47 protein-coding genes, 1 tRNA gene and 1 pseudogene are annotated in these 57,671 nt (G+C 70.1%); 17 read left to right on the forward strand and 32 right to left on the reverse strand.

The window, feature by feature from the left end; translation table 11 throughout:
- The first annotated feature begins 543 nt into the window (after positions 1-543).
- Positions 544-741, forward strand: coding sequence for a hypothetical protein (locus tag ACIQOU_RS32505; RefSeq protein ID WP_401542753.1), 198 nt, complete (start codon positions 544-546; stop codon positions 739-741).
- Between the two features lie 1,224 nt (positions 742-1,965).
- Here ACIQOU_RS32505 and ACIQOU_RS32510 read toward each other — a convergent pair.
- The gene (locus ACIQOU_RS32510) at positions 1,966-2,337 is read right to left on the reverse strand and encodes a hypothetical protein (RefSeq protein WP_401542755.1); all 372 of its coding nucleotides are present in this window, start codon (positions 2,335-2,337) and stop codon (positions 1,966-1,968) included.
- Positions 2,338-3,148: 811 nt separating this feature from the next.
- Positions 3,149-5,875, reverse strand: a complete 2,727-nt coding sequence (polA, locus tag ACIQOU_RS32515) for a DNA polymerase I (protein ID WP_401542758.1) — start codon at positions 5,873-5,875, stop codon at positions 3,149-3,151.
- Between the two features lie 253 nt (positions 5,876-6,128).
- Here polA and ACIQOU_RS32520 point away from each other — a divergent pair, with 253 nt between their 5' ends.
- The 7 genes from ACIQOU_RS32520 (at position 6,129) to ACIQOU_RS32550 (ending at position 15,139) form a co-directional block, all read left to right on the forward strand.
- Entirely contained in the window at positions 6,129-8,408 is a 2,280-nt protein-coding gene (locus ACIQOU_RS32520; protein ID WP_401542760.1) for an FdhF/YdeP family oxidoreductase, read from the forward strand.
- Positions 8,409-8,470: 62 nt separating this feature from the next.
- A complete protein-coding gene (locus ACIQOU_RS32525) occupies positions 8,471-8,947 on the forward strand; it encodes a hotdog fold thioesterase (protein ID WP_401542762.1) in 477 nt (158 codons plus the stop codon).
- Positions 8,948-9,551: 604 nt separating this feature from the next.
- Positions 9,552-10,778: a branched-chain amino acid ABC transporter substrate-binding protein gene (locus tag ACIQOU_RS32530; RefSeq protein ID WP_401542930.1), complete on the forward strand. Its 1,227-nt coding sequence runs from the start codon at positions 9,552-9,554 to the stop codon at positions 10,776-10,778.
- Positions 10,779-10,897: 119 nt separating this feature from the next.
- Positions 10,898-11,827, forward strand: coding sequence for a branched-chain amino acid ABC transporter permease (locus tag ACIQOU_RS32535; RefSeq protein ID WP_401542765.1), 930 nt, complete (start codon positions 10,898-10,900; stop codon positions 11,825-11,827).
- Between the two features lie 5 nt (positions 11,828-11,832).
- Positions 11,833-13,617: a branched-chain amino acid ABC transporter permease gene (locus ACIQOU_RS32540; RefSeq protein ID WP_401542768.1), complete on the forward strand. Its 1,785-nt coding sequence runs from the start codon at positions 11,833-11,835 to the stop codon at positions 13,615-13,617.
- 5 nt (positions 13,618-13,622) lie between these two features.
- Entirely contained in the window at positions 13,623-14,426 is an 804-nt protein-coding gene (locus ACIQOU_RS32545; RefSeq protein ID WP_401542770.1) for an ABC transporter ATP-binding protein, read from the forward strand.
- Positions 14,423-15,139, forward strand: coding sequence for an ABC transporter ATP-binding protein (locus tag ACIQOU_RS32550; RefSeq protein ID WP_401542773.1), 717 nt, complete (start codon positions 14,423-14,425; stop codon positions 15,137-15,139). The genes ACIQOU_RS32545 and ACIQOU_RS32550 overlap by 4 nt, the downstream gene beginning before the upstream one ends.
- 79 nt (positions 15,140-15,218) lie before the next feature.
- Here the strand turns inward: ACIQOU_RS32550 and ACIQOU_RS32555 are convergent, their stop codons facing one another.
- Positions 15,219-15,875, reverse strand: coding sequence for an ANTAR domain-containing response regulator (locus ACIQOU_RS32555; protein ID WP_401542776.1), 657 nt, complete (start codon positions 15,873-15,875; stop codon positions 15,219-15,221).
- Between the two features lie 102 nt (positions 15,876-15,977).
- On the opposite strand from ACIQOU_RS32555, the gene ACIQOU_RS32560 reads away from it, so the two are divergent.
- Both ACIQOU_RS32560 and ACIQOU_RS32565 read left to right on the forward strand, forming a co-directional pair.
- Positions 15,978-16,050 (forward strand) — tRNA-Leu (locus tag ACIQOU_RS32560).
- Positions 16,051-16,155: 105 nt separating this feature from the next.
- Positions 16,156-16,935 carry a helix-turn-helix domain-containing protein gene (locus tag ACIQOU_RS32565; RefSeq protein ID WP_401542778.1) on the forward strand — a complete coding sequence of 260 codons (780 nt, stop codon included), beginning with the start codon at positions 16,156-16,158 and terminating at the stop codon, positions 16,933-16,935.
- Between the two features lie 4 nt (positions 16,936-16,939).
- On the opposite strand, the gene pyk is transcribed toward ACIQOU_RS32565, so the two are convergent.
- Entirely contained in the window at positions 16,940-18,382 is a 1,443-nt protein-coding gene (gene pyk / locus ACIQOU_RS32570) for a pyruvate kinase (RefSeq protein WP_401542781.1), read from the reverse strand.
- A 147-nt stretch (positions 18,383-18,529) separates the two neighbouring features.
- Entirely contained in the window at positions 18,530-19,195 is a 666-nt protein-coding gene (locus ACIQOU_RS32575) for an SIMPL domain-containing protein (RefSeq protein WP_401542784.1), read from the reverse strand.
- A 147-nt stretch (positions 19,196-19,342) separates the two neighbouring features.
- Here ACIQOU_RS32575 and ACIQOU_RS32580 point away from each other — a divergent pair, with 147 nt between their 5' ends.
- Positions 19,343-21,148 carry a bifunctional metallophosphatase/5'-nucleotidase gene (locus ACIQOU_RS32580; RefSeq protein ID WP_401542786.1) on the forward strand — a complete coding sequence of 602 codons (1,806 nt, stop codon included), beginning with the start codon at positions 19,343-19,345 and terminating at the stop codon, positions 21,146-21,148.
- 78 nt (positions 21,149-21,226) lie between these two features.
- Here the strand turns inward: ACIQOU_RS32580 and ACIQOU_RS32585 are convergent, their stop codons facing one another.
- The 5 genes and pseudogenes from ACIQOU_RS32585 to ACIQOU_RS32605 all read right to left on the reverse strand — a co-directional run.
- Complete coding sequence (locus ACIQOU_RS32585) at positions 21,227-22,645, reverse strand: lysine N(6)-hydroxylase/L-ornithine N(5)-oxygenase family protein (RefSeq protein ID WP_401542789.1); 1,419 nt, start codon at positions 22,643-22,645, stop codon at positions 21,227-21,229.
- The gene (locus ACIQOU_RS32590; protein ID WP_401542791.1) at positions 22,642-23,997 is read right to left on the reverse strand and encodes a pyridoxal phosphate-dependent decarboxylase family protein; all 1,356 of its coding nucleotides are present in this window, start codon (positions 23,995-23,997) and stop codon (positions 22,642-22,644) included. Before ACIQOU_RS32590 ends, ACIQOU_RS32585 begins: the two co-directional genes overlap by 4 nt.
- A gap of 398 nt (positions 23,998-24,395) precedes the next feature.
- Positions 24,396-26,930, reverse strand: coding sequence for an aminopeptidase N (pepN, locus tag ACIQOU_RS32595; RefSeq protein WP_401542794.1), 2,535 nt, complete (start codon positions 26,928-26,930; stop codon positions 24,396-24,398).
- A 133-nt stretch (positions 26,931-27,063) separates the two neighbouring features.
- Positions 27,064-27,414, reverse strand: coding sequence for a chorismate mutase (locus ACIQOU_RS32600; RefSeq protein WP_401542796.1), 351 nt, complete (start codon positions 27,412-27,414; stop codon positions 27,064-27,066).
- Between the two features lie 40 nt (positions 27,415-27,454).
- Positions 27,455-27,713 (reverse strand): annotated as a pseudogene (locus ACIQOU_RS32605) (helix-turn-helix domain-containing protein); the annotation flags it as partial.
- Between the two features lie 150 nt (positions 27,714-27,863).
- On the opposite strand from ACIQOU_RS32605, the gene ACIQOU_RS32610 reads away from it, so the two are divergent.
- A complete protein-coding gene (locus tag ACIQOU_RS32610) occupies positions 27,864-28,757 on the forward strand; it encodes a hypothetical protein (RefSeq protein ID WP_401542798.1) in 894 nt (297 codons plus the stop codon).
- 619 nt (positions 28,758-29,376) lie between these two features.
- On the opposite strand, the gene ACIQOU_RS32615 is transcribed toward ACIQOU_RS32610, so the two are convergent.
- The 13 genes from ACIQOU_RS32615 to hisI all read right to left on the reverse strand — a co-directional run bounded on the left by ACIQOU_RS32615 (position 29,377) and on the right by hisI (position 45,342).
- The gene (locus ACIQOU_RS32615; RefSeq protein WP_401542800.1) at positions 29,377-30,840 is read right to left on the reverse strand and encodes a glutamate synthase subunit beta; all 1,464 of its coding nucleotides are present in this window, start codon (positions 30,838-30,840) and stop codon (positions 29,377-29,379) included.
- Positions 30,833-35,425 (reverse strand): glutamate synthase large subunit, encoded by a 4,593-nt coding sequence (gltB, locus tag ACIQOU_RS32620; protein WP_401542802.1) that lies wholly within the window; start codon positions 35,423-35,425, stop codon positions 30,833-30,835. Before gltB ends, ACIQOU_RS32615 begins: the two co-directional genes overlap by 8 nt.
- Positions 35,426-36,057: 632 nt before the next feature.
- Positions 36,058-37,101, reverse strand: coding sequence for a prolipoprotein diacylglyceryl transferase (lgt, locus tag ACIQOU_RS32625; RefSeq protein ID WP_401542805.1), 1,044 nt, complete (start codon positions 37,099-37,101; stop codon positions 36,058-36,060).
- 83 nt (positions 37,102-37,184) lie between these two features.
- A complete protein-coding gene (locus ACIQOU_RS32630) occupies positions 37,185-37,961 on the reverse strand; it encodes a DsbA family protein (protein WP_401542808.1) in 777 nt (258 codons plus the stop codon).
- A 214-nt stretch (positions 37,962-38,175) separates the two neighbouring features.
- A complete protein-coding gene (trpA, locus tag ACIQOU_RS32635) occupies positions 38,176-38,994 on the reverse strand; it encodes a tryptophan synthase subunit alpha (RefSeq protein ID WP_401542811.1) in 819 nt (272 codons plus the stop codon).
- Positions 38,991-40,274 (reverse strand): tryptophan synthase subunit beta, encoded by a 1,284-nt coding sequence (gene trpB / locus ACIQOU_RS32640; RefSeq protein WP_401542813.1) that lies wholly within the window; start codon positions 40,272-40,274, stop codon positions 38,991-38,993. The genes trpA and trpB overlap by 4 nt, the downstream gene beginning before the upstream one ends.
- Positions 40,275-40,384: 110 nt before the next feature.
- Positions 40,385-40,570: a tryptophan biosynthesis modulator TrpM gene (trpM, locus tag ACIQOU_RS32645; RefSeq protein WP_401542816.1), complete on the reverse strand. Its 186-nt coding sequence runs from the start codon at positions 40,568-40,570 to the stop codon at positions 40,385-40,387.
- Positions 40,571-40,592: 22 nt separating this feature from the next.
- Positions 40,593-41,402 (reverse strand): indole-3-glycerol phosphate synthase TrpC, encoded by an 810-nt coding sequence (gene trpC, locus ACIQOU_RS32650; protein ID WP_401542819.1) that lies wholly within the window; start codon positions 41,400-41,402, stop codon positions 40,593-40,595.
- A gap of 139 nt (positions 41,403-41,541) precedes the next feature.
- Positions 41,542-41,976 carry a DUF2752 domain-containing protein gene (locus ACIQOU_RS32655; protein WP_401542822.1) on the reverse strand — a complete coding sequence of 145 codons (435 nt, stop codon included), beginning with the start codon at positions 41,974-41,976 and terminating at the stop codon, positions 41,542-41,544.
- 83 nt (positions 41,977-42,059) lie between these two features.
- A complete protein-coding gene (locus tag ACIQOU_RS32660; protein WP_401542825.1) occupies positions 42,060-42,299 on the reverse strand; it encodes an HGxxPAAW family protein in 240 nt (79 codons plus the stop codon).
- Between the two features lie 455 nt (positions 42,300-42,754).
- Positions 42,755-43,396, reverse strand: coding sequence for a TIGR02234 family membrane protein (locus ACIQOU_RS32665; protein ID WP_401542828.1), 642 nt, complete (start codon positions 43,394-43,396; stop codon positions 42,755-42,757).
- Between the two features lie 51 nt (positions 43,397-43,447).
- The gene (locus ACIQOU_RS32670; RefSeq protein ID WP_401542831.1) at positions 43,448-44,935 is read right to left on the reverse strand and encodes an anthranilate synthase component I; all 1,488 of its coding nucleotides are present in this window, start codon (positions 44,933-44,935) and stop codon (positions 43,448-43,450) included.
- 11 nt (positions 44,936-44,946) lie between these two features.
- Positions 44,947-45,342 (reverse strand): phosphoribosyl-AMP cyclohydrolase, encoded by a 396-nt coding sequence (hisI, locus tag ACIQOU_RS32675; RefSeq protein ID WP_401542833.1) that lies wholly within the window; start codon positions 45,340-45,342, stop codon positions 44,947-44,949.
- Positions 45,343-45,423: 81 nt separating this feature from the next.
- Here hisI and ACIQOU_RS32680 point away from each other — a divergent pair, with 81 nt between their 5' ends.
- Entirely contained in the window at positions 45,424-46,059 is a 636-nt protein-coding gene (locus tag ACIQOU_RS32680) for a TIGR03085 family metal-binding protein (RefSeq protein ID WP_401542835.1), read from the forward strand.
- Here ACIQOU_RS32680 and ACIQOU_RS32685 read toward each other — a convergent pair.
- The 9 genes from ACIQOU_RS32685 to hisD form a co-directional block, all read right to left on the reverse strand.
- On the reverse strand, positions 46,056-47,183 hold the full coding sequence (locus tag ACIQOU_RS32685) for an MFS transporter (RefSeq protein ID WP_401542837.1): 1,128 nt from the start codon (positions 47,181-47,183) through the stop codon (positions 46,056-46,058). The two genes, ACIQOU_RS32680 and ACIQOU_RS32685, sit on opposite strands and share 4 nt — an antisense overlap.
- A 194-nt stretch (positions 47,184-47,377) precedes the next feature.
- Complete coding sequence (gene hisF, locus ACIQOU_RS32690) at positions 47,378-48,133, reverse strand: imidazole glycerol phosphate synthase subunit HisF (protein WP_401542839.1); 756 nt, start codon at positions 48,131-48,133, stop codon at positions 47,378-47,380.
- Positions 48,130-48,537: a RidA family protein gene (locus ACIQOU_RS32695; RefSeq protein ID WP_401542842.1), complete on the reverse strand. Its 408-nt coding sequence runs from the start codon at positions 48,535-48,537 to the stop codon at positions 48,130-48,132. The genes hisF and ACIQOU_RS32695 overlap by 4 nt, the downstream gene beginning before the upstream one ends.
- The gene (gene priA, locus ACIQOU_RS32700) at positions 48,534-49,262 is read right to left on the reverse strand and encodes a bifunctional 1-(5-phosphoribosyl)-5-((5-phosphoribosylamino)methylideneamino)imidazole-4-carboxamide isomerase/phosphoribosylanthranilate isomerase PriA (RefSeq protein ID WP_401542845.1); all 729 of its coding nucleotides are present in this window, start codon (positions 49,260-49,262) and stop codon (positions 48,534-48,536) included. The genes ACIQOU_RS32695 and priA overlap by 4 nt, the downstream gene beginning before the upstream one ends.
- Entirely contained in the window at positions 49,262-49,909 is a 648-nt protein-coding gene (gene hisH, locus ACIQOU_RS32705) for an imidazole glycerol phosphate synthase subunit HisH (protein WP_401542847.1), read from the reverse strand. The genes priA and hisH overlap by 1 nt, the downstream gene beginning before the upstream one ends.
- Positions 49,900-50,064: a hypothetical protein gene (locus ACIQOU_RS32710; RefSeq protein WP_401542849.1), complete on the reverse strand. Its 165-nt coding sequence runs from the start codon at positions 50,062-50,064 to the stop codon at positions 49,900-49,902. Before ACIQOU_RS32710 ends, hisH begins: the two co-directional genes overlap by 10 nt.
- 2 nt (positions 50,065-50,066) lie before the next feature.
- Positions 50,067-50,660, reverse strand: a complete 594-nt coding sequence (gene hisB / locus ACIQOU_RS32715; protein WP_401542852.1) for an imidazoleglycerol-phosphate dehydratase HisB — start codon at positions 50,658-50,660, stop codon at positions 50,067-50,069.
- Positions 50,657-51,778 carry a histidinol-phosphate transaminase gene (locus ACIQOU_RS32720; RefSeq protein ID WP_401542855.1) on the reverse strand — a complete coding sequence of 374 codons (1,122 nt, stop codon included), beginning with the start codon at positions 51,776-51,778 and terminating at the stop codon, positions 50,657-50,659. Before ACIQOU_RS32720 ends, hisB begins: the two co-directional genes overlap by 4 nt.
- The gene (gene hisD, locus ACIQOU_RS32725) at positions 51,775-53,100 is read right to left on the reverse strand and encodes a histidinol dehydrogenase (RefSeq protein ID WP_401542858.1); all 1,326 of its coding nucleotides are present in this window, start codon (positions 53,098-53,100) and stop codon (positions 51,775-51,777) included. The genes ACIQOU_RS32720 and hisD overlap by 4 nt, the downstream gene beginning before the upstream one ends.
- 197 nt (positions 53,101-53,297) lie before the next feature.
- Here hisD and ACIQOU_RS32730 point away from each other — a divergent pair, with 197 nt between their 5' ends.
- The 4 genes from ACIQOU_RS32730 to ybaK all read left to right on the forward strand — a co-directional run bounded on the left by ACIQOU_RS32730 (position 53,298) and on the right by ybaK (position 57,418).
- Positions 53,298-54,875 carry an oxidoreductase gene (locus tag ACIQOU_RS32730; protein WP_401542861.1) on the forward strand — a complete coding sequence of 526 codons (1,578 nt, stop codon included), beginning with the start codon at positions 53,298-53,300 and terminating at the stop codon, positions 54,873-54,875.
- Between the two features lie 208 nt (positions 54,876-55,083).
- Positions 55,084-56,157: a hypothetical protein gene (locus ACIQOU_RS32735; RefSeq protein WP_401542864.1), complete on the forward strand. Its 1,074-nt coding sequence runs from the start codon at positions 55,084-55,086 to the stop codon at positions 56,155-56,157.
- A gap of 11 nt (positions 56,158-56,168) precedes the next feature.
- Positions 56,169-56,909, forward strand: a complete 741-nt coding sequence (locus ACIQOU_RS32740; protein ID WP_401542867.1) for an LON peptidase substrate-binding domain-containing protein — start codon at positions 56,169-56,171, stop codon at positions 56,907-56,909.
- An 8-nt stretch (positions 56,910-56,917) separates the two neighbouring features.
- A complete protein-coding gene (gene ybaK, locus ACIQOU_RS32745) occupies positions 56,918-57,418 on the forward strand; it encodes a Cys-tRNA(Pro) deacylase (RefSeq protein ID WP_401542870.1) in 501 nt (166 codons plus the stop codon).
- The last annotated feature ends 253 nt before the right edge of the window (positions 57,419-57,671 follow it).

Raw genomic sequence — 57,671 nt, forward strand, 5'->3', positions numbered from 1 at the left:
GGTGAACGGGCGGTCCTGGCCGACGGATCATCGGCCGCGCCTGGTGAGCGGGCGGTCCTGTCCGGCAGATCGGAAACGGCAGCTGCTGAACGGGCAGTCCTGGCTGGTGGGTCGGGAACGGCAGCTGGTGAACGGGCGGTCCTGGCCGACGGATCATCGGCCGCGCCTGGTGAGCGGGCGGTCCTGTCCGGCAGATCGGAAACGGCAGCTGCTGAACGGGCGGTCCAGGCTGGTGGGTCGGAAACGGTGCCTGGTGAACGGGCGGTACTGGCCGGCGCATCGGAGGCTGGTGCGGAGGTCTGGTCTGGCAGGTCGGAGGCCGTTGAGGGAGAGGCTCGGCTTGGCAAGTTGGACACGGGGGGCGCTGCTGAGAAGGGGGCTCGGCTCGGCAGGTCGGGGGTCGCTGAGGGAGGGGCCAGTCTCGGCAGGTCGGACGTGGAGGCTGGGCGGGCTGTTCCCGGGTTCCGGTTCAACCGTGGGGTTCCTGTCCTGTCGGTGCGGGACCGCTGGTGGGCCTGCGCTGTGATCGCCGGGTGCGCGACCGTGGCGGCGGTACAGCGAGCGACGGTCTGGTGGTCGCACTGGGGCACAGTCGCCAAGCCCTGGGAACTGATCCCGACGGTGTGCTTCGGAGCGGGGGCTGGGCTGATCGCGGGGTTGGTGGTGTACGCGGTGGCGGTACGGGGGTGGCGTGCGGCGGGAGGCGTCGAGGGCGAGTGGGACAGGGGCGGGGTGCGGTGATGAGGGGTTGAGGTGAGCGGGCGGGGTGAGTTGGGGCGCGTTGATGAAGAGTTGAGGTGAGCGGGGCGGGGTGAGTTGGGCTGCGGTGATGAGGGGTTGGCGTGAGTGGCGGGGGTTGGTGGGGTGATGGCGGAGAGCGGGGGTAACTCCCGTCCAGCTGAACGGCGTTGAGTCGCGTCCTCTCGCAGACGCCGCGCCGCGTGCCCAGCTCGCCTACCTCGACGCGCCAACTGGTCTGGGGGCGCTGGCCCTCGCCCCGCCCTTGTGCGGGGAACGTGGGCCCGAGTTGGGCCGGGGTACGGCTTGTGTACCGGCGTTGGCGGGGTGCTGGGGGGGTGAAGCCTCCGTGCTTCCAGGGCAGCGGGCGGGAACGGGCTTACCCCGGGCACGGCAGTGGCCAGCGACCGGCACGGGGCCCTTGTCCGGGGGGAGCCCGAGGTGCGGAAGGGCAACGCTGTCGGCGCTACCGGCATCGCTGGCGGAACTGGTCTGGGGTGCCGCGAAGGTTTCAGCGCGGCGGCACTTGTGACGGGGGGGCGAGTTGGGCCGCCTGGACGGGCTGCCCCGGTCGGTACCGGGAGATAAGCGCGCAGGTCAACGCCGGGAGTTCAGCGCCGGATGCTCCGGCGGCCCGTTCCCTGTCGGCGCCCGGGGTATCAGGACCGCCGACGCGGGTCCTGGGCGGCCACGAAGCCCTCAGCGGGGAGGCCAGCCGAGATGGGAAGCGAGCTGGGCCGCGCAGGCGAACTAGCCCCGACCAGCACTGGCAGGGCAGCGCCGGGAGATCCCTATCGGAATCACCAGCCGCCCTACTCCCCCGCCGACTCCCACGCACATCAGTTCAGCGTCACCGGCACCGCAGTGACCTCAAAGCCCTCGGCAGCGAGGCCTTCCAACAACGGGAAGGGAGCCAGGCCGCGCAGGCCAGCCACCAGCACCAGCAGATCCACGACGGAAGGTCGGCACCGGATCGCCCGGCGCCCCACTCCCCCGTCGACTCCCCGCACATCAGCGCCCACCACATCGCCACCGGCACCGGCACCGGCACCGGCACCGGGAGGCCGCTTAGCCCTCGACATAGAGCCCCCTCCCGCAACGCGAAGCGAGCCAGACCACTCAGGCGGACGACTTCCGACCACAACTGGCAGGTCAGCGCCAGCAGTTCCACGCCGAAAGGTCAGCGCCGGATCACCCGCCGAGCCACTCCCCCTCATCACAGGGGCCTCAGCGCGCGGCCGAGCCCTTTCGGCGGGCGGTATCGGTGGGCAGCGCCACGAAGACGTCGAGTGTGCGGGGCCGCCGGATCGAACGCGGAATGCGCGTGAGGGCCGTCGCGAGGTGGCCGCGCAGCAGGGTCGCCCACAGGAACCAGGTCGCCGGTTGGGCGAGGTCGGCGCGGGCGGTGGTGAGGCGCCGGGGCACATCACGGCGCAGGTCGGCTGCTGTGCGGCGCAGGGTGGTGACCAGGTCGGCGGGGACGCGGGCGGTGCTTGCGGCGGTCGCGAAGACCGGGGCGGACCGGCGTGACGTGGCGGGCGCCGCGTCGAGGCGGGGCCGCTGGGACGCCGGTCGGCGGTTGAGCATGCGTATACCCATGCCCGCATCCTGACGGGAGCCCGCGGCGCGGGGCGCTTCGGCGGGGGCCACGCGAGTGACGGGGGCGTGCGGGGCGCGGGGCGGGGCGGACGGATGAAGGTGGGCCTGTCGGGTGAGAGAAACCCTCCTAGCCCGCCAAGCCCCGCACCACTGCCTCACCGTCGCCACCGGCAAGAGGCAAGCCCAGCAGACGCACCTCAGACCGACCCGTTCACCCCACTGGACCACCGGAGGCCATCGCCCGCCTCCACCAAACCGCCAGCAACCCTCACCACACCCCCGCCCAACCGGCAGAGGCAGCCACCCGACCCCATCCGACCGCCAACGGCCGTCACCCAACCCGCCCGACGGAGCCAGCCACCCACCCGGCACAGGCATTCACCCCGCACGCCCGGCGCAGGCGGTCACCACCTCCACCCGGCAAGGCCACCGCCCCACCCGACCAGCGCAGGCAGTCACCACCTCCAGCCCGGCGGAGGCCGTCCCCCCGCCCGCCCGGCACAGGCATTCACCCGCCTCCGCCCGCCCGACGCAGGCATGCACCCCATCCGACTGGCACAGGCGATCACCCACCCCCACGCGCCCGGAACAGGCCACCATCCCACCCGACCAGCGCAGGCAGTCACCCACCTCCAGCCGCCCGGCGGGGCCAGTCACTCACCCCCACACACCCCGCCGAAGGCCGACACCCACCCCCACCCGCCCGGCGAAGGCCGACACCCACCCCCACCCGCCCGGCGAAGGCCGTCACCCCCCTCCACCCGCCCGGCGGACCCAGTCCCCCACCCCCACCCCCGCCAACCGCCGGAGGCTAGTGCGCTGCTGATTCCCAGTCGTTGCCGACGCCCACGGACACGTCCAGCGGGGCCCGTAGGTGGACCGCGTTGGCCATTTCGTGGCGAACGATCTTCTCCGTCGCCGCGCGTTCGCCGGGGGCGATCTCCAGGACGATTTCGTCGTGGACCTGGAGGAGCATGCGGGAGGTGAGGTCGGCCTCGCGCAGCGCCTTGTCGACGTTGAGCATGGCGATCTTCACGATGTCGGCGGCCGTGCCCTGGATGGGGGCGTTGAGCGCCATGCGTTCGGCGGCCTCGCGGCGCTGCCGGTTGTCGCTGTTGAGGTCGGGCAGGTAGCGGCGGCGCCCGAAGAGCGTCGCCGTGTACCCGGTCGCCCGGGCCTCGTCCACCGCCCGCCGCAGATACTCCCGCACCCCGCCGAACCGCTCGAAGTACGTGTCCATCAGCGCCCGCGCCTCACCGGCGTCGATGTTCAGCTGCTGGGAGAGGCCGAACGCGGACAGACCGTAGGCGAGCCCGTACGACATGGCCTTGATCTTGCGTCGCATCTCCGCGTCCACCGCGGTCCGGTCGACCGAGAACACCTGCGCGGCGACGGTGGTGTGGAGGTCCTCGCCGGAGGTGAACGCCTCGATGAGGCCCTCGTCCTCGGAGAGATGTGCCATCACCCGCAGCTCGATCTGGCTGTAGTCGGCGGTCATCAACGACTCGTAGCCCTCGCCGACCACGAAGCCCCGGCGGATCGCCCGGCCCTCGTCGGTGCGGACCGGGATGTTCTGGAGGTTGGGGTCGGTGGAGGAGAGCCGGCCGGTCGCGGCGACCGTCTGGTTGAAGGTGGTGTGGATGCGGGTGTCGGCCGCGATGGACTTGATGAGGCCCTCGACGGTGACCCGGAGCTTCGCCTGCTCGCGGTGACGGAGCATGATGACGGGGAGGTCGTTCTCCGTCTGGTTGGCCAGCCAGGCCAGGGCGTCGGCGTCGGTGGTGTAACCGGTCTTGGTCTTCTTGGTCCTGGGCAGGCCCAGTTCACCGAAGAGGACTTCCTGGAGCTGCTTGGGCGAGCCGAGGTTGAACTCGTGGCCGGCCGCCGCGTGCGCCTCCTTCACCGCCTGCTGCACGGCCCCGGCGAACATCTGCTCCATGGCCTCCAGGTGGGCGCGGTCGGCCGCGATGCCGTGCCGCTCCAGGCGGGCCAGGAGGACGGACGTGGGCAGTTCCATGTCGCGCAGCAGGTCCGCGGCGCCGACCTCCGGGAGGCGGACCTCGAAGGCCTCCCCCAGGTCGAGGACGGCACGGGCCTGGATCATCAGGGCTTCCGCCTCGGCACCCTCGTCCGCGCCGAACGCCAGCTGCCCGTCGGCCGCGGCGGCCGGTGCCAGCTCGCGCCCCAGGTACTCCAGGGACAGCGCGTCCAGGTCGAAGGAGCGGCGGCCCGGCTTGACGAGGTAGGCGGCGAGCGCGGTGTCCATGGCGACGCCCTCGACGCGCCAGCCGTGCTCGGCGAAGACCCGCATCACGCTCTTGACGTTGTGGAAGACCTTGGGCCGTGCCGGGTCGGCCAGCCACTCGGCGAACGCCCGCTCGTCGGCCTCGTCGAGCTGCGACGGGTCGAACCAGGCCGCCGGGCCCCCGGCGGCGGCGAGCGCGACCTCGGCGACCGAACCGGTGCCCAGCGCCCACGTGTCGACGGTGGCGACCCCGAGCGGCTCACCGGCGTGCTCGGCGAGCCAGCCCGCCACCTCCCCGGTGCCGAGGACGGTGCCGTCGACCGCGACGCCCTCCGCGACGACCGGCGTGCCCTCGGCCTCCTCGGCGCCCGGGTCCACGGCGAGGAGCCGCTCCCGCAGCGACGGGTTCCTGATCTCCAGGGTGTCCAGGATCACCGCGAGCGTCTTGCGGTCGTAGGGCGCCCGCTCCAGCTCGGTGACCCCCTTCGGCAGCTCGACGGTGCGCACCATCTCGGTGAGCCGGCGGTTCAGTTTGACGGCGTCCAGGTGGTCGCGGAGGTTCTGCCCGGCCTTGCCCTTGACCTCGTCGACGCGCTCGACGAGATCCGCGAACGACCCGAACTGGTTGATCCACTTCGCGGCCGTCTTCTCGCCGACCCCGGGAATGCCGGGCAGGTTGTCCGACGGGTCACCGCGCAGCGCGGCGAAGTCGGGGTACTGCGCGGGCGTCAACCCGTACTTCTCGACGACCTTCTCCGGAGTGAACCGCGTCAGCTCCGAGACGCCCTTCGTCGGATACAGCACCGTCGTGTGCTCGGACACCAGCTGGAACGAGTCCCGGTCACCGGTGACGATCAGCACCTCGAAGCCCTCGGCCTCGGCCTGCGTCGCCAGGGTCGCGATGACGTCGTCCGCCTCGAAGCCGTCGACCGCGAACCGCGACACCTGCATCGCGTCGAGCAGCTCACCGATCAGCTCGACCTGCCCCTTGAACTCGTCCGGCGTCTTCGAACGGTTCGCCTTGTACTCCGTGAACTCCTCGGAGCGCCATGTCTTGCGCGAGACGTCGAACGCCACCGCGAAGTGCGTCGGCTCCTCGTCACGCAGTGTGTTGGCCAGCATCGACGCGAAGCCGTAGATCGCGTTCGTCGGCTGGCCCGTCGCGGTCGTGAAATTCTCCGCGGGCAGCGCGAAGAACGCGCGATAGGCCAGCGAGTGCCCGTCCATGAGCATCAGGCGGGGCCGCTTGCCGCCGGGGGTCTTGTCGGTCTGCTTCGCTGCTGAATCTGCCACGCCCCCGATCCTGCCACGCCCCACTGACAGTCAGCCCCGCCCACCACCCCGGCGACACCCCCGCCCCCTCCCCCGCCCCTTTCCCCGTCCCCTCCCCGTCCCCTCCCCCTCCCCGTTCCCTCGCCCCGCTCCTTGTCCACAGCCCCCGTTATCCACAGGCTCCCCCGTTGTCGGTGAGCCGTGCGAGGATCGATGACATAGCCGCCTGTCGTAACCGATCCGGCGTATCCGTGCACGCGAAGGAGTGTGTGTGATGGCCAGCAAGCCTCCCCAGGGCGATCCGGTCCAGGACGCGCCGAAGATCACCGAGCCGAAGCACGCGGCGGCCGGTCTGCCGGCCATCGGGCACACCCTGCGCATCGCCCAGCAACAGATGGGCGTGCGCCGCACCGCGCTGACCCTGCTGCGGGTCAACCAGAAGGACGGCTTCGACTGCCCGGGCTGCGCCTGGCCGGAGCCCGACCACCGGCACGCGGCGGAATTCTGCGAGAACGGCGCGAAAGCGGTCGCCGAGGAAGCCACCCTGCGCCGGGTCACCCCCGCGTTCTTCGCCGCGCACCCCGTGGCCGACCTCGCCGACCGCAGCGGCTACTGGCTGGGCCAGCAGGGACGCCTCACCCACCCCATGTACCTGCCCGAAGGCGCCGACCACTACGAACCCGTCTCCTGGGAGCGGGCGTTCGACATCATCGCCGACGAGATCACCGCCCTCACCTCCCCCGACGAAGCCCTCTTCTACACCTCGGGCCGCACCAGCAACGAAGCGGCGTTCCTCTACCAGCTGTTCGCCCGCGAGCTGGGCACGAACAACCTGCCCGACTGCTCCAACATGTGCCACGAGTCGTCCGGTTCGGCCCTGTCGGAGACCATCGGCATCGGCAAAGGCAGCGTCCTGCTGGAGGACCTCTACCAGGCCGACCTGATCATCGTCGCCGGCCAGAACCCCGGCACCAACCACCCCCGCATGCTCTCCGCACTGGAGAAGGCGAAGGCGAACGGCGCCCGCATCATCAGCGTCAACCCCCTGCCCGAGGCCGGACTCGAACGCTTCAAGAACCCGCAGACCCCGCAGGGCATGCTCAAGGGCGCCGCCCTCACCGACCTGTTCCTACAGATCCGCCTCGGCGGCGACCAGGCCCTCTTCCGCCTCCTGAACAAGCTGATCCTGCGGACCGAGGGCGCCGTCGACGAGACGTTCGTCAGCGAACACACCCACGGCTACGAGGAGTTCGCCGAGGCCGCCCGCGCCGCCGACTGGGACGAGACCCTCACCGCGACCGGCCTCACCCGCCCGGAGATCGAAGAAGCCCTGGCGATGGTCCTCGCCTCCCAGCGCACCATCGTGTGCTGGGCGATGGGCCTCACCCAGCACAAGCACTCCGTGCCCACCATCCGCGAGGTCGTCAACTTCCTGCTGCTGCGCGGCAACATCGGCCGCCCCGGCGCCGGCGTCTGCCCGGTCCGCGGCCACTCCAACGTCCAGGGCGACCGCACCATGGGCATCTTCGAACGCCCCGCGCCCGCCTTCCTCGACGCCCTGGAGAAGGAGTTCGGCTTCACACCCCCACGCGAGCACGGCTACGACGTCGTCCGCGCGATCCGCGCCCTGCGCGACGGCGACGCCAAGGTCTTCTTCGCCATGGGCGGCAACTTCGTCTCCGCCTCCCCCGACACCGACGTCACCGAGGCCGCGATGCGGCGCGCCCGCCTCACCGTGCACGTGTCGACGAAACTCAACCGCTCACACGTGGTCACCGGCGCCCGCGCCCTCATCCTGCCGACCCTGGGCCGCACCGAACGCGACCTACAGAGCAGCGGCGAGCAGTTCGTGACCGTCGAGGACTCGATGGGCATGGTGCACGCCTCCCGAGGACGGCTGGAGCCCGCCGGCGAAGAGCTGCTGTCCGAGCCCGCCATCGTGTGCCGCCTCGCCCGCCGCGTCCTGGGCGACCGCAGCGTCGTGCCGTGGGAGGAGTTCGAGCAGGACTACGCGACGGTCCGCGACCGGATCGCCCGCGTGATCCCCGGCTTCGAGGACTTCAACGCGCGCGTCGCCCACCCCGGCGGCTTCGCCCTGCCGCACGCCCCGCGCGACGAACGCCGCTTCCCCACCGCCACCGGCAAGGCCAACTTCACGGCGGCACCGGTCGAATACCCCGAGATCCCCGCCGGACGACTGCTGTTGCAGACGCTACGTTCGCACGACCAGTACAACACCACGATCTACGGCCTCGACGACCGCTACCGGGGCGTCAAGAACGGCCGCCGGGTCGTCCTGGTGAACCCCGACGACGCCCGCGAACTGGGCTTCACGGACGGGGCCTACGTCGACCTGGTCGGCGAGTGGAAGGACGGCGTCGAGCGGCGCGCGCCGGGCTTCAGGGTCGTGCACTATCCGACCGCGCGGGGCTGCGCCGCGGCCTACTACCCGGAGACCAACGTGCTGGTCCCGCTGGACGCCACCGCCGACACCAGCAACACCCCGGCCAGCAAGTCCGTTCTGGTGCGTCTGGAACAATCGGCCGCCGACTGAGCGTTCGCTCAGCAAAGGCGGCCGGTCAGCCGCGCCGCACACGACGAACGGAGCCGGGTGCCATGGGCGAGCAGCAGCGAGTGAAGTTCCCGCGTGAGGTCATCGACGAGTACGCGACCCTCGGCGTCGACCTGCCCGCCCTGTTCTCCGCCGGACACCTCGGCACCCGCATGGGCGTCGAGATCGTCGAGGCCTCCACGGACCGCGTCGTCGGCACGATGCCGGTGGAGGGCAACACCCAGCCCTACGGCCTGCTGCACGGCGGCGCCTCCGCCGTACTGGCCGAGACCCTCGGCTCGATCGGCGCCATGCTGCACGGCGGCAGCGCAAAACTCGCCGTCGGCGTCGACCTGAACTGCACCCACCACCGCGGCGTCAGCTCCGGTCTGGTCACCGGCGTCGCCACCCCGCTGCACCGCGGCCGCTCCACCGCGACCTACGAGATCGTGATCAGCGACGAGGCCGGCCGCAGGGTGTGCAGCGCCCGCCTGACCTGCATGCTCCGCGACGCCCCGCGCGGCCAGGGCCCGACCGGCTGACAGCCCGCACGCTTCCCGGCGGGCCGGGCCATTTCCGCGCGACCAGGAAAAGGCCCGGCCCGCCGCACGATTTCACCGCGTGACACCGGGTGAACTCACCGTGCCCGCCGATACGCCCCGGAATACTCCGGTCCGAATATTCGCATCCGAACAGTTCGCAAACTGCCCACCCCGCGAAGCCAATCTTTCTCCCCGTAACGCTAAGTTACACGCGCGCAATACAGCACCACGAATTAAGTGGCCGTGACACCTATCCGGCGGCCCCCTCCACACGTCCCGGATCTCCCCGGACTTCTCCCCCGCCCCACATCCCCCGAAGCCCCAGAACAGCCCCCAACACCAAGCGGAACTGCGAGTTCTCACTATGTGAGCAGGCGGAAATTCCGCCAAAACGGCCGAGAAACCCCACGGACAAGCCCCACTCTCCAGGACGTCATAACAAGAAAGTCACAAGCCAGCCCACCACGATGCCCCTTTGGACACACCGGGCTTAGAGTCACGGCCAGTCACCGCTCCATCGGGAGTTAGGTACCAGTGCGCCCCTCACCGTTTCCACCACAACGGCCGGCGCCTGTGGAAAGGACTGATTGTGCGACAGCGTTCCTTGGTGATACTCACCTCCGTTCTCACGACCGGAGCCCTGACGCTCACCGCCTGCGGCTCCCGTGACGACGGCAGCAAGAGCGGAGACAGCGCCTCCGGCACCACCTTCACCATCGGCGTCGACGCCCCGCTCTCCGGCGAGAACTCGACCACCGGCCTCGGCATCCAGTACGGCGTCCAGGTCGCCGTCGACGACGCCAACAAGAACAACTGGGTCCCCGGCGTCACCTTCAAGGTCAAGGCCCTCGACGACAAGGCCCAGCCCGCCACCGGCCAGCAGAACGCCACCGCCATCGTCGGCCAGAAAGACGTCGTCGGCGCCGTCGGCCCCCTCAACTCCGGCGTCGCCCAATCGATGCAGCAGGTGTTCGCCTCCGCCGACATGGTCGAGATATCACCCGCCAACACCAACCCCGAACTCACCCAGGGCAAGAACTGGCAGACCGCCAAGAAGCGCCCCTACAAGACCTACTTCCGCACCGCCACCACCGACGAACTCCAGGGCACCTTCGCCGCCGAGTACGCCTACAGCGACCTCAAGAAGAAGAAAGCCTTCGTCGTCGACGACAAGCAGACCTACGGCGCCGGCCTCGCCAAGATCTTCAACGAGAAGTTCACGAAGTACGGCGGCACAGTCGTCGGCACCGACCACGTCAACACCGGCGACAAAGACTTCGGCTCCCTCGTCACCAAGATCAAAAACTCCGGCGCCGACCTCCTCTACTACGGCGGCCAGTACGACGAATCCTCGCTGATCACCAAGCAGCTCAAGGACGCCGGCGTCAAAATCCCCCTCTTCGGCGGCGACGGAATGTTCGCCTCCACCTACATCGAAACCGCCGGCAAAGCCGCCGAAGGCGACCTCGCCACCTCCGTCGGCGTCCCCGTCGACACCCTCCCCGCCGCCAAGCAATTCGTCGAAACCTACAAGGCCAAGGGATACAAGGGCGACTACGGCGCCTACGGCGGCTACTCCTACGACGCCGCCACCGCCATCATCAAAGCCGTGAAGGCCGTCAAGGACGCCAACAGCGGAAAGCTCCCCACCGACATCAACGACCTCCGCTCCAAGGTCGTCACCGAAGTCCAGAAATCCGACTTCCAAGGCATCACCGGCAAGGTCTCCTTCGACCAGTACGGCGACACCGGCAACAAGCAACTCACCGTCTACCAGGTCACCAACGGCGCCTGGAAAGCCGTCCACTCCGGCGAACCCAAGCTCGGCTGACCCACCCCACACCGCACCACGGGCCGCGCGGCAGGAACACCACCACCGCGCGGCCCTTCCACACCCCCACCCCCGCACCCACCAGTGCACACCACCACCAGCGACATGGAGGCCACGCGGTGAACACCCTGCCGCAGCAGCTGGCCAACGGGCTGCTCCTCGGCTCGATGTACGGGCTCATCGCCATCGGCTACACGATGGTGTACGGCATCGTCCAGCTCATCAACTTCGCGCACGGCGAGATCTTCATGACCGGAGCCTTCGGCGCCCTCACGGTCTACCTCTACATCCTCCCCAACGGCACCAACATGATCATCGCCGTCCCCCTCATGCTGATCGGCGGCGCACTCGTCGCCGTCCTCATCGCCGTCGGAGCCGAACGCTTCGCCTACCGCCCCCTACGCGGCGCACCACGCCTGGCACCCCTCATCACCGCCATCGGCCTCTCCCTCGCCCTCCAAGAAGTCGTCCGCAACTTCTACCCCGGCGCCGACCGCGCCCGCGCCTTCCCCGGCCTCGACACCACCCACACCATCGGCTCCATCACCATCAAGGACGCCGACCTCTTCCTCATCGCCGCCGCCATCATCTGCATGGCAGGACTCGCCTGGTTCGTCCGCAAAAGCCGCACAGGCCGCGCCATGCAAGCCACCGCCCAAGACCCCGACACCGCCCAACTCATGGGCATCGACACCAACCGCATCATCGTCGTCGCCTTCGCCATCGGCGGCCTCTTCGCCGCCGTCGCCGCCGTCGCCTACGGCCTCAAATACGGCAACATCGACTACCGCATGGGCTTCCTCATGGGCCTCAAAGCCTTCACCGCAGCCGTCCTCGGCGGCATCGGCAACATCTACGGAGCCATGCTCGGCGGCATCGTCCTCGGCATCGCCGAAACCCTCGCCTCCGCCTACATCGACGAAATACCCGGCATGCACCAACTCGGCGGCCAGAGCTGGGCCAACGTCTGGGCCTTCTGTCTCCTCATCCTCGTACTGCTGCTACGGCCCCAAGGCCTACTCGGCGAACGCGTAGCGGACAGGGCGTGACCACCATGACCCACACCCCACACACCGACCAGACCCCCCGCGGCCTCATCCCCCTGCCCCCCACCGCCGCCCGCGCCACCCTCCTCACCGGCGGCATCACCACCACCGCCACCCCCTTCCTCGCCTGGACCTGGACCGACCGCTTCCCCGGCGACCTCACCGTCAACGGCTACCCCGGCGGCCTCCAATGGCTCACCTTCACCGCCGGCCTCCTCACCACCCTCCTCACCCTCGCCACCTACCAAACCCCCGGACTCCGCTGGCTCCTCCCCGCCCGCAACAACGCCCCCCTCCTCCTCACCGCCCTCAGCGGATTCACCGTCACCTGGTACACCATCCTCTCCATCGCCATCGAACTCGGCGGCCTCGCCAACCTCGAACCCGGCGGCTACCTCGCCGCCCTCGCCGCCACCCTCCCCCTCATCGGCGCCCTCGCCCTCCCCGAACCCCCCACCCCAGGCAACCTCAAAACCGCACTCACCCACCGCATCACCAAACCCGACCGCATCCCCACCCCCCAACCCACCACCCCCTGGGCCCAACGCGCCACCATCACCGCCATCGCCGCCCTCGGCCTCCTCGTCTTCACCTACGGCATCGACACCGAATACGGCGAACTCTTCGTCGGCTACCTCATCGTCGTCACCCTCACCATCTGGGCCCTCCACACCGCCGGCCTCCTCGACCGCTTCTCCCACCTCATCGCCGGCAACCGCAGCTTCGCCCTCGCCACGGGCTTCCTCGCCGCCATCGCCTTCCCCTTCACCCAGACCGACGACCACTACGCCAACATCGGCGTCAACATCCTCATCTTCGGAACCGTCGCCCTCGGCCTCAACATCGTCGTCGGCCTCGCCGGACTCCTCGACCTCGGCTACGTCGCCTTCCTCGGCGTCGGCGCCTACACCGCCGCCCTCGTCTCCGGCTCCGAATTCTCCAAATTCTCCGGAATCCAATTCCCCTTCTGGGCCGCCGCCCTCTCCGGCGCCGCCGCCTCCCTCATCTTCGGCGTCCTCATCGGCGCCCCCACCCTCCGCCTCCGCGGCGACTACCTCGCCATCGTCACCCTCGGCTTCGGAGAAATCTTCCGCATCGCCGTCAACAACATGGACGGCGACTCAGGACCCGACATCACCAACGGCCCCAACGGCATCCCCGCCATCCCCGACCTCTCCTTCTTCGGCTACAACTTCGGCCAACCACACGACATCCTCGGCATCACCCTCGGCCGATTCGCCAACTACTACCTCCTCATGGTCCTGATCATGGCCCTCGTCGTCCTCGTCTACACCCGCGCCGCCGACTCCCGCATCGGCCGCTCCTGGATCGCCATCCGCGAAGACGAAACCGCCGCAACCGCCATGGGAATCAACGGCTTCCGCGTCAAACTCATCGCCTTCGCCCTCGGCGCCTCACTCGCCGGACTCGCCGGCACCGTCAGCGCCCACGTCACCTACAGCGTCGTCCCCAACCCCTACCAATTCGCCGGCTCCACCCCACCCAACTCCGCATTCCTCCTCGCCGCCGTCGTCCTCGGCGGCATGGGCACCGTCGCAGGCCCCCTCCTCGGCGCCGCCCTCCTCTACCTCCTCCCCGAAAAACTCGTCTTCCTCCAAGACAAATCACTCCTCGCCTTCGGCATCGCACTCATCCTCCTCATGCGATTCCGCCCCGAAGGAATCATCGCCAACCGCCGCCGCCAACTCGAATTCCACGAGACCGGCCAACTCGACATACCCGACACCACGACGCTGACCGACGCCCCGGCCGTCACCAAGGCAGGAGCGTGACCCCCATGACACAAACCCCCGTACTCCAAGCCCGCGACGTCACCATGCGCTTCGGCGGACTCACCGCCGTACGATCCGTCGACTTCACCGTCAACACCGGAGAAATCGTCGGCCTCATCGGCCCCAACGGCGCCGGAAAAACCACCTTCTTCAACTGCCTCACCGGCCTCTACATCCCCACCGAAGGCACCGTCTCCTACAAAGGAAACGTCCTCCCACCCAAACCCCACCTCGTCACCCAAGCAGGCATCGCCCGCACCTTCCAAAACATCCGCCTCTTCGCCAACATGACCGTCCTCGAAAACGTCCTCGTCGGCCGCCACACCCGCACCAAAGAAGGCCTCTGGTCCGCCCTCCTACGAGGCCCCGGATTCAAAAAAGCCGAACGAGCAAGCGAAGAACGCTCCATGGAACTCCTCAACTTCATCGGCCTCGCCCACAAACGCGACCACCTCGCCCGCAACCTCCCCTACGGCGAACAACGCAAACTCGAAATCGCCCGAGCCCTCGCCAGCGAACCCGGCCTCCTCCTCCTCGACGAACCCACCGCCGGCATGAACCCCCAAGAAACCCGCACCACCGAAGAACTCGTCTTCGCCATCCGCGACAAAGGCATAGCCGTCCTCGTCATCGAGCACGACATGCGCTTCATCTTCAACCTCTGCGACAGAGTCGCCGTCCTCGTCCAAGGCGAAAAACTCATCGAAGGCACCTCCGACACCGTCCAAGCCGACGAACGCGTCATCGCCGCCTACCTCGGCGAGCCCTTCGAGGGCGACCCCAGCACCACCAAGGGAGCAGCCCAATGACCGCCCTCCTGGAAGTCGAGGACCTCCACGTCTCCTACGGCAAGATCGAAGCCGTCAAAGGCATCTCCTTCACCGTCGACGCAGGCCAAGTCGTCACCCTCATCGGCACCAACGGCGCCGGAAAAACCACCACCCTCCGCACCCTCTCAGGACTCCTCAAACCCAGCTCCGGAAAAATCACCTTCGACGGAAAACCCCTCAACGGCACCCCCGCACACAAAATCGTCGCCCTCGGCCTCGCCCACTCCCCCGAAGGCCGCCACATCTTCCCCCGCCTCACCATCGCCGAAAACCTCCAACTCGGCGCCTTCCTCCGCAAGGACAAAGACGGCATAGAAAAGGACATCCAACGCGCCTACGACCTCTTCCCCATCCTCGGAGAACGCCGAAAGCAAGCAGCAGGCACCCTCTCAGGCGGCGAACAACAAATGCTCGCCATGGGCCGCGCCCTCATGTCCCAACCCAAACTCCTCATGCTCGACGAACCCTCCATGGGCCTCTCCCCGATCATGATGCAGAAAATCATGTCGACCATCGCAGAACTCAAATCCCAAGGCACGACGATCCTCCTCGTCGAACAGAACGCCCAAGCCGCCCTCTCCCTCGCCGACCAGGGCCACGTCATGGAAATCGGCAACATCGTCCTCTCCGGAACCGGACAGGACCTCCTCCACGACGAATCCGTCCGCAAGGCCTACCTCGGCGAAGACTGACCCCCACCGGACACGACTGAGGCCCGCACCCGCTCCCAACGGAACGAACGCGGGCCTCAGCCACACCCTCAGAACAACATCAACCCTTGGACGACTTCTTCTCCTCAGCGTCCGCGATAACCGCCTCCGCCACCTGCTGCATCGACATCCGCCGATCCATCGACGTCTTCTGAATCCACCGGAACGCCGCCGGCTCCGTCAACCCGTACGCCGTCTGCAACACCGACTTCGCCCGGTCCACCAACTTCCGCGTCTCCAACCGCTGAGAGAGGTCCGCGACCTCCTTCTCCAGCTCCTTCAACTCCGTGAACCGCGACACCGCCATCTCGATCGCCGGCACCACATCACTCTTGCTGAACGGCTTCACCAGATACGCCATCGCACCGGCGTCCCGCGCCCGCTCCACCAGATCGCGCTGCGAGAACGCCGTCAGCATCAGCACCGGCGCGATGCTCTCCTCCGCGATCTTCTCCGCCGCCGAGATGCCGTCCAGCTTCGGCATCTTCACGTCGAGGATCACCAGGTCCGGCCGGTGCTCACGGGCCAGCTCCACGGCCTGCTCACCATCACCGGCCTCCCCGACGACGGTGTAGCCCTCCTCCTCCAGCATCTCTTTGAGATCGAGCCTGATCAGGGCCTCGTCCTCGGCGATGACGACACGGGTCGTCAGCGGAGGCACGTGCGACTTGTCGTCGTCGGGCGCGTCTGCGGGCTGGGGCGACTCGGGGGCGGTCACGGGGGCTCCTTGTTCGGGGCAGGGGTGCAGCTGACAAGAGCGTACCTAGCTGCGCTAAGGTAGGGGCACAGCGGGTGACGGTTGACCTGCGTTTTACAGGAAGCCTCGGTAGTCCAGCGGTAGAGACACGGTGCTCAAACCACCGACAGCGTGGGTTCGAATCCCACCCGAGGCACTTTTCCTTCGATTCGAAGGTTGACGCCGAAAGCGGAGGATCACGTTCGCGTGATCTTCCGCTTTTTCGTGCGCAGGATCGCGATCGCTGGCACAAAGTTTCCGCATGGAACTGCACAACCCTTCGATTCGCGCAGAAGCCATCGCACTGATGCGCCAAGGCGTCCCAAACCGCCTCGTAGCGGAGCAATTGAACGTCCCGCGTGGCACCGTGGGCTGGTGGCGCAGCGAGGACCGCAAGGCACACGGCGAGAAGTACGAACAGCCGACGGACTGCCCTCGATGTACGGGCCGCGAGTTCGACACAGCCGCGTACTCCTATCTACTCGGCCTCTACCTCGGCGACGGCCACATCATCTCCAAGCCCAAACAGCACCACCTGTCCATCTTCTGCAACGCGGCCCAAACGGGTCTGGTCGCCGCCGCTGAAGACGCCATGCACAAGGTAATGCCACTCCCCAACAGCAGCCGACGCCGCAGGGCCGGATGCGTCGAGGTGAAGTCGTACACCAAGCACTGGACCTGCATGTTCCCTCAGCACGGTCCCGGTAAGAAGCATGAGCGTGCCATCGTTCTGGAGGCCTGGCAGCAGGACATCGTCGACGCTCATCCCTGGGAGTTTCTCCGGGGGCTCATCCACTCCGACGGGTGTCGTATCACCAACTGGACGACTCGGACGATCGCCGGGGAACTCAAGCGCTACGAGTACCCGCGGTACTTCTTCACCAATGTGTCCGCCGACATCCGCCGGCTCTGTACGGACACCCTCGACCGGGTCGGCGTCGAGTGGACGCAGTGCACGCGCAACGGGACGCCGTTCAACATCTCGGTTGCCCGTAAGGCTTCTGTTGCTCTGATGGATCTGTATGTGGGGGCCAAGTACTAGTGGGTCAGGGCCGGTTGGGGTTGTCGTCTTCGCCTACGTGGTGGATACGGACCAGGTTGGTCGAGCCGGAGACGCCGGGTGGGGAGCCGGCGGTGATGACGACGAGGTCGCCTTTGGCGCAGTGGCCGTGGGTGAGGAGGAGTTCGTCGACCTGGTCGACCATGGCGTCGGTGGAGTCGACGGGTGGGCCGAGGAATGCTTCGACGCCCCAGGTGAGGCTGAGTTGGGCGCGGGTGGCGGGGTCGGGGGTGAAGGCGAGGAGGGGGATCGGGGAGCGGTAGCGGGCGAGGCGTCGGGCGGTGTCGCCGGATTGGGTGAAGGCGATGAGGTGGGTGGCGTGGAGGAAGTCGCCGATTTCTGCTGCGGCTCGGGTGAGGGCGCCGCTCTGGGTTCGGGGTTTGTTGTGGTCGGTGAGTGGGGGGAGGCCGTTTGCGAGGGTGTTTTGTTCGGCGGCTTCGATGATTTTGGCCATGGTGCGGACGGTTTCGGCGGGGTGTCTGCCGGTGCTGGTTTCGGCGGAGAGCATGAGGGCGTCGGTTCCGTCGATGACGGCGTTGGCGACGTCGGATGCTTCGGCGCGGGTGGGGCGGGGGTTGTGGATCATTGAGTCGAGCATCTGGGTGGCGACGATGACGGGTTTGGCGTTGTGTCGGGCTTGGGTGATGGCGTGTTTTTGGATGAGGGGGATGTGTTCGAGGGGCATTTCGATGCCGAGGTCGCCGCGGGCGATCATGATGCCGTCGAAGTGGTTGAGGATGTCGTCGATGGTGTGGACGGCTTGGGGTTTTTCGATTTTTGCGATGGTGGGGAGGCGTCGGCCTTCTTCGTCCATGATGCGGTGGATGTGGTGGATGTCGTGTGGGTGGTGGGTGGCGGGGAGGGCGATGAGGTCGAAGCCGGTGTTGATGGCCCAGCGGAGGTCGGTTTCGTCTTTGTCGGTGAGGGTGGGGGTGGTGAGGGTGGTGTTGGGGATGGTGAGGGTTTTGTGGTCGGAGAGGATGCCGCCTTCGATGACGGTGGTGTGGATGTGGGGGCCGTCGATGTGGGTGATGTGGAGGGTGACTTTTCCGTCGTCGATGAGGATGTGTTGGCCGGGGGTGAGGTCGGTGGCGAGGTGGGGGTGGGTGGTGGTGCAGGAGTGGCGGTCGCCTTTTGTGTGGGGGTTGGTGGTGAGGGTGAAGGTGTCGCCGGGTTCGAGGAGTACGGGGCCTTCGGTGAAGGGGCCGAGGTGGATTTTGGGGCCTTGTAGGTCGGCGAGGGTGGCGATGTTGTGGCCGGTTTCTTCGGCGGCTTTGCGGAGGTGGTGGTATCGCTGTTCGTGTTCGGTGGGGTGGCCGTGGCTGAGGTTGAAGCGGGCGATGTTCATTCCGGCTTCGGTGAGGGTTTTGATTTGGTTGTAGGTGTTGGTTGCGGGTCCTAGGGTGCAGATGATTTTTGCTCGGCGCATGGGGGTGAGCCTAGGGCTTACTGGTGGGTAGGTATTTGGGGTGGGTGGGTGTCAATGTCCTTTGGGTGGTGGTGTTTTGGGGGTTCGGTATTCCTACGGGCGTGCGGGGGGGGTGGGGTGTTTTATCGGGTGAGGGTGTTTCGGGGTTCAGAGGCGGGGTGGGTGGAGGGTGAAGCGGGCGTTGACGGTGGCGTGGAGGTGTTGGCGTTGGGGTTGGAGGTCGAGTGGGGTGGGGGTTTCTTCGGTTTGGGTGCCGTAGGTGAGGGTGCGGCTGGGGGTGGGTGGGTGGTGGGTTTCGGTGCCGGTGTCGGTGATGTCGAGGAGTGCGGCGAGGGTGGTGTCGAGGGCTTCGGCGTATTCGCGGGCGCGTTGGATGGCGTTGTGGACGGCTTGTTGGCGGGCTTGGCGGTGGTGGGGTGAGGTGGGGCGGAGGGTCCAGGTGGGGCCGTCGATGCGGGTGAGGTCGTGGTCGGCGAGGCGGGTGGTGAGTTCGTTGAGGGTGGTGAAGTCGTTGAGTTCGGCGGTGAGGTGGATGGTGCCGTGGTAGGTGCGGATGCGTTCGGTGCGGCCGCGTTGGGTGAGTTCGGGGGTGAGGGTGAGGTGGCCGGTTTCGAGGTGTTCGAGGGCGTCGCCGTAGCTTTTGAGGAGGTCGAGGGTGGTGGTGTTGCGGTGGGTGAGGTCGTTGAGGGTGGTGCGGCGGTCTTTGCCGCGGGCGGTGAGGGTGAGGTGGATGCGGGCGAGTTCGGGGTGGGTTTCGAGGTGGGCGTGGCCTTGGACGGTGAGGTGGGGGGTGTCGGGGGTGGGTGTGGTCATACGTCCCACTCTGTCATGTATCGGTCGAGTGGGGTGGGTGGCGTGAGGTGTTCGGTCATCAGATCGAAACCTTGGGGGCCTGTTGCGGGGTGTCGGGGGCGGGTCAGAATCTACGCGCGTTGTTGACCGTCCTCCAGGAGTCGTGACATGCCTTTGAATCGCCGGAAGTTTCTGAAGAAGTCCGCTGTGACGGGTGCGGGGGTGGCGTTGACCGGTGCGGTGGCGGCGCCGTCGGCGGAGGCGGCGTCGGGGCATGGTCGGCCGAAGCCGGTGAAGCGGTATGCGTTGACGGTGTTGGGGACGACGGATCTGCATGGGCATGTCTTCAACTGGGACTACTTCAAGGACGCGGAGTACTCGGACAGTGCGGGCAACGCGCAGGGGTTGGCGCGGGTGTCGACGTTGGTGAATCAGGTGCGCAAGGAGAAGGGGCGTGAGAACACGCTGCTGATCGATGCGGGCGACACGATTCAGGGCACTCCGTTGACGTACTACTACGCGAAGGTCGATCCGATCACCGCCAAGGGTGGTCCGGTGCATCCGATGGCGCAGGCGATGAATGCGATCGGCTATGACGCGGCGGCGTTGGGGAATCACGAGTTCAACTACGGGTTGGAGACGCTGCGGAAGTTCGAGGAGCAGCTGCGTTTTCCGTTGTTGGGTGCGAACGCGTTGGATGCGAAGACGTTGCGGCCGGCGTTTCAGCCGTATGTCATGAAGACGTTTCGTGTGCAGGGTGCTCCGCCGGTGAAGGTGGCGGTGTTGGGGTTGACGAATCCGGGTATCGCGATCTGGGACAAGGCGTATGTGCAGGGGAAGTTGACGTTCCCGGGGCTTGAGGAGCAGGCGGCGAAGTGGGTGCCGAAGCTGCGGTCGATGGGTGCGGATGTGGTGGTGGTGTCGGCGCATTCGGGGGCGTCGGGGACGTCGTCGTACGGTGATCAGTTGCCGTATGTGGAGAATTCGGCGGCGTTGGTGGCGCAGCAGGTTCCTGGTATTGACGCGATTCTGGTGGGTCACGCGCATGTGGAGATACCGGAGTTGAAGGTCGTGAACGCGAAGTCGGGGAAGACGGTGGTGTTGTCGGAGCCGTTGGCGTTCGCGGAGCGGATGTCGGTGTTCGACATCGAGTTGGTGTTCGCGAAGGGGCGTTGGTCGGTCGAGTCGGTGGCGTCGAAGGTGTTGAATTCGAATTCGGTCGCTGATGACCCGAAGATCACGCGGCTGTTGAAGGATGAGCATGCGAAGGTCGTCGAGTATGTGAATCAGGTGGTGGGTTCGGCGACGGAGACGTTGACGACGGTGGAGGCGCGGTACAAGGACGCTCCGATCATCGACCTGATCACGAAGGTTCAGGAGGATGTGGTGAAGGCGGCGTTGGCGGGGACGTCGTATGCGTCGTTGCCGGTGATCGCGCAGGCGTCGCCGTTCTCGCGGACGTCGGAGATTCCGGCGGGTCAGGTGACGATCCGGGATCTGTCGAGTCTGTATGTGTATGACAACACGTTGGTGGCGAAGTTGCTGACGGGTGCGCAGGTGCGGGCGTATCTGGAGTATTCGGCGGAGTATTACGTGCAGACGGCGGTGGGTGCGGTGGTCGATGTGGACAAGTTGACGAATGCGGGTGATCGGCCGGACTACAACTACGACTATGTGTCGGGGTTGGTGTATGAGATCGATGTGGCGCAGGCGGCTGGTTCGCGGATCAAGAATGTGACGTTCAATGGTGCGGCGTTGGATGATGCGCAGCAGTTCGTGTTCGCGGTGAACAATTATCGGGCCAATGGTGGTGGGGCGTTCCCGCATGTGGCGTCGGCGCAGGAGTTGTGGTCGGAGTCGACGGAGATCCGTACGCGGATCGCGGAGTGGGTGACGGCGAAGGGTGTGTTGGACCCGAAGGATTTCGCGTCGGTGGATTGGAAGTTGACGCGGGCTGGTACGCCGGTGTTCTAGGGGGTGGCCGGTAGGCCTGTGTGTCGTGAGGTGGGGTGTGGCCCGGTCGACGGGGTGTCGGCCGGGCCTTTGTCGTGTTCAGCGTTGGTCGGTGAGGGGGGTGAGGTGGTGGGCCTGGCGGGCGGCGGGGATGCGGGGGGTGGGGTGGTCGAGGCCGAAGGTGGTGAAGGCGGTGCGGGTGGGGAGGCGGTAGGTCTCTTCGCCGGTGAGGGTGTTGAGGATGGTGGCGCTGCGCCAGGCGGCGAGGCCGAGGTCGGGGGTGCCGATGCCGTGGGTGTGACGTTCGGCGTTCTGGACGTGGACGTTGCCGGTGACGGAGGGGTCGAGGACGAGTCGGTATTGGTCGTCGATGCGGGGGCGTTCGCGGCTGTCGCGGCGTAGGTAGGGGTCGAGTCCGGCGAGGATGCGGTCGAGGGGGCGTTCTTGGTAGCCGGTGGCGAGGATGACGGCGTCGGTGGTGAGGCGGGAGCGGGTGCCTTGTTGGGTGTGTTCGAGGTGGAGTTCGACCTGGGTGGTGGCGATGCGGCCGGCGGTGCGGACGCGGACGCCGGGGGTGAGGACGGCGTCGGGCCAGCCGCCGTGGAGGGTGCGGCGGTAGAGCTCGCTGTGGATGGCGGTGATGGTGTTGTTGTCGATGCCTTTGTGGAGTTGCCATTGGGTGGTGTTGAGGCGGTCGCGGACGTGTTCGCCGAGGGTGTGGAAGTAGTGGGTGTAGTCGGGGGTGAAGTGTTCGAGGCCGAGCTTGGAGTACTCCATGGGGGCGAAGGCTTCGGTGCGGCCGAGCCAGTGGATTTTTTCGTGGCCTGGGGGTCGGTTGCGCAGGAGGTCGAGGAAGATCTCGGCGCCTGACTGTCCGGAGCCGATGACGGTGATGTGGCCTGCGGTGAGGAGGGTGTCGCGGTGGGTGAGGTAGTCGGCGGCGTGGATGACGGGGACGTTGGGGGTGTCGACGAGGGGTTTGAGGGGGTCGGGGATGTGGGGTTCGGTGCCGATGCCGAGGACGAGGTTGCGGGTGTGGGTGCGGCCGAGGGCTTCGGCTTCGCCGTCGGTGTCGAGGTGGGTGAAGTCGACTTCGAAGAGGGCGCGTTCGGGGTTCCAGCGGACGGCGTCGACCTGGTGGCTGAAGTGGAGGCCGGGGAGGTGGTCGGCGACCCAGCGGCAGTAGGCGTCGTATTCGGTGCGTTCGATGTGGAAGTGCTCGGCGAGGTAGAAGGGGAAGAGCCGGTCGCGGCTTTTGAGGTAGTTGAGGAAGGTCCAGGGGTTGGCGGGGTCGGCGAGGGTGACGAGGTCAGCGAGGAAGGGGACTTGGATGCGGGCGCCGTCGATGAGGAGGCCGGGGTGCCAGGTGAAGGCGGGGCGTTGTTCGTAGAAGGCGGTGTCGAGGTGGGTGAGGGGGTGGGCGAGGGCGGCGAGGGAGAGGTTGAAGGGGCCGATGCCGATGCCGACGAGGTCGCGGGGGGCGTCGGGTTCGTGGTGCGGGGGGTGGGGGGTGGTCATGCGGGGGTGTGTCCTTCCACGAGTGCCAGCAGGGCGGCCAGGTCGGCGGTGCGGGTGGTGGGGTTGAGGAGGGTGGCTTTGAGCCAGAGGCGGCCGTCGAGGTGGGCGCGGCCGAGGACGGCGTGGCCGTGGGTGAGGAGGGTGCGGCGGAGTGCGGCGACGGTGTCGTCGGTGGCGTGGGTGGGGCGGAAGAGGACGGTGCTGAGGGTGGGGTGGGCGTAGAGGTCGAGGTGGGGGTGGGTCTCGATGAGGGTGGCGAGTTCGTGGGCGCGGTCGCAGACGTGGTCGATGAGGGTGGCGAGTCCGGTGCGGCCGAGGGTTTTGAGGGTGACGGCGATTTTGAGGATGTCGGGGCGGCGGGTGGTGCGGGTGGAGCGGCCGAGGAGGTCGGGGAGGCCGGCTTCGGTGTCGTCGTCGGCGTTGAGGTAGTGGGCGTGGTGGTTCAGGTGGGTGAGGTCGTGGGGGTCGCGGACGGTGAGGAGTCCGGCTGCGATGGGTTGCCAGCCGAGTTTGTGCAGGTCGAGGGTGGTGGTGTGGGCTTTTTCGAGGCCGTTGAGTTGGTGGCGGCGGCGGGGGCTGAAGAGGAGTCCGCCTCCGTAGGCGGCGTCGATGTGGAGGCGGGCGTGGTGGGTGGTGGTGTGGGTGGCGATGTCGGGGAGGGGGTCGATGAGTCCGGCGTCGGTGGTGCCTGCGGTGGCGGCGACGAGGTGGGGGCCGGGGGTTTGGTGGAGGGTGTCGGCGAGGGTGGTGGGGTCGAGGGTGCCGGTGGGGGTGGGGAGGATGACGGGGTCGGGGAGGCCGAGGAGCCAGGCGGCGCGGGGTAGGGAGTGGTGGGCGTTGGCGCCGCAGACGAGGGTGAGGTGGGGGCCTTGGGTTTCGCGGGCGAGGAGGAGGGCGAGGTGGTTGGATTCGGTGCCGCCGGTGGTGACGAGGGCGTCGGCTGCGCCTGTCTCGTGGGCGAGTTGGCGGGTGACGAGGGTTTCGAGGGTGCTGGCGGCGGGGGCTTGGTCCCAGGAGTCGAGGGACGGGTTGAGGATGGTGGCGGCGAGGTCGGCGGCGGCTGCGACGGCGAGGGGTGGGCAGTGGAGGTGGCCGGCGCAGAGGGGGTGGGCGGGGTCGGCGGCGCCTTCGGCGAGGGCGCGGACGAGGGTGTGGAGGGCGTGGGGGTCGCCGTGTTCGGGCAGGACGTTGCCGACGGTGTCGCGCAGGCGGGCGGCGATGGTGTGGGGGCCGCCGGCGGGGAGGGGGCCGCTGCGGGCGCGGGTGCCGTCGGTGAGGGCGTCGAGCACGGTGTGGAGCAGGGGCCGCAGGGCGTGGGGGCCGTCGGGTCCTGATGCGAGGTGGGTGCTCATGGGTGTCCTCCCGGGCGCCGGGCAGAGGGAGTTCCAGCTTGTACGCCGTTGCGTGGCTGCGCCCGAAAGGCTCAACGATTCCGACCCGAAAGGGGGTACTCCCGTCCGGGGAAAACATGTCGGGGGTTTGAGCGACCTGGGAGGTGATAGTGGGCGAGCGCCTCAGCCGCGAATTCCCCGTGCCCACCCACCACCGGCCCGGCAACACCCCAAAAGGGGCGCGAGGAACGGCGCGAGAACCCGCACACACCCACGACCCCACGCCCACCCGACAAGGACCAGCCCAACTACCAACGGGACGTCAACGCCCCTTAAGGGGCGCGGGGAACGGCGCGAGAACCCCCACGAACCCGCACGTGCCCACGGGCATACAGCCCGCCCGGCGAGGGCCGGGACGGCTACTCGCCCCCGGCGTCGCGGACGCGAAGGGCCCGGGCGAGATCGTCGAGCTCGTCGACGAGCTTCCGGCGCAGGGCAGGCGTGAGGTCGGCCTTGCGAAGGCATTTCTCGCCGAGCCGCAGATTCTCCCCGTCCACGGCATGCGCGGGAAAGCCCCAGCGCCCCGCGGCGGCGGCGATGGCAGGCCCCCGACGGGCGGCGAGCGCGGGAACCTCCTTGTAGTAGCGAGGGACGTAGCCGCGCACGAGGTCGGCCTGTTCGGGTTGCCAGAAGCCTCGGGCGGTGGCGGTGAACAGGTAGTTGGACAGCGCGTCGGTGGTGAACATGGCGTCCCACGCGCGTTGTTTCGCGTCGGCGTCGGGCAGCGCGGCGTGGCAGCGGGCGGCACCTTCCTGCCCGGTGGCGGAGGGGTCGCGGGCGAGTTCGGCGTCGATGGCGGCGGCGTCGGTCGCGCCGAGGACGGCGAGTCGGGCGAGGACGCGCCAGCGCAGCTCGGGGTCGAGTTCGGGGCCGCCGGGGACGGTGCCGTCGGTGAGCCACGCGGCGATGGTGTCGGGGTGGGCGGCGACGTCGATGAAGTGGCGTACGGCGATGAGGCGCAGTCCGGGGTGGTCGCCGTCCTCGGTGCGGCGGATGAGGGCGCGGCACAGGGCGGTGAGGGTGGCGACGGCGGTGGGGCGCTGTTCGGGGGTGAGGTAGCGGTCGGTGATGTGGCCGGTGGCGAAGGCGAGGACGCCTTGGACGAGGGCGAGGTCGGTTTCGTGCGGGAGGTGGTCGCGGGCGGTGTCGAGGTAGGTGGTGGGCGGGAGTTCGCCGTCGCGGACGGCGTCGCGCAGGGCGTTCCAGACGACGGCGCGGGTGAGGGGGTCGGGGAGTCCGGAGAGGCGGGTGTGGACGGTGGCGGTGGAGCGGGGGTCGAAGCGGATCTTGGCGTAGGTGAGGTCGCCGTCGTTGAGGAGGAGGAGCGCGGGGGGTTTGCCGAGGGGTTGGGGGGTGGGGTGGGGGAGGTCGAGGGCGAGGGGGGTGCGGGGGACGAGGCGGCGGTCGTCGGTGAGGTCGTGGTCGTAGCGGCCGATGGTGATGTGGTGGGGGCGGTGGCCGGTGCGGGTGACGGTGAGGGTCTGGGTGTGGTCGTCGCCGGTGGTGAGGGTGGGGGTGAGGGTGTCGACGCCGGTGGTGCGCAGCCAGGCGTCGGCCCAGGCGTGGACGTCGCGGTCGGTGGCGGAGGCGAGGGAGTCGAGGAAGTCGGCGAGGGCGGCGTTGCCGAAGCGGTGGCGGGTGATGTGGGTGTTGACGCCGGCGAGGAAGTCCTTCTCGCCGAGCCAGGCGACGAGTTGGCGGAGGGCGGAGGCGCCCTTGGCGTAGGAGATGCCGTCGAAGTTGAGGAGGGCGGCGGCGGTGTCGTCGACGGCGTCGGGGGCGACGGGGTGGGTGGAGGGGCGTTGGTCGGCGTCGTAGCCCCAGGCTTTGCGGGCGACGCCGAAGTCGGTCCAGGTGTTGGTGCCGCGCCAGCGGGGGGGTTGTTCGCCGGGGGCGGCGGGGCTGACTTCGTTGAGGGTCTGGTAGCCCATGTACTCGGCGAAGGACTCGTTGAGCCAGATGTCGTCCCACCAGCGGAGGGTGACGAGGTCGCCGAACCACATGTGGGCCATCTCGTGGGCGATGACCATGGCGCGGGTCTGGCGTTCGGTGTCGGTGACGGCGGAGCGGAAGACGAACTCGTCGCGGAAGGTGACGAGTCCGGGGTTCTCCATGGCGCCGGCGTTGAATTCGGGGACGAACGCCTGGTCGTAGGAGTCGAAGGGGTAGGGCTCTTCGAATTTCTCGTGGTAGCGGTCGTAGCACTGGCGGGTGATGTCGAACAGTTCGTCGGTGTCGGCGTCGAGGTGGGGGGCGAGGGAGCGGCGGCAGTGCAGGCCGAAGGGGAGGCCGCGGTGTTCGGTGCGGACGGTGTGCCAGGGGCCTGCGGCGACGGCGACGAGGTAGGTGGAGATGAGGGGGGTGGGGGCGGCCTGCCAGCGGCCGTGGCCGAGGTGTTCGGTGCGGCTGTTGGCGAGGACGGTCCAGCCTTCGGGGGCGGTGACGGTCAGGTCGAAGACGGCCTTGAGGTCGGGTTGGTCGAAGGCGGGGAAGACGCGTTGGACGTCGTCGAGGAAGAGCTGGGTGTAGAGGTAGGTCTCGCCGTCGGTGGGGTCGGTGAAGCGGTGCATGCCTTCGCCGGTGCGGGAGTAGCGCATGGCGGCGTCGATGTGCAGCTCGTGGTCGCCGGCGGTGAGGCCGGTGAGGGGGAGGCGGTTGCCGGCGAGGGTGGCGGGGTCGAGGGGGTGTCCGTCCAGGGTGGCGGAGCGCAGTTCGGCGGGGATCAGCTCGACGAAGGTGTCGGCGTCCGTGCGAGCCGTGAACCGGATGACGGTTCGGGTGTCGAAGGTGTCGTCGCCGCTGGTGAGGTCCAGGTCGATGGTGTAGCGGCGGACGTCGAGGAGCTTGGCACGGGTCTGCGCTTCGTCGCGCGTCAGTACGGACATGCAGGACATGCTGCCTGATGGCACTGACAACGCACAGGGCCGGGCCCGGTTCATGCGCTTTGTCCGGCCTCGGTGGGGGGTTGCTCGGCGCGGGGTGTGCCGCGCCGGGCGGTGGGTCACGCCTTCGTGGGGCTCTGCGGGGTCAACGGGCCTCGGGTGTGGGGCTGTTGGCGGTGTCCTCGGCGATGGACTCGTGGTGCCTGATCACTTCGGCGATGATGAAGTTGAGGAATTTCTCGGCGAACGCGGGGTCGAGTTTGGCGCTTTCGGCGAGGGTGCGCAGGCGTTCGATCTGGCGGGACTCGCGAGCGGGGTCGGCGGGCGGCAGGTGGTGTGCGGCTTTGAGGTGGCCGACCTGCTGGGTGCACTTGAAGCGCTCGGCGAGCATGTGGATGACGGCGGCGTCGATGTTGTCGATGCTGTCGCGCAGCCGGCCGAGTTCTTCGCGGACGGCGGGCTCGACGTCTCCGGTAGCGGTGTTGCTGGTGGTCATGGGCGACCACCCTACGGGGCGGGTGGGCCGGTCGGGGGCGTCAGGTGGGGCGGCGGTTCGGGGAGCGCAGGACGGGCCGGTCGGCGGGGGTGGGGACGCGGTCGCTCCAGCCGCCGGGGACGGTGCGGCTCTGGTGGGCGCGGAAGCGGACGGGGGCGGTGCCGACGCGGCGGGTGAAGAGGCGGGAGAAGTGGGCCGGGGTCGTCGTAGCCGACGCGGCGGGCGATGGCGGCGACGGGGAGTTCGGTGGTGGCGAGGAGGTCTTTGGCGTGGCCGAGGCGGATGCCGAGGGGGTACTCCGTGTGTGGCTGCTGGAGCTGGAGGAGGCGCCCCGGGAGGTCGGCGGGGCGCTGCTGCCGCCCGGTGTCTGAGGCGTTCGGTGGCCGCGTGCGGGCGGGTGTGTCCGCCGTAGAGTGGAAGCGGCTTCGGGGGCGTCTTGGGGGTGGGGCGTGGCGAACGACGGACCGGTGGAGCACGGTTTCCCGCACCTGGCGACGGTGCGGGAGGCCGTCACGGCGCTGTACCGGCGGTTGTCGTACGACACCGTCCAGTTGTTCGCGACGAGCGTGGACGCGGCCGATGTGGCGTTCCCCGATGGGGATGATCTGCATCTGGGGGCGCAGCGGGTGGCCCGTGAGCTGGTGCGGCACTACCGGCTGCCGGACGCCCGCATGATCGTCGCGTTCCGGGAGATGACGCATGCGGCGCAGGTGGAGTTGGCGGCGGGGCCTGAGTACTTCGTGGAGCTGAACGACCGGTTCCGCACGCATCGGCGGGACATCGGGGCGGCGCTCGCGCACGAGGTGATGCATGTCTATCTGCACCGGCTGGACCTGGCGTTCGCGGGGACGCGGGACAACGAGATCCTCACGGACACCGCGGCGGCCTATCTGGGGGCGGGCTGGCTGCTCCTGGACGCCTTCCGCCAGGACGCGCTGTCGTCGCAGAAGCTGGGGTATCTCACGCCGGAGGAGTTCGGGTACGTCCTCGCCAAGCGGGCGCTGGTGTTCGGGGAGGACCCGGCGCTCTGGTTCACCAGCCCGCAGGCGTCCACGGCGTACGCGAAGGGGCGGGAGCTGGCGCTGCGGGACGAGCGGCTGGCTCCGCTGGCGGCGGCCGGGTGGGCGGGACGGCGCCGCTACGCGCGTGAGCGTCGCCGCGCCCGGGACCGGCAGGCGCCGGGTGATCCGCGGGCCGTGTACGCGTTCAGCCCGGACGGGCACGGCGGGCTGCGGGTGTCGTTCCCGTGTCCGACCTGCCTCCAGCGGATCAGGGTGCCGGTCCGGGGGCGGGTACGCGCGCGGTGCGGACTGTGCGGGACGGTACTGGAGTGCGACACCTGAGAGTGCCGTTTCCTGCGCGCGTCACCTTAAGGGCGCCGTTTCGCCGGGGCGTCACCTTAAGGGCGCTGTTTCGCCGGGGCGTCGCCTTAAGGGCGCTGTTTTGCCGCCGCGTCGCACGAAGGTGCCGTCTCGTCAGCACGTTGCCTTAAAGGTGCCGTTTCGCCAACGCGTCACCTTGAGGGCGCCGTTTCGCCGCCACGTCACCTTAAGAGCGCTGTTTCGCCGCCGCGTCACACGAAGGTGCCGTCTCGTCAGCACGTTGCCTTAAAGGCGCCGTTTCGCCAACGCGTCACCTTAAGGGTGCCGTTTTCCGGCGCGTCACCTTGAGGGTGCCGTTTTCCGGCGCGTCGCCTTAAGGGTGCCGTTTTCCGGCGCGTCGCCTTAAGGGTGCGCCTCAACACCCCCGCGGACCCGGCCCCGTTGACACGGATCGCGGGAACCACGGCGCCCCGCCACCCCCGGCCTCCCCCGCCCAGGTCCCGGCGTATGGCCCAACGCCCCTCCCCCGCGCGTTCCTTGACACGCGGATGCGCCTGCCCACGGTCCGGTCGGGGACTGATGGGCAGGCGCCTCTGCGGTTCCGTACGCCGTTGTACGGACGTCTTTTTTTGGGGGCCCGTCAGACCATGAGGGAGCGGTCCGTCGGGCGGATCGGGGCCGGCAGGTCGCTGGCGCCGGCCAGGAAGCGGTCGCAGCCGCGGGCGGCCGAACGGCCCTCCGCGATCGCCCACACGATGAGCGACTGGCCGCGGCCGGCGTCACCGGCGACGAACACGCCCGGCACATTGGTCTGGAAGTCGGCGTCGCGGGCGACGTTGCCGCGCTCGTCGAGGTCCAGGCCGAACTGCTCGACCAGGCCGTTGTCGCGGTCGGTGCCGGTGAAGCCCATGGCGAGGGTGACCAGTTGGGCCGGGATCTTGCGCTCGGTGCCCGGCTTCGGGGTCAGCTTGCCGTCGATGAACTCGACCTCGGTGAGGTGCAGCCACTGGACGTTGCCGTCCTCGTCGCCCTCGAAGTGGGTGGTCGAGACGGAGTAGACCCGCTCGCCGCCCTCCTCGTGCGCGCTGGTGACCTTGTAGAGCATCGGGAACGTCGGCCACGGCTGCGAGACGGCGTTCCGCTCCTCGCCGGGGCGCGGCATGATCTCCAGCTGCGTGACGGAGGCGGCGCCCTGTCGGTGGGCGGTGCCCACGCAGTCGGCGCCGGTGTCGCCGCCGCCGATGACGACGACGTGCTTGCCCTCGGCCGAGATCGGGGAGGTGACGTAGTCGCCCTCCTGGACCTTGTTCGACAGGGGCAGGTACTCCATCGCCTGGTGGACGCCCTTCAACTCCCGGCCGGGGACGGGGAGATCACGGGCGGTGGTGGCACCGGCGGCGATGACGACGGCGTCGTAGCGCTTCTTGAGGTCGGTCGCCTTGAGGTCGCGGCCGATCTCGACGCCGGTGCGGAAGCGGGTGCCCTCGGCGCGCATCTGCTCGATGCGGCGGTTGATGTGCCGCTTCTCCATCTTGAACTCGGGGATGCCGTACCGCAGCAGGCCGCCGACGCGGTCGGCGCGCTCGTAGACGGCGACCGTGTGACCGGCGCGGGTCAGCTGCTGGGCGGCGGCGAGTCCGGCCGGGCCGGAGCCGATGACGGCGACGGTCTTGCCGGAGAGGCGTTCGGGCACCTGCGGGGCGACGTCACCGGTCTCCCACGCCTTGTCGATGATGGAGACCTCGACGTTCTTGATGGTGACCGGCGGCTGGTTGATGCCGAGCACGCACGCCGACTCGCAGGGCGCGGGGCACAGGCGGCCGGTGAACTCCGGGAAGTTGTTGGTCGCGTGGAGGCGTTCGGAGGCGGCGCCCCAGTCCTCGCGGTAGGCGTAGTCGTTCCACTCGGGGATGAGGTTGCCGAGCGGACAGCCGTTGTGGCAGAAGGGGATGCCGCAGTCCATGCACCGGCTGGCCTGCTTGCTGATGATGGGCAGCAGGGAGCCGGGGACGTAGACCTCGTTCCAGTCCTTCAGGCGTACGTCGACGGGGCGGGAGGTGGCGACCTCGCGGCCGTGGTTGAGGAAGCCCTTCGGGTCAGCCATGGGTCGCCGCCTCCATCATCTTCTCGGTGATCTCGGTCTCGGTGAGACCCGCGCGCTCGGCGGCGTCCTTGGCGGCGAGCACTGCCTTGTACGTGCTGGGGATGATCTTGCTGAAGCGGGCGACGGCGGTGTCCCAGTCGGCGAGCAGCTTCTCGGCGACCGTGGAACCGGTCTCCTCCTGGTGCCGGCGCACCACATCGTGCAGCCACTGCTTGTCGGCGTCGTCCAGTTCCTCGACGGCGTCGGCGTTGCCGGCGTTGACGTGGTCGCGGTCGAGGTCGATCAGGTAGGCGACGCCGCCGGACATGCCGGCCGCGAAGTTGCGCCCGGTCTCGCCGAGGATCACCGCGTGGCCGCCGGTCATGTACTCGCAGCCGTGGTCGCCGACGCCTTCGGAGACGACCAGGGCGCCGGAGTTGCGGACGCAGAAACGTTCGCCGGTGCGGCCGCGCAGGAACAGCTCGCCGCCGGTCGCGCCGTAGGCGATGGTGTTGCCCGCGATGGTGGAGTACTCGGCGAGGTGGTCGGCGCCCCGGTCGGGGCGGACGACGACGCGGCCGCCGGAGAGGCCCTTGCCGACGTAGTCGTTGGCGTCGCCCTCCAGGCGCAGGGTGACGCCGCGAGGGAGGAAGGCGCCGAAGGACTGGCCGGCGGAGCCGGTGAAGGTGACGTCGATGGTGCCGTCGGGCAGACCGGCGCCGCCGAACTTCTTGGTCACCTCGTGGCCGAGCATGGTGCCGACGGTGCGGTTGATGTTGCGGACCTTGACCTGGGCGCGGACCGGCTGGGCCTCGGTGGCGCCGGAGGCGGCGAGGGCGTCGGCGGCGAGCTTGATCAGCTCGTTGTCGAGGGCCTTCTCCAGGCCGTGGTCCTGGGCGATCGTCCGGTGCCGGGCGGCGCCCTCGGGCAGGTCGGGCACGTGGAAGAGGGGGGCCAGGTCGAGGCCCTGGGCCTTCCAGTGGTCGACGGCGCGGGTGACGTCGAGGGCCTCGGCGTGGCCGACGGCCTCCTCTATGGTGCGGAAGCCCAGCTCGGCGAGGATCTCGCGGACCTCTTCGGCGATGAACCTGAAGAAGTTGACGATGTACTCGGCCTTGCCGGCGAAGCGGTCGCGCAGCACCGGGTTCTGGGTGGCGATGCCGACGGGGCAGGTGTCGAGGTGGCAGACGCGCATCATGACGCAGCCGGAGACGACGAGCGGCGCGGTCGCGAAACCGAACTCCTCGGCGCCGAGCAGCGCGGCGATGACGACGTCGCGGCCGGTCTTGAGCTGGCCGTCGGTCTGGACGACGATGCGGTCGCGCAGGCCGTTGAGCAGCAGCGTCTGCTGGGTCTCGGCGAGGCCCAGCTCCCAGGGGCCGCCCGCGTGCTTCAGGGAGGTGAGCGGGGAGGCGCCGGTGCCGCCGTCGTGGCCGGAGATGAGGACGACGTCGGCGTGGGCCTTGGAGACACCGGCGGCGACGGTGCCGACGCCGACCTCGGAGACCAGCTTGACGTGAATGCGCGCCTTCGGGTTGGCGTTCTTCAGGTCGTGGATGAGCTGGGCGAGGTCCTCGATGGAGTAGATGTCGTGGTGCGGCGGCGGGGAGATGAGGCCGACGCCGGGCGTGGAGTGCCGGGTCTTGGCGACCCACGGGTACACCTTGTGGCCGGGCAGTTGGCCGCCCTCGCCGGGCTTGGCGCCCTGGGCCATCTTGATCTGGATGTCGTCGGCGTTGACGAGGTACTCGCTGGTGACTCCGAAGCGGCCGGAGGCGACCTGCTTGATGGCGCTGCGGCGGGCCGGGTCGTAGAGGCGCTCGGGGTCCTCGCCGCCCTCACCGGTGTTGGACTTGCCGCCCAGCTGGTTCATGGCGATGGCGAGGGTCTCGTGGGCCTCCATGGAGATGGAGCCGTACGACATGGCGCCGGTGGAGAAGCGCTTGACGATCTCGGAGACCGGCTCGACCTCCTCGACGGGGATCGCGGGGCGGTCGGAGGTGAAGCCGAACAGGCCGCGCAGCGTCATCAGGCGCTCGGACTGCTCGTTGACCCGGTCGGTGTACTTCTTGAAGATGTCGAAGCGGCCGGTGCGGGTGGAGTGCTGGAGGCGGAAGACCGTCTCCGGGTCGAACAGGTGCGGTTCGCCCTCGCGGCGCCACTGGTACTCGCCGCCGATGTCCAGGGCGCGGTGGGCGGGCGCGATGCCGGTGGCGGGGTAGGCCTTGGCGTGCCGGGCGGCGACCTCCTTGGCGATGACGTCGATGCCGACGCCGCCGATCTTGGTGGCGGTGCCGCTGAAGTACTTCTCGACGAAGGCCTGGTCGAGTCCGACGGCCTCGAAGACCTGGGCGCCCCGGTAGGAGGCGACGGTCGAGATGCCCATCTTGGACATGACCTTCAGGACGCCCTTGCCGAGGGCGTAGATCAGGTTGCGGATGGCCTGCTCGGGTTCGGCGCCGGGCAGGAAGGTGCCGGCGCGGACCAGGTCCTCGACGGTCTCCATGGCCAGGTAGGGGTTGACGGCGGCGGCGCCGAAGCCGATGAGCAGGGCGACGTGGTGGACCTCGCGGACGTCGCCGGCCTCGACCAGGAGGCCCACGTGGGTGCGCTCCTTGGTGCGGATGAGGTGGTGGTGGACGGCCGAGGTGAGCAGCAGCGACGGGATCGGCGCGTGCTCGGCGTCGGAGTGCCGGTCGGACAGGACGATCAGGCGGGCGCCGTTGTCGATGGCCGCGTCGGCCTCGGCGCAGATCTCCTCCAGGCGGGCGGCGAGGGAGTCGCCGCCGCCGGAGACCCGGTACAGGCCGGAGAGGGTCGCGGCCTTGAAGCCGGGCATGTCGCCGTCGGCGTTGATGTGGATGAGCTTGGCCAGCTCGTCGTTGTCGATGACCGGGAACGGCAGCAGGACGCTGCGACAGGACGCGGCGCTCGGGTCGAGGAGGTTGCCCTGCGGGCCGAGTGAGGAGCGCAGCGAGGTGACGAGTTCTTCGCGGATGGCGTCCAGCGGCGGGTTGGTGACCTGCGCGAACAGCTGTGTGAAGTAGTCGAAGAGCAGGCGCGGGCGCTCGGAGAGGGCGGCGATGGGCGAGTCGGTGCCCATGGAGCCGATCGGCTCGGCGGCCGACTTGGCCATCGGGGCGAGGATGACGCGGAGTTCTTCCTCGGTGTAGCCGAAGGTCTGCTGGCGGCGGGTGACCGAGGCGTGGGTGTGGACGATGTGCTCGCGCTCGGGCAGGTCGCTCAGCTCGATCTCGCCGGCCTCGACCCATTCCGCGTAGGGGGCCTCGGTGGCGAGCTGCTCCTTGATCTCGTCGTCCTCGATGATGCGGTGCTCGGCGGTGTCGACGAGGAACATGCGGCCGGGCTGGAGGCGGCCCTTGCGGACGACCTTGGCGGGGTCGATGTCGAGGACGCCGACCTCGGAGCCGAGGACGACGAGGCCGTCGTCGGTGACCCAGTAGCGGCCGGGGCGCAGGCCGTTGCGGTCGAGGACCGCGCCGACCTGGGTGCCGTCGGTGAAGGTGACGCAGGCGGGGCCGTCCCACGGTTCCATCATGGTGGCGTGGAACTGGTAGAAGGCGCGCCGGGTGGCGTCCATGGAGGCGTGGTTCTCCCAGGCCTCCGGGATCATCATGAGCACGGAGTGCGGCAGCGAACGGCCGCCGAGGTGCAGGAGTTCGAGGACCTCGTCGAAGGACGCGGAGTCGGAGGCGTCCGGCGTGCAGAGCGGGAAGATCCGCTCCAGGTCGCCCTGGCCGAACAGTTCGGAGCCGAGCTGGGACTCGCGGGCGCGCATCCAGTTGCGGTTGCCCTTGACGGTGTTGATCTCACCGTTGTGCGCGACGAACCGGTACGGGTGCGCGAGCGGCCACGAGGGGAAGGTGTTGGTGGAGAACCGGGAGTGCACGAGCGCGATCGCGGAGGCGAAGCGGCGGTCGGACAGGTCCGGGAAGAAGGGTTCCAGCTGGCCGGTGGTCAGCATGCCCTTGTACACGATCGTGCGCGCCGACAACGACGGGAAGTAGACGTCGGCCTCGCGTTCGGCGCGCTTGCGCAGCACGAACGCCTTGCGGTCGAGGGCGATGCCGGTGGCGGTGCCGTCGGCGACGAAGATCTGCCGGAAGGCGGGCATCGTCGAGCGGGCGGTGGCGCCGAGGAGTTCGGGGGCGACCGGGACGTCGCGCCAGCCGAGGACGGTGAGGCCCTCCTCGGCGGCGATCGTCTCGATCTGTGAGACGGCGTCGGCGGTGGCGTCGGGCGGCAGGAAGGCGATGCCGACGGCGTAGGAGCCCGCCTCGGGCAGTTCGAATTCGGCCACCTGACGGAAGAAGGCGTCGGGCACCTGGGAGAGGATGCCGGCGCCGTCGCCCGAGTCCGGCTCGGAGCCGGTGGCGCCGCGGTGCTCAAGGTTGCGCAGCACGGTCAGGGCCTGGTCGACCAGGGTGTGGCTGGCCTCGCCGGTGAGGGTGGCCACGAATCCGACGCCGCATGCGTCGCGCTCGTTACGGGGGTCGTACATACCCTGCGCAGCAGGGCGAGCATCCATGAAGGACCAGTTCTGGCCATTCCCGGAATGCTGGGACGGCTGGCGCGGCGTACGCATCGGCTCTCCCGTCGTCGTCTCAAGTGGCATGCAGATTGCCGAGGGACGACGTTGGCCCTCTGCTGAGTGCAAAATTTCGTGCAGGTTACATGATGGAGCGGTGCTCGGGAAGTGGGATACCGCGTACCAACATGCGGACGCCGGAGCCGACGGCTGGGGATACGTCGCCGGACAGCTGAAAAGCTCGGGGTCGGGGGGATCGAGGGGGACGAGATCGGTCAGATCGGTGTCCATCGACCCGGGGGGCGAGAGAAGCGTCGTCGCCCGTCCCGCGGATGCGCGGCGGGCTCCCTTGCTCGCAGCGCTTACGGCTCATGCCCGCTGGTTAAGCGTTCGAAACCAGGGGGTAACGGCTACTTATGCGAGCCCCCGCATAAGTAGCGGCCGAGCTATCCTACGGCCGCCCCGAACAGGCTGCCCAGGGTGTAGGTCACACCGGCCGCCGCACCGCCCAGGGCGAGCTGCCTGAGCCCCGATCAGGGGCGTGGGGCTGTATCGATGTGCGGCTCCGCCGCGTGGGCGCGACCAGCCCCCACGGCGCCGCACCCGACCACGACCCTCCCCAGCCCCCGGCCACACACAGCGAGGGCGCCCGGGATATCCCGGGCGCCCTCGCTGTGCTGGAACCGACGTCAGCTCTTCTCGGCCGACTCCACCCCAGACTTCGTGGTCGTGTACTCCGCCGCCTCGGGCTTCCCGCCCTCAGACTTCTCGCCCTCGGGCTTCTTGCCCGGCTCGGCATCCTCGACGCCCTCGGGTTCCTTGCCCGGCTCGGCATCGTCGGGTTCCTTGCCCGGCTCGGCGCCCGAGCCGCCCGCCTCGTTCCCCTCCCCGGAGGAACCGCCGGCCGCATCCTCCGCAGCCCCCGGCTCGACCATCTCCTCACGGCCGGGCCGCTTCTTCGACGACACGACGAGGTAGAGAACCGCGAGCAGGAAGACGATCATCGCCGTCCAGTCGTTCAGCCGCAGCCCGAGGATGTGGTGGGCGTCGTCCACCCGCAGATACTCGATCCACGCCCGGCCCACGCAGTACGCGGCGACATACAGCGCGAACGCCCTGCCGTGCCCGAACTTGAAACGCCGGTCGGCCCACAGGACGAGGAAGGCGACGCCGACACACCACAGCGACTCGTAGAGGAACGTCGGCTGGTAGTACCCGGGCACCCGGCCGTCCGCCGAGGACGTGATGTGCAGCGCCCAGGGGACGTGGGTCTCCTTGCCGTACAGCTCCTGGTTGAACCAGTTGCCCCAGCGGCCGATGGCCTGCGCGAGGGCGATGCCGGGGGCGATGGCGTCGGCGTACGCGGGCAGCGGGATGCCCCGGCGGCGACAGCCGATCCAGGCACCCACCGCGCCGAGGGCGATCGCGCCCCAGATACCGAGGCCGCCCTCCCACACCTTGAAGGCGTCCACCCAGTCACGGCCCTCGCTGAAATACAGCTCGTAGTCCGTGATCACGTGGTAGAGGCGGCCGCCGACCAGGCCGAACGGCACGGCCCAGACCGCGATGTCGGCCACCGTGCCGGTCCGTCCGCCGCGGGCGATCCAGCGTTTGTTGCCGAGCCAGACCGCGACGAAGACGCCGATGATGATGCAGAACGCGTAGCCACGCAGCGGGATGGGGCCGAGGTACAGCACCCCGCGCGACGGGCTGGGAATGTAGGCAAGTTCCATGGCGGATACGACGCTACCGTGCCGGGCGGGGCCTACGACGGGCGGCCCGGCTACGGGTCCATAACGGGGACGTGAGAATCCGCTTACCCCTGGGCGGCCTTCTCCACCATCAGCTTCAGCTTGGCCGGGGTCATCGACTGGTCCGCGTAGATGTTCGTGCCGTTCAGCAGGACGGTCGGCGTGCCGCTGAACCCGCCTTTCCCGAACGCCTCGTTGGACTTCGCGACCCAGCTGTTGTGGGTGCCGTCCTTGACGCAGCTGCGGAACGTCTCGGTGTCGAGGCCCTTGACCTTGCCGGCCAGCTCGATCAGCTTGCCGGTCCTGGCGTAGGCGTCGTCGGTCTCCGCGGGCTGGTTCTCGTACAGGACGTCGTGGTAGGGGCGGAACTTCCCGGCGTCCTGGGCGCAGGCCGCCGCGTTGGCCGCGGTGCGCGAACCGGTGCCGCGGAGATTGCCGTCGATGAGGGTGACCAGGTGGTACTGGGCCTGGAGCTGCCCGGCGTCGATCAGCTCGTGGATCACCGGCCGGTAGGTCGTCTCGAAGCCCTTGCAGGCCGGGCAGCGGAAGTCCTCCCACACGGTGAGCGTCGACTTGGCGCCCTCCTTGCCGACCGGGATCGCGAGGCCGTCCTTGCCCTGGGCCCCGGAGGGGGCGACGGCGGGGCCTGCGGACGCGCTGCCGTCGTCCTTGCCCGCGTTCGCCGCGACCACGCCGATCACCGCCGCGAGGGCCAGCACGCACACGACGCTGGCACCGACGACCAGTGTGCGCCGCCGCTTCTCCGACGACTTCTGCTTCTCCCGCTCGACCGCCAGCCGCTCGCGGGCGGTGCGCTTTCCGTCACGATTCTTCTCGCTCACACCCCCAGAACGAACCGGGGAGGCGCTGAGCGCCTCCCCGGTCCGAGGTCCACCCGTTCGAGTGACCGAATGTTCTGAAGATACGGAACCGACCACCCTCAAGAGTGAGCCAGCCCGTCCGTGCGGGCGAGCCCAACCCGGTCGGCCAACTCGGTCGGCCCAACCCGGTCGGCCCGGTCCTGTGAGGTGGGCCGAGCCGGTCCCGGCGGCTGGGTCAGGCCTGTCGGCGTACGCCCTTGGCCAGTTCACCGGCGAGTGCGCGGACCGCCTCGACACCGGCCGCGTCGTCGGGCGCGTCCAGCATCCGCTTGACGAAGGCCGAGCCGACGATCACACCGTCGGCGAAGCCGGCCACCTCGGCGGCCTGGGCCGCGTCGGAGACGCCGAGGCCGACGCAGACCGGCAGTGCGGTACCGGTGCCCCGAGTCCGTTCCACCAGGTCCTGGGCCTGCGCGCCGACGGAGGCGCGGGTGCCGGTGACGCCCATCAGGGACGCCGCGTAGACGAAGCCGCTGCCCGCCGCGGTGATCTCGGCGAGCCGCGCGTCCTTGCTGCTGGGGGCGACGACGAAGACGGTGGCGAGCCCGTGCTTCTCGGCGTGCTCCCGCCACAGTCCGGCCTCCTGCACCGGCAGGTCGGGCAGGATGCAGCCCGCGCCGCCCGCCTCGGCCAGCTCCGCGGTGAACCGCTCGACGCCGTACCGGTCGATCGGGTTCCAGTACGTCATGACCAGGATCGGCTTGCCGGTCGCCTCGTGCGCCTCGCGGACCGTCCGCATCACGTCCGCGATCTTGACGCCGCCGCGCAGGGCGATGTCGTCGGCGGTCTGGATGACGGGACCGTCCAGGACGGGGTCGCTGTGCGGCAGGCCCACCTCGACGACGTCGGCGCCGCCGTCCAGCGCGGCCTTGATCGCCTCGATGCCGCCGTCCACGGTCGGGAACCCGGCGGGCAGGTAGGCGATGAGCGCGGCGCGCCCCTCGGACTTGGCGGTGGCGAGGGTGTCGCCCAACAGCCGGATGTTGCCGCTCACTTGGCGTCCCCCTCGATCTCGGCGGTGGCCGTCGCGTCGGCGGCGACCTCGGCGTCGGTGTCGTACAGGCCGAAGTAACGGGCGGCGGTGTCCATGTCCTTGTCGCCGCGCCCGGACAGGTTGACGACGATCAGACCGTCCTCGCCCAGTTCTCTGCCGACCTCCAGGGCACCGGCCAGGGCGTGGGCGCTCTCGATGGCCGGGATGATGCCCTCGGTGCGCGACAGCAGGCGCAGGGCCTGCATGGCGGCGTCGTCGGTGACCGCGCGGTACTCGCCGCGTCCCGAGTCCTTGAGGTAGGAGTGCTCGGGCCCGATGCCGGGGTAGTCGAGACCGGCCGAGATCGAGTACGGCTCGGTGATCTGGCCCTCCTCGTCCTGGAGGACGTAGGAACGGGAGCCGTGCAGGATGCCGGGCTCGCCCGCGGTGAGGGTCGCCGCGTGCTCGCCGGTCTCGATGCCGTGCCCGGCGGGTTCGCAGCCGATCAGGCGGACGTCGGCGTCCGGGATGAACGCGTGGAACAGGCCGATGGCGTTGGAGCCGCCGCCCACACAGGCGATCGCGGCGTCGGGCAGCCGGCCGGCGCGCTCCAGGATCTGGCGGCGGGCCTCGACACCGATGACCCGGTGGAAGTCGCGGACCATGGCCGGGAAGGGGTGCGGTCCCGCGACGGTGCCGAACAGGTAGTGGGTGCGGTCGACGTTGGCGACCCAGTCGCGGAACGCCTCGTTGATGGCGTCCTTGAGGGTGCGGCTGCCGGACTTCACGGCGATGACCTCGGCGCCCAGCATGCGCATGCGGGCGACGTTGAGGGCCTGGCGCTGGGTGTCGATCTCGCCCATGTAGATGGTGCAGTCGAGCCCGAACAGCGCGCAGGCGGTCGCGGTCGCCACGCCGTGCTGTCCGGCGCCGGTCTCCGCGATGACCCGGGTCTTGCCCATCCGCTTGGTCAGCAGGGCCTGCCCGAGCACGTTGTTGATCTTGTGGGAGCCGGTGTGGTTGAGGTCCTCGCGCTTGAGGAAGACCCGGGCGCCACCGGCGTGTTCGGCGAACCTGCGCACCTCGGTGAGGGAGCTGGGGCGGCCGGTGTAGTGGACGAGCAGATCGTCCAGTTCCCGGGCGAACTCGGGGTCGTGCTTGGCCTTGTCGTACTCGACGGCGACCTCGTCGACGGCGGCGACCAGCGCCTCCGGGATGAACTTGCCGCCGAACGCGCCGAAGTAGCCCTCCGCGCTGGGGACGTGGCCGTCGGGGTCGGGAATGAAGAACTCGCTGGGCATGCGGAAACCTCACGGTGGGTGTGTGAAGGACACGGAACGCCGTGGGAGCGGGGAAGGTGTGTGGCGGCCGACAGCAGCTGTGCCGTACCGACGCGGCCGGGCCGCGTGTCTCAGAGCTGCCCCGCGCCCCTGGTCGGCCGGTGCCATCGCATGCCGTTGACCTGGCCCGGCTCGTCCCCGATGACGTAGCGGACCCGCCGGCCGTGCACCCGGCGGGCGGGCGCACGGCAGCCCCGGGGGCGGCAGCCGCGCGCGAGGCGGGCGTACCGGTCCGGGGCGGGGATCGTCGCGGTCATCGTCGTTCAGCCTATCGGGTGATCAGCTGCGGCCGTGCCGGATCGCCGGGTGCTCGCCCGCAGCCACCAGGTCGGCGACGGCCGTCTTCGGGTCGCGGCCGGTGACCAGGGATTCACCGACCAGAACGGCGTCGGCGCCGGCGTTGGCGTAGGCGATGAGGTCGTGCGGGCCGCGGACGCCGGACTCGGCGATCTTGACGAGGGTGTCGGGGATCTCGGGGGCGACGCGCTCGAACGTGCCCCGGTCGACCTCCAGGGTCTTCAGGTTGCGGGCGTTGACGCCGATGACCTGGGCGCCCGCGTCGACCGCGCGCTCGACCTCGTCCTCGTCGTGGACCTCGACGATCGGGGTGAGACCGATGGACACGGCGCGCTCGATGAGGGACTCCAGGGCGGGCTGCTCCAGGGCGGCCACGATCAGCAGCGCGAGGTCGGCGCCGTAGGCGCGGGCCTCCCACAGCTGGTAGGAGGTGACGATGAAGTCCTTGCGCAGCACGGGGATGTCGACACGCGCGCGGACGGCTTCGAGGTCGGCCAGCGAACCGCCGAAGCGGCGCTGCTCGGTGAGGACGGAGATGACGGCCGCGCCGCCCGCCTCGTAGTCGGCGGCGAGTCCGGCGGGGTCGGCGATCGTGGCCAGCGCGCCCTTGGAGGGGCTGGAGCGCTTGACCTCACAGATCACCTTGACGCCCTCGCCGCGCAGGGCGGCCACGCCGTCCTTGGCCGCGGGGGCCTTCGCCGCGCGTGCCTTCAGCTCGTCGAGGCTGACGCGCGCCTGCCGCTCCGCGAGGTCGGCACGGACTCCGTCGATGATCTCGTCGAGCACACTCACGCGAGCGGCCCCCTTCCAGACGGTTCGGCATTTCCGGCGACGGGTGGTAACCGGTGGTCACGGTGATGGTATCCGCAGGACGGCGTAGGCCCCGCATCCGGTTGACGGCGGTCCCACTACCTGGACGTCCCCGGATTGTTCAAGGATGCAGCCAGCCACCGAACGGCAGGTTCCGGACAACCGTGAAGACCAGCAGCAACGCGCCCAGTGTCCACAGGAGCGCCGGGCGTGGCGCGAGCCGGGCCGGACGGCCGCGCGCGGTCCGTACCACCCATACGGTCCACAGCACGGCGAACGCCAGGTAGCCGAGGACGGCGGGCGCGTTGTCGTGGAGGGCGGCGAGGAGGTCGCCGTGCGCGACGGCGTGCGCGCTGCGCAGTCCGCCGCAGCCGGGGCAGTACAGGCCGGTGACCTGGTAGAGCGGGCAGACCGGGTAGTGGCCGGGCTGGTTGGGGTCCACGGTCCCGACGTAGGCGAAGGCCGCGCCGACCGCGCCGAGCACCCCGAGGGGCACGCCGAGCCGGGAGGCGACGGTCGTGTCGCGCGGCCCGCTGTCGACATCCACGTCCCGCATTCTGCCCCGGGCGCTGCCGGAACGCGCTCTGGGGCGGCCCGGAGCGACCGGACCGCCCCAGGGGCGTGAGGTGGTGCGGGGCGTCAGCTCTTGGCGTCGGCCGCCACGTGGGCGACCTGGTGGCTGGTGGCCTTGGGCTGGCCGAGGCCCATCGCCCGCATGATCATGCCGACGATGCCGCCGAGGATCACGACCGCCATACCGGCCCAGAACCCCACGGGCTGCGCCATGACCATGAAGGCGCCCGAGATGCAGAAACCGATGAAGGCGATGGTGACACCGGTCCAGGCGGCCGGGGTGTGTCCGTGGCTGCTGCCCGCCATGACTTGCTCCTCATTGCAGTAAACGTTGCTGAGCCGAACGCTCCCCCACATCATCCCGCACCCCCACCCCCCAGCACCCCGGGGGTCACCCGCAAGCCCATCCAGGGGGGGCACCGACCCATCCCACGCCCACAGCAGCGCCCGTCAGACACCCGAGCAACTGCCCCACACCCACAGCAGCGCCCCGTCAGGGACCCGAGGATCTACCCAACGCTCACGGCAGCGCCCCGAAAGGGGCGCGGGGAACTGCGCGACAAGCCACGACGGACCGGCACGGGCCCACGCACCCCCACCACCCTCCCCCTGCCATCAGGGGCGCGGGGAACGGCGCAAAACCCTCAACGCCCCCGGGACCAGCTACCCAAGACCAGCCACCCCGCACCGGGCACGTGCACCCGGCACCGCAACCGGCACCCGGCACCGCACCCGGCACCCGGCACCCGGCACCGAAGCTGCTAAGCCCCGGTAGGGTCCTCGCCCCGATCCAGCGCCTTCCACATGTCCTCGGGCCGGTCCGGGTCGACCCGGACAACCGAACGCCTCCCCCGAGGCGCCCCATCCCGCTCGTACCGCCCGGACATCGCCGGCCACAACCGCCCGTACCGCAACGCCAACAACCCGGCCACGAGCAACAACCCACCCCCGACGGCCGCGGCATACGGCCACCCGGTGTGCGACAGCGCATGCACCGTCGCCGACGTGTCCCCCGCAGCCTGCGCCGCCTGCTCATCGAGCGCGGAACTGTCGGACGCCCCCACCAGCGCGGCGGCGATCGTGCCCGCCCCGGACAGCGCCAGCAGCCCCGAGACGAGGAACCGCCCGGCGCGGCGGACGGCGAAGACGGCGACGAGCGCGGCGAGTCCGACCACGGCGAGGGCGGCCGGGACGCCGGTGACGTCGCTGCCCTTCGCGGTGAGCGGGAACACGCCGCCGGCCACCGTCGCGGTGCCTTCGGACCAGCGCTGCCGGGTGGACAGCAGGGCGACGGCCGCGCCCAGCGCACCGCACAGCAGGGCCAGCGCGAGACTCCGGCGGCCGGACCGCGCGGGTCCGGCGGCTTCGGAACGGGGGTTCGGAACAGCAGTCACGTACTCCACTATCGCCTGAACCCCGGGCGCACCGATACCCGGGGCTCCGTGAAGCGCCGCCTACCGCCCGAGCCGGTTGGCCGTGTGGACGGCACGCAGCACCGCCGCCGCCTTGTTGCGGCACTCCTGGTCCTCGGCGACCGGGTCGGAGTCGGCGACGATCCCGGCGCCCGCCTGGACGTGCGCGGTGCCGTCGCGCAGCAGGGCGGTGCGGATGGCGATGGCGGTGTCGGAGTCGCCCGCGAAGTCGAGGTAGCCGACGCAGCCGCCGTACAACCCCCTTCGGGAGGGCTCCAGTTCGTCGATGATCTGCATCGCGCGGGGCTTGGGCGCGCCGGAGAGGGTGCCGGCCGGGAAGCAGGCGGTGAGGACGTCGAACGCGGTGCGCCCCGCCGCGACGCGTCCGGTGACCGTCGACACGATGTGCATGACGTGCGAGTACCGCTCGACGGACATGAAGTCGACGACCTCGACGGAGCCGGGTTCGCAGACCCGCCCGAGGTCGTTGCGCCCGAGGTCGACGAGCATCAGGTGCTCGGCGCGCTCCTTGGGGTCGGCGAGCAGTTCGTCGGCGAGGGCCTGGTCCTCCTGCGGGGTGGCGCCGCGGTGCCGGGTGCCGGCGATGGGGTGGACCATGGCCCGCCCGTCCTCGACCTTGACGAGCGCCTCGGGGGACGAGCCGACGACGTCGAAGCCGTCGAAGCGGAACAGGTACATGTACGGCGACGGGTTGGTCGCCCGCAGCACCCGGTAGACGTCCAACGCGCTGGCCGTGCACGGCGTTTCGAAGCGCTGCGAGGGGACGACCTGGAAGGCCTCGCCGGCGCGGATGCGTTCCTTGATGTCCTCGACGGCGGCCATGAAGTCGGGGCCGCCCCACCGGGCGGTGTACTCGGGCAGCTCGGAGGGCGGCAGGACGGCGGGCGGCTGGGCGACCGGGCGGGTGAGGTCGGCCTGCATCGCGTCGAGCCGGGCCACCGCGTCCGCGTACGCCTCGTCGACGCCGGTGTCGAGGTCGTTGTGGTTGATCGCGTTGGCGATCAGCAGGACGGAGCCCTCCCAGTGGTCCATCACGGCGAGGTCGCTGGTGAGGAGCATGGTCAGCTCGGGCAGCTGGAGGTCGTCGCGTTCGCCGGGGCCGATCTTCTCCAGGCGGCGGACGATGTCGTAGCCGAGGTAGCCGACCATGCCGCCGGTGAAGGGCGGCAGGCCCTCCTGGTGCGGGGTGTGCAGGGTCTCGATGGTGGCGCGCAGGGCGGCGAGGGGGTCCCCGTCGACCGGGACGCCGACGGGCGGGGTGCCGAGCCAGTGGGCCTGTCCGTCGCGGGCGGTGAGGGTGGCGGCGCTGCGGACGCCGACGAAGGAGTAGCGGGACCATCGAAAAGCCGTGCGGCCGTTCTCCGCGGACTCCAGGAGGAAGGTGCCGGGGCGCTCGGCGGCGAGCTTGCGGTAGAGCGCGACCGGGGTGTCGCCGTCGGCGAGGAGCTTGCGGGTGACCGGGATGACCCGTCGGTCGGTGGCCAGCTTGCGGAACGTCTCAAGATCCATGGCGGCTGACCTTACTGATCCGTGGCGGGGGCGCTGCCGACGCCGCCGCCCTTGAGGAGCACGTCGGCGTCGAAGCAGGTGCGGTCGCCGGTGTGGCAGGCGGCGCCGACCTGGTCGACCTTGACGAGGACGGTGTCGGCGTCGCAGTCCAGGGCGACGGACTTGACGTGCTGGACGTGGCCGGAGGTGTCGCCCTTGACCCAGTATTCGCGGCGGCTGCGGGACCAGTAGGTGCAGCGGCCCGTCGTCAGGGTGCGGTGCAGCGCCTCGTCGTCCATCCAGCCGAGCATGAGCACCTCACCGGTGTCGTACTGCTGGGCGATGGCGGGGACGAGCCCGTCGGCGCTGCGTCTGAGACGGGCGGCGATCTCGGGGTCGAGGCTGCTGGGCGGGGGCGTGCTGGTCATGGGTGCCATTGTGCCGCGCCGCACTGACAGTCGGGCCACCGTCCACTGGGCGGACCGTCCCGGCGGTCGTAGGCTGGCTCCATGTCGACCTTCGCCAGGCGTGAACGGCTTCTGTTCGCCGATCTCTTGGAAACCGCGGGTCCGGACGCCCCGACTCTCTGCGAGGGCTGGCTGACCCGGGATCTCGCGGCGCACGTGGTGGTGCGGGAACGCCGTCCCGATGCCGCAGGCGGCATCCTGATCAAGCAGCTCGCCTCTCGGCTCGACCGGGTGATGGCGGAGTTCGCGGCGAAGCCGTACGAGGAGCTGCTCCAGCTGATCAGGAGCGGTCCGCCGCGTTTCTCGCCGTTCTCGCTGAAGCAGGTCGACGAGTTGTCGAACACGGTCGAGTTCTATGTGCACACCGAGGACATCCGCCGCGCCGAGCCGAACTGGGCGCCCCGCGAGCTGGACCCGGTGTTCGAGGACGCCCTCTGGTCCCGCCTGGACCGCTCCGCCCGCATGATGGGCCGCAACGCCCCGACCGGCCTGGTCCTCCGCCGCCCCGACGGCCAAACGACAGTCGCCCACCGAGGCACCCCGGTGGTGACGGCCACAGGCCAGCCCTCAGAACTGCTCCTGTTCACCACCGGCCGCCAAAAAGCAGCAACGGTAGCCCTGACCGGCGACGAAGAAGCCATCACCACCCTCCACACCACCACCCAACTAGGCCTCTAACCCCAGCCAACGCCCCACCAACACCACCAAGGGACACGGGGAACTGCGCAACCAGCCACAACGGCGCCGCACCCGCCCACCAACCCCAAGCGGGCACAACCAGCACCCCCGCCCAAACAAACCAACAGCCCGGCAACGCCGCCAAGGGGCGCGGGGAACTGCGCGACCAGCCCCCACCGGCCCGCACCCGACCACCAACCCCCAAGGGCACAACCAGCACCCCCAAGCAGACAACCAACAGCCCGACAACGCCGCTCAGGGGCGCGAGGAACTGCGCAACCAGCCACAACGGCGCCGCACCCGAACAACAACCGCACCTCCCAGCGAGGCGTCAGCCCGACGTTGAGTGGTCCCACGAAGCCGAGGTCGCTGAGGGCGATGGCCAGCAGCAAGGGGGCGAGCACCCGGTGCCGTCGGACATAGCCGAGCCCGTCGCGCAGCTCACGCCAGGCGCCGGGGCGGGCGCCACCGGCTCCGGGCGCCGTCGGCAACACCCGTGTCCGCACCGCAAGCAGCAGCGGAAGCGACACCGCGATCAACGCACCGGCCAGGGCGAACGCCGCCGACGCGCCGCCGAGCGCCACGGCCAGGCCCCCGAGCGGGGCGCCGACGACGCTGGCGCAGCGGATCGCGAGGCCCCGCATGCCCTGCACGCGCGCGAGCTGGTCGTGGGTCGTCAGGCGCGCGGGAAGAGCGCCCACGGCGGGCAGGAACACCGCGTCGACGGTGCCGAAGACCAGGGCGAGCAGGGCCAGCGGCCACAGCCCGGGGCTGGTCGAGAAGAGCAGGGCGGCGACCGTGAGGACGGCCGCGCAGCGCACGGCGTCGCTGACGATGACGACCCGGCGCGGCCCGAACCGGTCGGCGACGACTCCACCGCCCAGCATGAGCAGCGCGCGCGGGACGGCGCTCACCGTCATGACCAGGCCGGCCTGTGCGGGGGTGCCGGACTGGACGGCGGCCCAGGACAGGGCGAGGTAGTAGACGCTGTCGCCGACCATGGACGAGGTGTAGGCGGCCACCCAGCGCAGCACGTTGGGGTCACGGTGGGCCGGTCCGGCGGCGACCGGGGCCGGGGCCGGGGGTATGAGGGCGCCGGTCGAGGGCCCGACGGGTTCGGACACCGTTGCCGTTCCTTTCGAGGAACTCCGAGAATGTAAGTCCCGGCCACCAGGTGACCGGGACTTACATCGAGCCAAGAAGAGCGGCGTGAGACATCGCGCCCCAAGAAGACGCGATACAGGAACGCGCGTCCCCAAGAGGACGCCCCCCGACGGCGTGGCCCGCAAGCGGACCCGTCAATCGGGACGTCGCGGCGTCACCGTACCGGGTGGCCCGCTTCCCGCAGGGTCTGCTTGACCTCGCCGATCCGCAGGTCACCGAAGTGGAAGACGGACGCGGCGAGTACGGCGTCCGCTCCGGCGGTGACGGCGGGCGGGAAGTCGGTGAGGCGGCCGGCGCCACCGGAGGCGATCACCGGAACCGTCACATGCGTGCGGACGGCGGCGATCATCTCCAGGTCGTAGCCGTCCTTGGTGCCGTCGGCGTCCATGGAGTTGAGGAGGATCTCGCCCGCGCCCAGCTCCGCCGCCCGGTGCGCCCACTCGACGGCGTCGATGCCGGTGCCCTTGCGGCCGCCGTGGGTGGTGACCTCGAAGGAGCCGGACTCCGTGCGGCGGGCGTCGACCGAGAGGACCAGGACCTGGCGGCCGAAGCGTTCGGCGATCTCGCGGATGAGGTCGGGCCGGGCGATGGCCGCCGTGTTGACGCCCACCTTGTCGGCGCCGGCCCGCAGCAGCTTGTCGACGTCGTCGGCGGCCCGGACCCCGCCGCCGACGGTGAGCGGGATGAACACCTGCTCGGCGGTGCGGCGGACCACGTCGTAGGTGGTCTCGCGGTTGCCGGAGGACGCGGTGATGTCGAGGAACGTCAGTTCGTCGGCGCCCTCCGCGTCGTACACCTTGGCCATCTCGACGGGGTCGCCCGCGTCGCGCAGGTTCTGGAAGTTGACGCCCTTGACGACCCGGCCGTTGTCGACGTCCAGGCAGGGGATCACGCGTACGGCGAGGGTCATGCGGGCCTCCCGGACGTGTCGGAGCGGTACGCCTCGACCTCGACCTCGACGACCAGGCTGGGGTCCACGAAGCCGGAGACGATGATCATCGAGGCGGCCGGCCGGATCGCGTCGAACAGTTCCTTGTGCGCGCGGCCCACCTCGTCGACGTCCCGGGCGTGAGTGAGGTACATGCGGGTGCGCACCACGTCGGCGGGGCCAAGACCGAGCTGGTCCAGGGCGGCGAAGGCGACGTTGAAGGAGTTGACGGCCTGCTCGTAGGGGCCGCCGCCGGTGATCTCGCCGTCGACGATCGAGGTGCACCCGGAGACCAGCACCAGCCCGGTGGGGAGTTCCACCGCGCGGGAGTAGCCGAAGGCGTCCTCCCAGGGGGCGCCGGTCCGCACGCGTCGTACGTCAGTCACCCGGACACCGCCTCCAGAGCCTCTTCCAGCGTGAACGCCTTCGCGTACAGGGCCTTCCCGACGATGGAGCCCTCGACACCGAGGGGTACCAGTTCGGCGATGGCGCGGAGGTCGTCGAGGGACGACACGCCGCCGGATGCCACGACCGGCCGTTCGGTGGCGGCGCAGACGTTCTTCAGCAGCTCCAGGTTGGGGCCCTGGAGGGTGCCGTCCTTGGCGATGTCGGTGACGACGTAGCGGGCGCAGCCCTCGGCGTCGAGGCGCGCCAGCGTCTCGTAGAGGTCGCCGCCGTCGCGGGTCCAGCCGCGGCCGCGCAGGGTGGTGCCCCGGACGTCGAGGCCGACGGCGATCCGGTCGCCGTGCCGGGCGATGACGTCGGCGACCCACTCGGGGGTCTCCAGGGCGGCGGTGCCGAGGTTGACGCGGGTGCAGCCGGTGGCGAGGGCGGCGGCGAGGGTGTCGTCGTCGCGGATGCCGCCGGACAGCTCGACCTTGATGTCCATGGCGGAGGCGACCTCGGCGATCAGGGCCCGGTTGTCGCCGGTGCCGAACGCGGCGTCCAGGTCGACCAGGTGGAGCCACTCGGCGCCCGCGCGCTGCCAGGCGAGGGCCGCTTCGAGCGGGGAGCCGTAGGAGGTCTCGGTGCCGGACTCGCCGTGCACGAGCCGGACGGCCTGGCCGTCGCGGACGTCGACGGCGGGGAGGAGTTCGAGCTTCGAAGCCATCAGAGGGTTCCGATCCAGTTGTTCAGCAGCTGTGCGCCGGCGTCGCCGGACTTCTCGGGGTGGAACTGGGTGGCCCACAGGGCGCCGTTCTCGACGGCGGCGACGAACGGTTCGCCGTGGGTGGTCCAGGCGACCCGGGGCGGCCGCAGATGCGGGTTGTGGTCCTCGAACGTCCAGTCCTGAACGGCGTAGGAGTGCACGAAGTAGTAGCGCGCGTCCGCGTCGAGGCCGGCGAACAGCTCGGAGTCGGCCGGTGCCGACACGGTGTTCCAGCCCATGTGCGGGACGACGTCGGCCTTGAGGGGCTCGACGGAGCCGGGCCACTCGTCGAGGCCCTCGGTCTCGACGCCGTGTTCGATGCCACGGGCGAAGAGGATCTGCATGCCGACGCAGATGCCGAGGACCGGGCGGCCGCCGGCCAGGCGGCGGCCGACGACCCAGTCGCCGCGCGCTTCCTTGAGGCCGCGCATGCAGGAGGCGAAGGCGCCGACGCCGGGCACCAGCAGGCCGTCGGCGTTCATCGCCCGGTCGAAGTCACGGGTGATCTCGACGTCGGCGCCCGCGCGGGCCAGGGCGCGTTCGGCGGAGCGGACGTTGCCGAAGCCGTAGTCGAAGACGACGACCTTCCTGGCGGGGCTCAATTCCACACCTCCAGCCGCAGGACGCCCGCGCACAGGCACATCGCGGCGCCGATCGACAGCAGCACGATGAGGCTCTTGGGCATCTGCTGCTTGACGAAGGAGATGATCCCGCCGATGAGGAAGAGCCCCACGACGATGAGGATGGTGGAGAGTCCGGTCATGGCTACAGGGCGCCCTTCGTGGAGGGCAGGATGCCGGCCGCGCGCGGGTCGCGCTCGGAGGCGTAGCGCAGGGCGCGGGCGAGCGCCTTGAACTGGCACTCCACGATGTGGTGGGCGTTGCGGCCGTACGGCACGTGCACGTGCAGGGCGATCTGGGCCTGGGCGACGAAGGACTCCAGGATGTGCCGGGTCATCGTGGTGTCGTACTCGCCGATCATCGGCGCCATGTTCTCGGGCTCGGTGTGCACGAGGTAGGGGCGGCCGGAGAGGTCGACGGTGACCTGGGCGAGGGACTCGTCGAGGGGGACCGTGCAGTTGCCGAAGCGGTAGATGCCGACCTTGTCGCCGAGGGCCTGCTTGAAGGCGGCGCCGAGGGCGAGGGCGGTGTCCTCGATGGTGTGGTGGGAGTCGATGTGCAGGTCGCCCTCGGTCTTCACGGTGAGGTCGAACAGGCCGTGCCGGCCGAGCTGGTCGAGCATGTGGTCCCAGAAGCCGACGCCGGTCGACACGTCGACCTTTCCGGTGCCGTCGAGGTCGATCTCGACGAGTACGGACGTCTCCTTGGTGACTCGCTCCACGCGTCCTGTGCGGTTCATGCGCTGTGCTCCTCTTTCTTCAGTTCACGTACCGCGTCGAGGAACGCGTCGTTCTCCTGCGGGGTTCCGGCGCTGACCCGCAGCCAGCCGGGGATGCCGTTGTCGCGGACCAGGACGCCCCGGTCGAGGATGCGCTGCCAGGCCGCGTGTGAGCCGGCCGCGCCGTCGAAGCGGCCGAACTGCACGAAGTTCGCGTCGGACTCGACGACGTCGTAGCCGAGGGTGCGCAGTTCGGTGACGAGCCGGTCGCGCTCGGACTTCAGCTGCTCGACGTAGCCCAGCAGGGTGTCGGTGTGTTCCAGGGCGGCGAGCGCGGTGGCCTGGGTGACGGCCGAGAGGTGGTAGGGCAGCCGCACCAGCTGGACGGCGTCGACGACGGCGGGGTGCGCGGCGAGGTAGCCCAGGCGCAGTCCGGCCGCGCCGAACGCCTTCGACATGGTGCGCGAGACGACGAGGTGCGGGCGGCCTTCGAGGAGCGGCAGCAGCGAGGCGCCGTGGCTGAACTCGACGTAGGCCTCGTCGAGGACGACCATCGACGGCTTCGCGGCCTGCGCGGCCTCGTAGAGGGCGAGGACGGTTTCGCGCGGGACGGCGGTGCCGGTGGGGTTGTTGGGGGTGGTGATGAAGACGACGTCGGGCCGGTGCGCGGCGATGGCGGCCTCGGCGGCGGCGACGTCGATGGTGAAGTCGTCGTCGCGCGGCCCGGAGATCCAGCCGGTGCCGGTACCGCGGGCGATGAGGGAGTGCATCGAGTACGACGGTTCGAAGCCGAGGGCCGTGCGGCCGGGTCCGCCGAAGGTCTGGAGGAGCTGCTGGATGACCTCGTTGGAGCCGTTGGCCGCCCATACGTTGGCGAGGGAGACCTCGTGGGCCCCGGTGTCGGTGAGGTAGCCGGCGAGCGCGGTGCGCAGGGCGACGGCGTCGCGGTCGGGGTAGCGGTTGAGGTCCCGGGCCGCTTCCCGTACCCGCTCGGCGATCCGCTCGACGAGCGCGTCGGGCAGCGGGTAGGGGTTCTCGTTGGTGTTCAGCCGTACGGGGACGTCCAGTTGGGGCGCGCCGTAGGGGGACTTGCCGCGCAGCTCGTCCCGTACGGGGAGGTCGTCGATTCCGAAACTCACTTGTTCGCCGGTACCTTCCAGCCGAATCGTGCCTTGATCGCCGCGCCGTGCGCGGGCAGGTCCTCCGCCTCCGCGAGCGTGACCACGTGGTGCGCGACGTCGGCCAGCGCGTCCCGCGAGTAGTCGACGAGGTGGATGCCGCGCAGGAACGACTGCACGGACAGTCCCGAGGAGTGGCAGGCGCAGCCGCCGGTGGGCAGGACGTGGTTGGAGCCGGCCGCGTAGTCGCCGAGGGAGACGGGCGAGTAGGGGCCGACGAAGACGGCGCCCGCGTTCCTGACCCGGTCCGCGACGGCGGCGGCGTCGGCGGTCTGGATCTCCAGGTGCTCGGCGCCGTACGCGTCGACGACGGTGAGGCCTGCGTCGATGCCATCGACGAGGACGATCGCGGACTGCTTTCCGGCCAAAGCCGGGACGATCCGGTCCTCGATGTGCTTGGTGGCCGCGACCTGCGGTTCCAGCTCCTTGGCCACCGCGTCCGCGAGGGCGACGGAGTCGGTGACCAGGACGGCGGCGGCGAGCGGGTCGTGCTCGGCCTGGCTGATGAGGTCGGCGGCGACGTGCACCGGGTCGGCGGTGTCGTCGGCGAGGACGGCGATCTCGGTCGGTCCGGCCTCGGTGTCGATGCCGATCCTGCCGGTGAAGTAGCGCTTGGCGGCGGCGACCCAGATGTTGCCGGGCCCGGTGACCATGGTGGCGGGCGGGCAGGACTCGGTGCCGTAGGCGAACATCGCGACGGCGGTGGCGCCGCCGGCCGCGTACACCTCGTCGACGCCGAGGAGCGCGCACGCGGCGAGGATCGTCGGGTGCGGCAGGCCGCCGAAGTCGGCCTGGGGCGGGGAGGCGAGGGCGATGGAGGCGACGCCGGCCTCCTGGGCCGGGACGACGTTCATGACGACGGAGGACGGGTACACCGAACGGCCGCCGGGCGCGTAGAGGCCGACGCGGTCGACGGGCACCCACTTCTCGGTGACCGTGCCGCCGGGCACGACCTGGGTGGTGTGGTCGGCGCGGCGCTGGGCGCGGTGGACGAGCCGGGCGCGCCGGATGGACTCCTCCAGGGCCGCGCGGACGGCGGGGTCGAGGTCGGCGAGGGCCTTCTCCAGGGCCTCGGCGGGCACCCTCACCTGCTCCAGCCGGACGCCGTCGAACCGTTGCGCGAACTCGATCAGCGCCGCGTCGCCCCGATGATGCACGTCCTCGCAGATGGGCCGCACCTTCTCCAAGGCGGCCTGTACGTCGAAGTCGGCTCGGGGCAGCAGGGCGCGCAGGGCGGGGCCCTCGGGAAGGGCGTCGCCGCGCAGATCGATTCGGGAGATCACAGGCCCAATTCTCTCAGACTGAGATCGGGCGTCGTTCGCGCGTATCAATGGCTGATACACACCCCTGCCCGATCACTTTCCGGCCCCATCGAGGAACCTGGAAGATCGGCATCACGTCTTGTGTTCAGAGGGTCACTCCACGGGCATGAACAAGTGTGCGAATGCACAGGGACGAGCGGGGCGAGGATGGCAGAGAAGTGACCGAGGGCAGCGGCGTCCAGGCGGGAGACCTGCCCGACGACCTGACCGCCGCGGAGGCCGGCATGTGGCAGGCCTTCCGCAACGGCAGTGTGTACGACCTGAGCAACGGCGACCCGGTCGTCGACGATCCGCACGGCGGCCACCCCTGGGGCCCCGAGCGCACCGTGCGGGCGCGGATCATCTGCTGGCTGCTGCTCGACGGCCCACCGGCGCTGGCCGGCCGGGTCTCCTCGCTGAAGCTGCGCGGGGTCCAGGTCAGCGGCGCGCTCGACCTGGCGGGCGGCACCGTGGTGCCGTACCTGGAGCTGCGCGGCTGCCGGTTCGAGCGGGACGTCCTGCTGCCGGAGGCCCACTTCACGACCGTGCGGCTGGTGAACTGCTCGGTGCCGCGCCTGGAGGCGGCCCGCGTCCACACGGAGGGCGACCTGCACCTGCCCCGCTGCCGCTTCCACAACGGCGTCCGCCTCACCGACGCGCAGATCGGCACCGACCTGCTGCTCAACCAGGCGATCGTCTACCGCGACCGCAGCGGCCGTTCGATCGCCGCCGACGGCCTCACCGTCGGCCAGGATCTCCAGGCCGAACTGCTGGAGTCGCACGGCGAGTTGAGCTTGCGCAGCGCCAAGATCGGCGTCTCGCTGAGCCTGCGCGGCGCCCGCCTGGCCAACCCCTACGGGCGGCTCGCGCTGAACGCGCCCCAGCTGTCCGTCGGCCGCACCCTGTATCTGACGCCGGCCGGTCTGGGCAGCCCGATGCTGAGCGGGGCCACCCCGGCGCGCGGGACGCGGATACAGCGTTTCGAGTGCAAGGGCGGGGCCCGCCTGGACGACGGGCGGTTCGGGGACGCCGTCGACCTGGAGCGGGCCCGGTTCTCCTTCACCGACGACCAGGAGCTGTCGTTGCGCCGGGTGCAGACGCCCGAGCTGCGGTTCCTGGGTGAGAGACCGCAGCGCGGGAAGGTCGTGCTGTCCGGCGCGAAGGTCGCCAACCTCGTCGACCGGGCCAGCGCCTGGCCGGGCCCGGGCAACCTGCACATGGGCGGCTTCTCCTACGACAACCTCGTTCCGCAGGGTCCGTTCCCGCTGAACATCCGGCTGGCGTGGGTGTCGGCGGCGACCGCCGAGTACAACCCGGAGCCGTACGAGCGGCTGGCGGCGGTGCTGCGGGCCGGCGGCGAGGACGAGGACGCCCGCGAGGTGCTGCTCGCCAAGCAGCGCCGGCGCCGCGAGAGCCTCCCGCTCGCCGCGAAGCTCTGGGGGTACGCCCAGGACTGGACGGTGGCCTACGGGTACCGCCCGGGGCGGGCCGCGGTGTGGATGGCGCTGCTGTGGGCGGCGAGTTCGCTGGCGTTCGCCCACGCGAGCCGGCTGCCCGCCGCGAAGGGCGAGGACCCGGCGTGGAACCCCGCGCTGTACGCCCTCGATCTGCTGCTGCCGGTGATCGATCTGGGCCAGGTCGACCTGTGGCAGCCCCGTGGCGGCTGGCAGTGGCTGTCGGCGTCGTTGATCATGCTGGGCTGGGTCCTGGCGACGACGGTGGCGACGGGCGCGACCCGACTGCTGCGACGGAGCTGAGCGCCGAGGCGACCCGAGCGGGACCGACGGCCGGACCGAGGGCAGAACCGAGGGCAGAACCGAGGGCAGAACCGGGGACGGGACCAGGGGTGACACAGGACGCGGACAGTGCTTGAACAGTCACCCTTTGCCTTTCCTTGACCCATGGCAGCACAACTTTCCATGAGTTGGCCTTTCCGGCTGGCGCGCGGTGATCCGCGGTCTTTCAATGGTCGACACCATGGCTCTGCTGCCCCCGTTCAGCCGCGCGGCCCGCACCCCCAGGACCGCCCCGCGCCGCCCCGCCGCACCGCCCGCCCCGGCCACCGGTCCGCCCGTCGGCGGCCTCGGGCTGCCCGCGGACGACGATGTCCTGCTCGACGTGCCCGACGACCGGCTCGGCCCCGCCCTGGTCGCCGCCGCGCAGGGCGAGCACGGCCCCGCCTGCGCCCTGCTGGCCACCACCCGGCAGCAGGCCGACTGGGAGCGCCGGGACCGCTATGTGCGGCGCCTGGCGGCCTTCGCGCGCTCCCGCGACGAGTGGTTCCTGCGCTGGTCCGCAGCCGCCCCGCGCGATGTCGACCTGCTGACCGTCGCCGCCCAGCTCGCGGTCGACCGGGCCTGGCCCTCCCCGGCCCGCGCGGAGCTGCTGCGCGAGGTGAGCCCGCTGATCACGGCCGCCGCGCGGGGCGACGACCGGGACCCGGTGCCGTGGCGGATCGCGCTGGACCACGCGCGCGGTGCGGGCGCCGGGCACAAGTATTTCGAGGAGCTGTGGTCGGCGGCCGTCCGCCGGGCCCCGCACCACTACGGCTGCCATGTCGCGGCGCTGCGCTACCTCGGCGCCGCCTGGCACGGCGCGCACCAGGCCTGCCTGGACTTCGCCGACCGGGCCGCGCAGGACGCCCCCGCCGCCTCCCTCGTCCAGGCGCTCCCGGCCCGCGCGGTCCTCGCCTACCTCACCGACGACTGCGGCCCCGAACTCCCCCGGCAACGGCTCGACGCCGCCGCCGACCGGGCCGTCGCGCTGTCCGCCCGGTTCCCGGAGTCCGACCCGGCGCCGGCCTCGTTGCGCAACCAGGTGATGTTCGTGCTGGTGCGCCTTGCGCGCTGGCAGGACGCGTTCACGCAGGCGCGGCTGATCGGCCCGTACGCCACGTCGTTCCCCTGGGACCGGCTCTCCGACGACCCGCTGGGACTGTTCCTCACCACCCGCGACGAGGTCCGCGCGGCCTGCCTCGCACCCCTGTCCGACCATCCACGAAGTGAGCGCGGGCCACACGCACACTCCGGCGAGCATTAGGCTTCTGCGCCGTGACCACCGTCCGGCTCCCGCTCTTCCCCCTGAACTCGGCACTGTTCCCGGGGTTGGTGCTTCCGCTCAATGTCTTCGAGGAGCGCTATCGCGCCATGATGCGCGAGCTGCTGAAGCTCCCCGAGGACACCCCACGCCGGTTCGCCGTCGTGGCGATCCGCGACGGCTACGAGGTGGCGCCCAGTGCGCCCGGCATGCCCGACCCGACCGCGAGCGCCGACCACGGCCCGGCGGCCGGGTTCGGCGACGACCCGGCGGCCGCCTTCCACGAGGTCGGGTGTGTCGCCGACGCGGCGACGATCCGGGAGCGCGAGGACGGCACCTTCGAGGTGCTGGCGACCGGGACGAGCCGGGTGCGGCTGCTGTCGGTCGACGCCTCGGGGCCGTTTCTGACAGCCGAACTGGAGGAGCTGGCCGAGGAACCCGGCGAGGAGGCCGGGGCGCTGGCCGAGGGCGTGCTGCGGGCGTTCCGCCAGTACCAGAAGCGGCTCGCGGGCGCGCGGGAGCGGTCGCTGTCGGCCGGCGTGGAGTTGCCGGACGAGCCGTCCGTGGTGTCCTACCTGGTCGCGGCCGCGATGACCCTGGACACGCCCACCAAACAACGTCTCCTGGAGGCGCCGGACATCGCGTCCCGGCTGCGCGACGAACTGGTCCTGCTGCGCTCCGAGACCGCGATCATCCGCAACCTCCCCTCGCTGCCGGCCGCCGAGCTGACCCTCGGCCGGACCAGCCTGAACTGAGCCGGGCGATGGCCAAGAAGTCCAAGAGGCAGCAGGCGGGCGGTACTCCGGCGACGGTCGCGCTGGCCGCGGCCGACGTGCCGTTCACGCTCCACGCCTACGCGCACGATCCCGCGCACCCCTCCTACGGCGAGGAGGCCGCCGAGGCGCTGGGCGTCTCACCCGACCGGGTCTTCAAGACGCTGGTCGCGGAGGTGGACGGCGAGCTGACGGTGGCTGTCGTGCCGGTTTCGGGCCAGCTCGATCTGAAGGCGCTGGCGTCTGCGGTGGGGGGCAAGCGGGCGGCGATGGCTGACCCGGTTCTCGCCGAACGCACCACGGGGTATGTCCGGGGCGGGATCTCGCCCCTGGGCCAGCGCAAGCGCCTCCGCACGGTCGTCGACGCGTCGGCCTCCGCCCACCCCACGATCTACGTCTCAGCGGGCCGCCGAGCCCTGGAGGTGGAACTCACCCCCACAGCCCTGACAACCCTCACCACAGCAACGCTGTCCCCGATCACCCGCCCCTGACAACACAGCCGCGGGCCCGTGAGCCTAAACAGCGCCGCCGGGTCCGTGGACACGTGCAGGTCCGTGGGGCTTCTCGCGCAGTTCCCCGCGCCCCTTAAGGGCGCCACCCGCCCCGTCGGCAACAACCCCAGCCCCTCCCGGCCAGACCCCCCGGTCCGTGGACACGTGCAGGTCCGTGGGGCTTCTCGCGCAGTTCCCCGCGCCCCTTAAGGGCGCCACCTCACCCGGCGCCTCCGGGCCCCCAAGCAAACGA

Origin of the sequence: Streptomyces sp. NPDC091279 (assembly GCF_044757465.1) — a bacterium.
Classification (GTDB): Bacteria; Actinomycetota; Actinomycetes; order Streptomycetales; family Streptomycetaceae; genus Streptomyces.

Coding starts and splice junctions, on each gene's coding strand:
- ACIQOU_RS32510 (WP_401542755.1), bottom strand. CDS start 2,337: ATGGGTATACGCATGCTCAACCGCCGACCGGCGTCCCAGCGGCCCCGC.
- ACIQOU_RS32520 (WP_401542760.1), top strand. CDS start 6,129: ATGGCCAGCAAGCCTCCCCAGGGCGATCCGGTCCAGGACGCGCCGAAG.
- ACIQOU_RS32525 (WP_401542762.1), top strand. CDS start 8,471: ATGGGCGAGCAGCAGCGAGTGAAGTTCCCGCGTGAGGTCATCGACGAG.
- ACIQOU_RS32540 (WP_401542768.1), top strand. CDS start 11,833: ATGACCCACACCCCACACACCGACCAGACCCCCCGCGGCCTCATCCCC.
- ACIQOU_RS32545 (WP_401542770.1), top strand. CDS start 13,623: ATGACACAAACCCCCGTACTCCAAGCCCGCGACGTCACCATGCGCTTC.
- ACIQOU_RS32550 (WP_401542773.1), top strand. CDS start 14,423: ATGACCGCCCTCCTGGAAGTCGAGGACCTCCACGTCTCCTACGGCAAG.
- ACIQOU_RS32565 (WP_401542778.1), top strand. CDS start 16,156: ATGGAACTGCACAACCCTTCGATTCGCGCAGAAGCCATCGCACTGATG.
- pyk (WP_401542781.1), bottom strand. CDS start 18,382: ATGCGCCGAGCAAAAATCATCTGCACCCTAGGACCCGCAACCAACACC.
- ACIQOU_RS32575 (WP_401542784.1), bottom strand. CDS start 19,195: ATGACCACACCCACCCCCGACACCCCCCACCTCACCGTCCAAGGCCAC.
- ACIQOU_RS32580 (WP_401542786.1), top strand. CDS start 19,343: ATGCCTTTGAATCGCCGGAAGTTTCTGAAGAAGTCCGCTGTGACGGGT.
- ACIQOU_RS32585 (WP_401542789.1), bottom strand. CDS start 22,645: ATGACCACCCCCCACCCCCCGCACCACGAACCCGACGCCCCCCGCGAC.
- ACIQOU_RS32590 (WP_401542791.1), bottom strand. CDS start 23,997: ATGAGCACCCACCTCGCATCAGGACCCGACGGCCCCCACGCCCTGCGG.
- pepN (WP_401542794.1), bottom strand. CDS start 26,930: ATGTCCTGCATGTCCGTACTGACGCGCGACGAAGCGCAGACCCGTGCC.
- ACIQOU_RS32600 (WP_401542796.1), bottom strand. CDS start 27,414: ATGACCACCAGCAACACCGCTACCGGAGACGTCGAGCCCGCCGTCCGC.
- ACIQOU_RS32615 (WP_401542800.1), bottom strand. CDS start 30,840: ATGGCTGACCCGAAGGGCTTCCTCAACCACGGCCGCGAGGTCGCCACC.
- gltB (WP_401542802.1), bottom strand. CDS start 35,425: ATGCGTACGCCGCGCCAGCCGTCCCAGCATTCCGGGAATGGCCAGAAC.
- lgt (WP_401542805.1), bottom strand. CDS start 37,101: ATGGAACTTGCCTACATTCCCAGCCCGTCGCGCGGGGTGCTGTACCTC.
- trpB (WP_401542813.1), bottom strand. CDS start 40,274: ATGCCCAGCGAGTTCTTCATTCCCGACCCCGACGGCCACGTCCCCAGC.
- trpM (WP_401542816.1), bottom strand. CDS start 40,570: ATGACCGCGACGATCCCCGCCCCGGACCGGTACGCCCGCCTCGCGCGC.
- ACIQOU_RS32655 (WP_401542822.1), bottom strand. CDS start 41,976: ATGCGGGACGTGGATGTCGACAGCGGGCCGCGCGACACGACCGTCGCC.
- ACIQOU_RS32660 (WP_401542825.1), bottom strand. CDS start 42,299: ATGGCGGGCAGCAGCCACGGACACACCCCGGCCGCCTGGACCGGTGTC.
- ACIQOU_RS32670 (WP_401542831.1), bottom strand. CDS start 44,935: ATGGATCTTGAGACGTTCCGCAAGCTGGCCACCGACCGACGGGTCATC.
- hisI (WP_401542833.1), bottom strand. CDS start 45,342: ATGACCAGCACGCCCCCGCCCAGCAGCCTCGACCCCGAGATCGCCGCC.
- ACIQOU_RS32680 (WP_401542835.1), top strand. CDS start 45,424: ATGTCGACCTTCGCCAGGCGTGAACGGCTTCTGTTCGCCGATCTCTTG.
- hisF (WP_401542839.1), bottom strand. CDS start 48,133: ATGACCCTCGCCGTACGCGTGATCCCCTGCCTGGACGTCGACAACGGC.
- priA (WP_401542845.1), bottom strand. CDS start 49,262: ATGGCTTCGAAGCTCGAACTCCTCCCCGCCGTCGACGTCCGCGACGGC.
- ACIQOU_RS32710 (WP_401542849.1), bottom strand. CDS start 50,064: ATGACCGGACTCTCCACCATCCTCATCGTCGTGGGGCTCTTCCTCATC.
- hisB (WP_401542852.1), bottom strand. CDS start 50,660: ATGAACCGCACAGGACGCGTGGAGCGAGTCACCAAGGAGACGTCCGTA.
- ACIQOU_RS32735 (WP_401542864.1), top strand. CDS start 55,084: ATGGTCGACACCATGGCTCTGCTGCCCCCGTTCAGCCGCGCGGCCCGC.
- ybaK (WP_401542870.1), top strand. CDS start 56,918: ATGGCCAAGAAGTCCAAGAGGCAGCAGGCGGGCGGTACTCCGGCGACG.